The organism is Streptomyces sp. D2-8 (assembly GCF_023184515.1).
In the GTDB taxonomy this organism is placed as follows: Bacteria; Actinomycetota; Actinomycetes; order Streptomycetales; family Streptomycetaceae; genus Streptomyces.
The window spans coordinates 1-55,965 of record NZ_JAAHBP010000010.1 but is presented as its reverse complement, the minus strand read 5'-3'; the positions used below and the strand labels follow the sequence as shown (position 1 = coordinate 55,965).

The following is a 55,965-nucleotide window of genomic DNA, read 5'->3' as shown; positions in this document are numbered from 1 at the left end:
CAGCACCCAGAGGCCGATGCGCGCCGCCTCGCGCGGCTCGACGCGCCCCTCCTCCTTGACCGCGTCGGCCAGGGAGCGGCCCTCGACCAGCTCCATCACGATCCACGGGCGGCCGTCGTGCTCCAGTACGTCGTGCACGGTGACGACGGCGGAGTGGTTGATCCGCGCGGCTGCCCTGGCCTCCGCGCGGGTGCGCGCCAGCAGGATCGCCTGCTCGCTCTCGGAGACGTAGAGGGCGGCCGTCAACTCCTTGATGGCGACCGACCGGTGCAGCACCTCGTCATGCGCATGCCAGACTCGGCCCATGCCGCCACTGCCGATGGATTCGGCCAGCCGGTAGCGGCCCGCGACGAGCAGGCCCTGCATCTGATTCACGTTGCCCCGCAATGGTCTTGACAGGGTCAGCGTAAGGACCCGCCCTCACCCAGGGAACAAGCGGGGTACCACGGTGACCGCACTGTGACGGTTGTCGCCTGCCGGGACGGCAGGCAACCAGAGTGTGAACTGCGGCGTACAGGCGGCGCGCCGGTCGCTCACCCCGTCGCCTTGTACGTCGCGGCCGCCTGCTCGTACAGCCGCGTCACCTCGTCCCGGTCGGACTCCGGACCGCGCACCTGGACCACGTGGTAGCGCCCGTCGACCAGCATCGCGAGGTTGCGGACGTACAGCTCGCCCCCGTCGGCGCCGGTCCAGGTGAACTGCCCCTCGGCCATGGTCCGTCCGCCCACCTCGATCGTCTTCAGCCCGGTGGAGGTGGCCCAGCTGGAGTCACGGTACGGCTGCAACTCGCGCTCCCTCTCCCGCTGGTAGGCCATCGGGTCACTGCCGTACTCCGACGCGCTGTCCCGGCCCGCCACGACGATGAGCTCGAAGTCGCCCTTGGAGTAGACGACCTGGCCGCTGCCGTTCCGCGCGGCGCGGTCCCAGCCCTTGGCCACGGCGACCTGGAAGCCCGCCGAGTCCTTGCGCAGGGTGAAGCCGTCGGCGACATCGGGGCCGGTGGTCTGGGTCTCGGTGGTCCCGGCCGACGACGACGGGCTCTTGTCCGGCTCGGGCGAGGTCTGGTCGGGCCGGGGCTCGCTGCTGGCGTCCGGCTCGGGCGCCTGGCTGACCTCACCGGCGGCACCGGTCCGGTCCGACCCGTCCGCGCCCTCGGTCCCCGACTTGGGCATGAAGAGCATGGCGTAGGCGATCGCCGCGGCCATCGCGAGCAGGACCAGCAGGAGCAGGGTGCGGCCGAGGCGGCGCGGCGAACCGGACTCCTTCTTGGCCCGCTTGTGCCGCCCGTGGTGCGCGGGCAGCCCGGCCTTCCGCCTGCGCACGAGCTCGCCCCGGCGCCGTACGACGGGCAGCCGGCCGGCGTCCACGGGCGGCGCCGGGACGACGTGCACCCCGGCCTCCGGCTCGGGTGCCGAGCGCACCAGCGAACGCAGCCAGCCGCGCACTTCCTCGAAGTCGAGGCGCTCGGTGGGGTCCTGACGCAGCAGCGACTCCACGACCGGCCGCAGCGGCCCGCACTCCTCGGCATAGGCGGGCGGCTCCGCGCACACCATCTGCACCAGCTCGGCCGTCGACTCCTCCGGGTAGGGCGCATGCCCCTGCACGGCCCTGAAGAGCAGCGCGCCGAGCGCCCACAGGTCGGTCGCGGGCCCGATCGGCGCGGCCAACTGCCAGTTCTCGTGCACGGGTCCGGCCTGCTCGGGCGCCCAGCGCTCGGTCACGGGCCCCACCACGGCCATCCGCGCCTGCCGCGCCCGCTCGGCGGCCAGCGCCGTGGCCGGACCGCGCCGGGGTGCGGGGGTGTCGGCGACCAGGTCGTCCCACCGGGCGGGCTCGCCGTGGGCCGCGGTGTCCGAGGCCGGAGGGAGAGCCGCCTGCTCCCGGCCCTGCGGCGCCGGCGCCCCGCCGGTCGTGCCGCGGGGCGCCGCACCATGCCAGGCGGTCGACCGTGGACTGCCGCCCACACCGTAGGGGTCGGCGATCCGCCCGGGCGGTACGGCCCCGGGGGCGGTGCCCTGCCCGGGGATGTACGGCGACGGCGCCGACCCGTTGCCGTAGGGCGCGGTCCCGCCGTCCGGGGCGGAGCGGGCTCCGGGCAGTGCCGCCCGCCCGCCCTGCTGCGCCTCCTGCACCCGCGCGGCAGCCCGGGCACCGGCCCGGTAGGCCGCGATCGCCCCGGCACGCGCCGCCCGCGGGTCCCCGCTCTCCTCCACCGGCCCGCGCGCCGGCACGATCGGACCGCCGCCGGCCGTCTCGCCCCCCGCCGAGGGCAGTCCCCTGGCCTCCCGGGCCTCTATGGCAGCGCGCCGGGCGGCCTCGGGATCACCCGCGCCGCCGATGCCACCGGCCGGCCCGGAACCCCCCGGACGACCGGCGCCATGGACCGGCCCGGCACCTCCGCCCTCCTGCCCCGGCCGCTGCCCGGACTCCTCGAACGCCGTTTCCGGAACCGGGTCGTACCCGCACAGCGCCTCTTCCGCCGCGCCGACCGCCAGCCCGGTCAGCATCACCCGGCCGTCGTCGCAGACCAGCACCGTCCGCGCGGTGATGTTCCGGTGCACCCAGCCGTGCGCATGCAGCACCCGGAGGGCCATCAGCACGTCGGAGGCCACCTCGGCCGCCCGGTACGGCGTCAGCGGCTTCTCGGCGAGCAGCGCCGCCAGCGGGCGCGCGGCCACCAGCTCACTGACGATCCACAGCGAACCGCCTTCGGCGAACACGTCGAAGACCTGGTCGAGTCGGGGGTGGTCGGGAATGGCCGCGGTGGCCTGCGCCGCCTCCACCGCGCGCCGCACCACCGGATCCGTGGGCCGCCGGGTGCCCGCACGGACGCCGGACCGCCGCGCCCCGCCGTCACGTGCCGTGAAACCGTCGGGCAGCCCCTCCGCGTCGAGGACCTCGGCCTCGACCACCTCGGGCAACGGCACCTGGCGGACCAGGACTTCCTGTCCGCTGTAGGTGTCGAAGGCCCGGGTCTCGGTGAGTTCGTACTCGTCGGACGGCGGCAGCGGCAGGCGGTAGCGGTCGGCCAGTACCCGGCCCGCGTAGTCGTCCACGTTGCCTCCCCCGGCAGCCCGGTCGGTCACATCCGCTCGCCCCACGGTCCGTTTCGGCTGCGCACGGTCCGCAAACATTTACGATACGTGCCGCAGGCAACCCGCAATGCGGGGATGCCAGATCTCACTCCCCAAACCCGGGGCGCCCCATGCTCAGGACTTGGGTTCGAAGGTCTTGGTCAGCGTCCGCCACGTCTCCTTGCGCGACTCGCCGCCCCAGTCGGCCGCCTTCGCGGTGTACATCAGCGCGTATCCCTGCTGGTCGTCGACCACGAAACCCCGGTCGATGGTCCGGTACTTGGTGCCACCGTCCGTGTAGGTGAACTCCCAGTCGGCCGTGTTCCAGCCGCGGTAGTCCACCTTCTCTATACGGATCTTCTTGTACTGGGCGCGCTGCATGTAGCGCTCCTGGCTCTTCCAGTCCGCCACCGGGTCGCCCTTGGGCGTGGACGTCCAGGCGATGAGCAGCTTCTGCCCGTCGGGCCCGGTGAAGCGGTCGCCCGCCGCACCCGTGGACTGGTACTTCCAGCCCTTCGGCAGACCGATCGAGTACCCCTGGTTCCCCTGGTGAGTCGACTCCGCCGCGGTGCCCTTCCCGCCGGAGCCGCCCTCGTTCGACGAACCGCTCGACTGCCCGTCCGGCGTGCTGTTCGAGGCGGAACCGGACGACCCGGGCTGCTTCTCCGCGCCGTCCGTGCGCGTGCCGTCGCTCTTGTCGCCCTTGGTGTCGGGGCTGCTCGGCGCGGTGGCGACGGCCTTCCCGCCGCCCTCGCCGGAGGCCCCCTCCGAGCCCTTGTCGTCACCGCTGAGCGCGATGGCGAGCACGGTGCCGATCACGGCGAGCGCCACGACCACCGCGATGATCATCAGGGTCCGCCGCGGCACCACGTCGGTGAGCGGCGCCCGGGGCACGGGCCTCGGCGGCAGGTCCGGCGGCGGCATGACGGGCCACCCCGAACTCCGCCCCCCGGACGCCGTCTTCGCCTCCGATCCACTCCGCTCACCGGCGCCGACGACAGCCTCCGAGCCCGACTTCGCCCCGGACGCACCCGCGGCCCCGCTCCGGCCCGCACCGCTGTCCGACGCCGAAGAAGCCGTGCCCGCCGTGCCGGAAGAAGCCTTTCCGGAATCGGACTTGGCGGAAGCGGCGGCCCCTCCCGCAGCAGCCCCTCCGGCAGCAGCCGCTCCCGCAGCACCCGATCCCGCAGCGGCCTTGCGCACGGAACGCAGCGCCCCGCGCAACCGCTCCCCGGCCTCCTCGCCCCGCTTGCCCCCGGCCCCCTGCGAACTCCCCTTGCGCGAGGACCTGTCCGGCTGTGCCGGCAGCGGCACGACCTTCGTCGCGTCCATCGGCTCCGGCTCGGCCGTCTCGGGCGCGTGCAGCACCGAGTTCAGCATCGCCCGGGCACCCGCGACGTCGAGCCGCTGCGCGGGGTCCTTGGTGAGCAGCCCGTGGATGACGTCCTTCAGCGGACCCGCGTTCTTCGGCTCCTCCAGCGGCTCGGTCATCACGGCCGTGAGGGTCGCTATGGCCGACCCCTTGTCGTACGGCGGCGCGCCCTCCACCGACGCGTACAGCAGGCCGCCGAGCGACCACAGGTCGGCGGCCGGGCCCGGCTTGTGCCCGCGCGCCCGCTCCGGGGAGATGTAGGAGGGCGCGCCGACGAGCATGCCGGTCGAGGTGATGGACGGGTCGCCCTCGACCTGGGCGATACCGAAGTCGGTGAGCACGACCCGGCCGTCCTCGGCGATCAGCACGTTCGACGGCTTCACGTCGCGGTGCAGGATGCCCTCGCGGTGGGCGGAGCGCAGCACGTCGAGAACGGCGAGCCCCACCTCGGCGGCACGCTTCGGCTCGAGGAGGCCGTCCTCCCGGATGACCTCGGCGAGCGACTTGCCCTCAACGAGCTCCATCACGATCCAGGGCCGGTCGTCCTCCTGGACGACGTCGAAGACCGTCACGGCGCTGTTGTTGCGGATCCGCGCGATCGCCTTGGCCTCGCGCAGCGTCCGCGTGATCAGCCGCCGCTTCTCCTCCTCGTCGATGTTGGACGGGAACCGCAGCTCCTTGACGGCGACCGTCCGCCCGAGGGTTTCGTCCTGGGCCCGCCACACGGTGCCCATGCCTCCGCGGCCGAGCACTTTGCCCAGCCGGTAACGCCCCGCGAGGAGACGCTCCCTGTTGTCCTGACGAGTGTCCTGACGAGATGTGCCCGCCCGCTCCGCCTCCGACATGCGTCCCCTCATACAACCCGCCCTGACAGAGCCTCCATTGTCTCTCACCCGACAAGTGCCCGGCGCCCAGGGGCCCCCTGGCGGGCGCCCGCGGGCCCGCCTCCCGGGAACCCGGGTGCGGCACACCGCACCCGGCCTTGCATGATGGGCCCTGACCTGGGAGGAGCCCGCATGCCGCCGTTTCGGACATTGCTGGCGCTACCGCTGGCCGCCGCCCTGTTCGGTCTGCCCCCGGCCGACTCGTCGGCTCTCTCGATGCCGCCCACCGACGCCGTGCTGCCGCTGCTGGTGATGCAGGGCCGAGCCCCGGCCGCGGCCCTGCTGGCCCGGGAGGGCACCACCACCCGCTATGCCGGAGCCGGGCCGGGAATCGCCCGGTCGGACCATTTCCGCGCCGGCAGCATCACGAAGTCGTTCATCTCGACGGTCGTGCTGCAACTGGCCGCCGAGCACCGGCTGTCGCTGTCCGACTCGGTGGAGCAGCACCTGCCGGGCCTGGTGCGCGGAGCCGGCAACGACGGCCGCGCGCTGACCCTGCGCTCCCTGCTCACCCACACCAGCGGCCTGCGCGACTTCGCCGCGGACACCGACGGAGCCGCACCCGTCACACCCCGTCAGGCCCTGAACCTCGCTCTCACCCACCCTCCGGCCGAACGCGGCCGCTTCTCCTACTCGAACACCAACTACGTCCTGCTCGGCCTGGTCATCCAGCAGGTCACCGGCCGCTCGTACGCAACCGAGGCCGAGCGCCGCATCATCACTCCCCTGCGTCTGACGGGCACCTCCTTCCCCGGATCCCGCTCCTCGCTGCCCTCTCCCCACGGCCGCGCCTACGCCGCCGACGGAACCGACGTCACCGAACTCGACCCGCGGGTGGCCGGAGCCGCGGGCGAGCTGGTGACCACACTCGCCGATCTGGACCGCTTCTACGCGGCCCTGCTCGGCGGCCGGCTGCTGCCCCCGCGCCGGCTGCGCGAGATGCTCGACACCCGTGCCGCACACGGCGCGTACGGCATGGGGCTGTTTCCCGAGAAACTTCCGTGCGGCACGACGGTGTGGGGGCACAACGGGCACATATCCGGCAGCTACGTGCGCACCGCAGCCACCGTCGGCGGCCGGCGTGTCCTCACCTTCCGCGTGAACACGGACGCGATCGCAGACCCCGGTCTCGAACCCGCGTTGCTCGCCGCCGAGTTCTGCCCCCGCACCTCCTAGAACGACCCGGCTCCGAACGAAGATCCCGCTTGCCGACACTCGTTCGGGTGATGTCCGGCACGCTTGGAGGAACCCCGAACGGACCGCCCCTGCCCTTCCGGCCCGAGCACGCCGGGCAGCACGTCCACGACGGCATCACCACGGCCGTCACCGCGGCCCCTCCACCCGGCGGGTCACCGCGGCCCGGCCACAGCGGCACAGTCACAGCGGCACGATGTCCGGCGCCCCCAGCCGCGCCGCGTCCGCCGTCAGGTCGTCCGGCTGCCGCTGCGACTCCCGCTCGGCCTCCACCCGCTTCTGGTAGTGCTCGACCTCGCGCTCGATCTGGTCCTTGTCCCAGCCGAGCACCGACGCCATCAGCTGCGCGGCGTCGCGTGCGCTGCGGGCGCCCCGGTCGAAGGTCTCGATCGAGATGCGCGTCCGCCGGGTCAGCACGTCGTCCAGGTGCCGCGCCCCCTCGTGGGAGGCCGCGTAGACGATCTCGGCGCGCAGATAGTCGTCGGCCGCGGCCAGGGGCTCGCCCAGCGACGGGTCCTCGGCGATGAGCTCGAGAAGCTCCTCGGTCATGGCCCCGTAGCGGTTCAGCAGGTGCTCGACCCGCACCACATGGAGTCCGGTCCGGGCGGCGATCCGCGCCCGCGCGTTCCACAGCGCCCGGTAGCCCTCGGCGCCCAGCAGCGGCACGTCCTCGGTGACGCACTCGGCGACGCGCATGTCGAGCCCGTGCACCGCCGCGTCCACCGCGTCCTTGGCCATGACCCGGTACGTCGTGTACTTGCCGCCCGCCACGACGACCAGCCCGGGCACCGGATGCGCCACGGTGTGCTCGCGCGACAGCTTGCTGGTCGCGTCGGACTCACCCGCGAGCAGCGGCCGCAGGCCCGCGTACACGCCCTGGACGTCGTCCCTGGTGAGGGGCACCGCGAGCACCGAGTTCACATGGTCCAGCAGGTAGTCGATGTCCGCGCTGGACGCGGCGGGGTGGGCCTTGTCGAGGTCCCAGTCGGTGTCCGTGGTGCCGACGATCCAGTGCCGGCCCCAGGGGATGACGAACAGCACGGACTTCTCCGTGCGCAGGATCAGCCCGGTCGTGGAGTGGATCCGGTCGCGCGGCACGACCAGGTGGATGCCCTTGGACGCCCGGACGTGGAACTGGCCGCGCTCCCCGACCATCGCCTGGGTGTCGTCCGTCCACACGCCGGTCGCGTTGACCACCTGCTTGGCGCGGATCTCGTACTCGCCGCCCGCCTCGACGTCCTGCACCCGCGCGCCGACGACCCGCTCGCCCTCGCGCAGGAAGCCCGTCACCCGCGCGCGGTTGGCCGCCTTCGCGCCGTACGCCACCGCCGTACGCACCAGGTTCGCCACGTACCGCGCGTCGTCCATCTGCGCGTCGTAGTACTGCAACGCCCCGACCAGGGCGTCCTTCTTCAAGCAAGGGGCCACGCGCAGGGCGTGAGAACGCGTCAGGTGGCGGTGCATCGGCAGGCCCCGGCCGTGACTGCGGGCCATGGACATGGCGTCGTACATGGCGACGCCCGAGCCCGCGTACAGCCGCTCCCAGCCCTTGTGCTGCAAGGGGTACAGGAACGGCACGGGCTTCACCAGATGCGGGGCGAGCCGCTCCAGCAGCAGGCCGCGCTCCTTCAGGGCCTCGCGCACGAGTGCGAAGTCGAGCATCTCCAGATAGCGCAGGCCACCGTGGATGAGCTTGCTGGACCGGCTGGAGGTGCCGGACGCCCAGTCACGCGCCTCGACCAGGCCTGTGGACAGGCCCCGAGTCACGGCGTCGAGCGCGGTGCCCGCACCGACCACGCCCGCACCCACGACCAGCACGTCCAGCTCGCGCTCGGCCATGGATGCAAGTGACTCGGCGCGCTGCGCCGGTCCGAGTGTCGCTGTCCTCACCGCTGCCTCCCGCTCATCGGTCGCGCCGGCCGCACCCGTCGGATGAGGCCCCGTCCGTATCCCCCTGCCCAGATTCTGACCGGGTTGCCCGACTTCAGCCACCACGGGCCCGCAGCCTGTGGACAACGCTCACGGAACACTCACCGAAACTCGGCCAGGCAATCCCGCATATCGGTCATATTTACTCCTAGTCTGACATTGCGCTCGCCCGTCCTGTCCACAGGGCTTGCGTACCTGTCCCACTTCGGCTATCGGGAAGGACGGCCACGCCATGCCCGCAGATCTCGCCGTCATCGGACTCGGCCCGTACGGCCTGCCCCTGGCCCAGGCCGCCGTCGCCGCCGGCGTCCCCACCATCGGCTACCGGACCGGACCCGAGGCGGGCTCGCTCAGCCCCGCCGAACTGCGCCGGATGCTCTCGGGGGGCTTCCGGCCGACCACCGACCCGGCCGAACTCGGCCGAGTGCGCACCGCGGTCATCTGCGCGCCGACCCCGCGGGGAGCGGACGGCGGGCTCGACCTGAGCCAGCTGGAGGCAGCCGCCCGCACCCTGGCCGCCCACCTGCGCCCGCACACCACAGTGATCCTGGAGTCACCTGTGTACCCGGGGACGACAGAGGAATTCCTGCGTCCGCTCCTCGAAGAGGGCTCCGGTCTGCGCGCGGGCCGCGACTTCCACCTCGCGTACTCCCCCAGCCGCGTCGACCCGGGCAACCGCGACGTCACGCCCGCCACCACCCCCAAGGTCATCGGCGGCCTCACCCCGGCCTGCACCGAGTCGGCCGCCGCGTTCTACGCACGGCTGACCGACAAGGTGGTACGCGCGCGTGGCCCCCGCGAAGCGGAGACCGTGCAGTTGCTGGAGACCAACTACCGGCATGTGAACATCGCCCTCGTCAACGAGATGGCCGTCCTCTGCAACGACCTGGGCGTCGACCTCTGGGACGTCATCCGCTGCGCGGAGACCAAGCCGTTCGGCTTCCAGGCCTTCCGTCCGGGCCCCGGCGTCGGCGGCCACTCCGTCCCCCAGGACATGACCGCCGGCGGCGGCCGCGGCCTGCGCATGGTGGAACTGGCCCAGGAGGTCAACAGCCGCATGCCGGGCTACGTCGTCCAGCGCGCCGCCACGCTCCTCAACGAACACGGCAAGTCCGCCCGGGGCGCCCGCGTGCTCCTCCTCGGCGTCACCTACAAGCCCGACCTCGCAGACCTCCAGGCCACCCCCGCCCAGGAGATCGCCCTGCGCCTGATGGAACTGGGCGCCTCGGTCAGCTACCACGACCCGCACGTCCCCGCCTGGAGCGTCCTCGACCGGCCCATCCCCCGCGCCGACTCCCTCTACGAGGCGGCATCCGACGCGGACCTGACCATCCTGCTCCAGCAGCACCGCACGTATGACCTCCAGGGCCTGTCGGTGAAGGCCCAGCTGCTGCTCGACACGCGGGGCGCGGCGCCCACGGGAGCGGCGCACCGGTTGTGAGGGACCAGGCGCCTCCCGGCATGCGGAAGGGCCGGTCACCCCGGGTGGGGTGACCGGCCCTTCCCAGGCCTGCCGGCTACCGACGGTGCTGCGAGTCCGCCACCGTCACCTCGACGCGCTGGAACTCCTTGAGCTCGCTGTAGCCGGTCGTGGACATGGCGCGGCGCAGGGCACCGAAGAGGTTCATCGAGCCGTCCGGCGTGTGGGACGGGCCCGTGAGGATCTCCTCGAGGGTGCCGACCGTGCCGAGGGCGACCTTCTTGCCGCGCGGCAGTTCCTCGTTCACGGCCTCCATGCCCCAGTGGTGGCCCTGGCCCGGGCCGTCCGTGGCACGGGCCAGCGGGGAACCCATCATGACCGCGTCCGCGCCGCAGGCGATCGCCTTGGGCAGGTCGCCGGACCAGCCGACACCGCCGTCCGCGATCACGTGCACGTACCGGCCGCCCGACTCGTCCATGTAGTCACGGCGCGCGGCGGCCACGTCGGCGACCGCCGTCGCCATGGGGACCTGGATGCCGAGCACGTTGCGCGTGGTGTGGGCCGCGCCGCCGCCGAAGCCGACCAGCACACCGGCCGCGCCGGTGCGCATCAGGTGCAGGGCCGCCGTGTACGTGGCGCAGCCGCCGACGATCACCGGGACGTCCAGCTCGTAGATGAACTGCTTCAGGTTCAGCGGCTCGTGCGCACCGGAGACGTGCTCCGCCGAGACCGTCGTACCGCGGATGACGAAGATGTCCACGCCCGCGTCCACGACGGCCTTGGAGAACTGGGCGGTGCGCTGCGGGGAGAGCGCGGCGGCGGTGACGACGCCGGAGTCGCGCACCTCCTTGATGCGCTGCCCGATCAGCTCCTCCTTGATGGGAGCCGCGTAGATCTCCTGCAGACGGCGGGTCGCGGTCTCCGAGTCCAGCCCGGCGATCTCGTCGAGCAGCGGCTGCGGGTCCTCGTAGCGCGTCCACAGGCCCTCGAGGTTCAGCACGCCGAGGCCGCCGAGCTCGCCGATGCGGATCGCGGTGGCCGGGGAGACGACCGAGTCCATGGGGGCGGCCAGGAAGGGCAGCTCGAAGCGGTAGGCGTCGATCTGCCAGGCGATCGAGACCTCCTTCGGGTCCCGCGTACGGCGGCTGGGGACGACGGCGATGTCGTCGAAGGCGTACGCCCGGCGGCCGCGCTTGCCGCGCCCGATCTCGATCTCAGTCACGTCTGTGGCCTTTCCCTGATGCGGTGCAGCGTCTTCCAGTATCGCCGACGGGCACGACGAGGGCGGCCCCGGATGCTCCGGAGCCGCCCTCGGAAGGCCTGGCCGCTACTTGTTGCGGCTGTAGTTCGGCGCTTCGACCGTCATCTGGATGTCGTGCGGGTGGCTCTCCTTGAGTCCCGCTGAGGTGATCCGGACGAAGCGGCCCTTGGTCTCCATCTCGTCGATGGAGGCGGCGCCCACGTAGCCCATCGTCTGGCGCAGACCGCCGACGAGCTGGTGCAGGACGTTGGCCAGCGGGCCGCGGTAGGGCACCTGGCCCTCGATGCCCTCGGGCACGAGCTTGTCGTCGGAGCCGACCTCGCCCTGGAAGTAGCGGTCCTTGGAGTACGACTTGGCCTGGCCGCGGGACTGCATCGCACCGAGCGAGCCCATGCCGCGGTACGACTTGAACTGCTTGCCGTTGATGAACTGAAGCTCGCCCGGGGACTCCTCACAGCCCGCGAGGAGGCTGCCCAGCATCACCGTGTCGGCGCCGGCGGCCAGGGCCTTGCCGATGTCGCCGGAGTACTGCAAGCCGCCGTCGCCGATCAGCGGGATGCCCGCCGGACGGGCCGCGAGGGACGCCTCGTAGATGGCCGTGACCTGCGGGACACCGATACCGGCGACGACGCGGGTGGTGCAGATCGAGCCGGGGCCCACGCCCACCTTGATGCCGTCGACACCGGCGTCGATCAGCGCCTGAGCGCCGTCACGGGTGGCGACGTTGCCGCCGATCACGTCGACGCCCACGCTCGACTTGATCTTCGCCATCCAGCTGAGCGCGTTGCTGTTGTGGCCGTGCGAGGTGTCGACGACCAGGAAGTCCACACCGGCACCGGCGAGCGCCTGGGCGCGCTCCAGGGCCTCCGGGCTGGCGCCCACGGCCGCACCGACGAGCAGCCGGCCCTCGGCGTCCTTCGCCGCGTTGGGGTACTGCTCGGCCTTGACGAAGTCCTTGACCGTGATGAGGCCCTTGAGGACACCCGCGTCGTCGACCAGCGGAAGCTTCTCGATCTTGTGGCGGCGCAGCAGCTCCATGGCGTCGGTGCCGGAGATGCCGACCTTGCCGGTGACCAGCGGCATCGGGGTCATGACCTCGCGCACCTGACGCGTGCGGTCGGTCTCGAAGGCCATGTCGCGGTTGGTGACGATGCCGAGCAGCTTCTTGTTGCCGTCGGTGACGGGGACGCCGCTGATGCGGAACTTGGCGCACAGGGCGTCGGCCTCGCCCAGCGTCGCGTCGGGGTGCACCGTGATCGGGTCGGTGACCATGCCGGACTCGGAGCGCTTCACCAGGTCGACCTGGTTGACCTGGTCCTCGACGGAGAGGTTGCGGTGCAGCACGCCGACGCCGCCCTGGCGGGCCATCGCGATCGCCATGCGGGACTCGGTCACCTTGTCCATCGCCGCGGACAGCAGCGGGATGTTGACCCGGACGTTGCGGGAGATGCGGGACGAGGTGTCGACCGCGTTGGGGAGCACCTCGGATGCACCCGGCAGCAGCAGCACGTCGTCGTAGGTCAGCCCGAGTGTCGCGAATTTCCCGGGCACTCCGTCGACGTTGGCAGTCATGACACCTTCCCCAAATGGCCTTGATCGGTGCGGATGTCCATGCTAACGGCCAGCGCGGCTGTCTCATTCCACGGTTCCGCCCGACTCCGGGCTTCGTATGTTCGTACGGAAGCGGCGCACCGCCTGTTCAACAGGGGGGTCTGTTCCAGCAGGGCTACTGCTCGGCCAGCGCTCGCAGCCGGCTCAGTGCCCTGTGCTGAGCCACCCGGACCGCACCGGGTGACATTCCCAACATCTGGCCGGTCTCCTCGGCCGTGAGCCCCACCGCGATGCGCAGCAGCAGCAGCTCCCGCTGGTTCTCGGGAAGGTTGGCCAGGAGTTTCTTGGCCCATTCCGCGTCGCTGCTGAGCAGGGCGCGCTCCTCGGGACCCAGCGAGTCGTCCGGGCGCTCGGGCATCTCGTCGGAGGGGATGGCCGTCGAGCCGGGGTGACGCATCGCCGCGCGCTGCAGGTCGGCGACCTTGTGGGCGGCGATGGCGAAGACGAACGCCTCGAAGGGGCGCCCGGTGTCCCGGTAGCGGGGCAGCGCGAGGAGTACCGCCACGCAGACCTCCTGGGCGAGGTCCTCCACGAAGTGCCGGGCGTCGCCCGGGAGACGGGACAGCCGGGTGCGGCAGTAGCGCAGGGCCAGGGGGTGGACATGGGCGAGCAGGTCGTGCGTCGCCTGCTCGTCCCCGTCGACGGCGCGGTGGACGAGCGCACCGATCGCGCCCTGGGCATGGGCCGCCTCGTCGTCGCGCATCGGTCCATGGTGCCTTGCGGCCGCCGGCTCCGCGGCACCGCGCCCGTTGTTGTGCACCGAAGCGTTATGAGCAGGTGCGCCGGCACTCATCCCCTGCGCCCTCCCCTTCCGCTCGACCGACTCGTTCCCGAGGAACTCCACACCCTCAAGGATGCGGCATCCCCGGCGAAACGAGCAGCAGGCCTCCGGCGGACCCTGGGTCCACCCGCGCCCACCTGGCTTTCCGTGCCTTCAGCACGACCGCTGGGACCTGCCGTTCGGATCATCCCGGGGACGAGGGTCCTCGCCCGCGCCCTCCCGAGCTCTCGACCTCGCCCGGGCAGATCCCTGCCGGCGTGGCCGTCGGCCGCCGGCTTCGGTCCCCGCGGGTGCGGCTCGCGCGGGGGCATCCGCGTGCCCCCGCTCACCGGCACCGACAAGCTGCCGTCGGTGCCCTGCGGCCTGATCCGAACGCCAGGCCCTAGCGCACCAGACCCCATCGGAATCCGAGCGCCACGGCGTGGGCACGGTCCGAGGCGCCGAGCTTCTTGAACAGGCGCCGGGCGTGCGTTTTGACGGTGTCCTCGGAGAGGAACAGCTCACGGCCGATCTCCGCGTTCGAGCGGCCGTGGCTCATGCCTTCGAGGACCTGGATCTCACGCGCTGTGAGCGTGGGCGCCGCCCCCATCTCGGCCGAGCGCAGCCGGCGCGGGGCGAGCCGCCAGGTCGGGTCGGCCAGGGCCTGGGTCACCGTCGCGCGCAGTTCCGCGCGGGAGGCGTCCTTGTGCAGATAGCCGCGGGCACCGGCGGCGACCGCGAGGGCCACGCCGTCCAGGTCCTCGGCGACGGTGAGCATGATGATGCGCGCACCGGGGTCGGCGGAGAGCAGCCGCCGGACCGTCTCGACGCCGCCCAGTCCGGGCATGCGTACGTCCATCAGAATCAGGTCCGAGCGGTCGGCCCCCCAGCGGCGGAGGACTTCCTCGCCGTTGGCCGCCGTCGTCACGCGCTCTACGCCGGGCACGGTCGCGACCGCACGACGGAGCGCCTCTCGGGCAAGCGGGGAGTCGTCGCAGACGAGGACGGATGTCATGACCGCCCTCCGCAGCTGATGCACGTCACCTTGAGCCTCCAGGCTGGTACGAAATCGTCACCTGTGCGGTCGACCGCCTCGGACACCCGTCCGAGCGCTTGTTCCTTCAACCGCCTCGCCCTCTCAACGACGGTCACTCGAAAGAGTTACGGGGTCGGCTGTCGTCTTCGGCACTCTACGTGAGGGGGCGGACACGGTGCAGACATGCGCCCTGGACCCTCGAACTTTCATCACAACCCATGCCCCATTCAGACCCATTTCTTCCGCTTTGCCAGTGTCTGGAGCTAGATTCGCAATGAGTCATATTTTCATCTCCTTAGATCGTAGTTGTACGGTCGTAGGCACCGGATCCGCCCAGAACGGCTACAAGGGGTCACGTAATGGCAGATTTCTCCCGCCTTCCCGGACCGAACGCGGACCTGTGGGACTGGCAGCTGCTGGCCGCCTGTCGAGGGGTGGACAGCTCGCTCTTCTTCCATCCGGAAGGTGAGCGCGGTGCGGCGAGGAGCGCTCGTGAGAACTCGGCCAAAGAGGTCTGCATGAGGTGCCCGGTACGTGCCGAGTGCGCCGCCCACGCCTTGGCGGTGCGTGAGCCGTACGGCGTGTGGGGCGGGCTGACCGAGGACGAGCGCGAAGAACTGATGGGGCGGGCGCGCAACCGGCTGGTGTCGGCGTCGGCATCGGGCGGGCACGCCGCCTCGAACAATTGAAGGAACGTTTCTGCGAAACGGGCACGCGTACGCGTGCCGTTGGTTTTTGGCCGCGGGCGTACCGGTACTAGCGGCGGGCGGCCCGGGCCAGCTGATCGAGCGTCGCCGCCACGGCCGGGACCTGTGCGAGGTCGGGCAGGGTGAGCGCGACGATCTCCCGCCGCACCGCCGGTTCGAGCCGCACGGTGCGCACCCCCCGGGGCCGCACCGACTCGACGGCCAGCTGGGGCAGCACGGCCACGCCCAGACCGGCGCCGACCAGGCCCACGACGGCCGGGTAGTCGTCGGTGGCGAAGTCGATGCGCGGGGTGAAGCCGGCCGCCGCGCACACCTCGACCAGCTGTCCGCGGCAGCGCGGGCAGCCCGCGATCCACGGCTCCTCGGTGAGTTCGCCGATAGCGACGGACTCCGCGCCCGCGAGCCGGTGCCGCTCCGGCACGAGTGCGACGAGCCGGTCCGACAGCAGCGGCCGCACGACGAGGTCGTCCCACTCCTGCGCGCCCGCCGCCCCCTCGTAGCGGAAGGCGAGCGCCACGTCGCAGTCGCCCTCGCGCAGCAGCCCGACGGACGCGGGCGGCTCGGCCTCCTCCAGGGAGACGCGGGTGCCGGGGTGCGCCTGGCGCAGTGCGGCGAGGGCCGTGGGGACAAGGGTGGAGCTGCCGCTCGGGAAGGAGACGAGCCGGACCCGGCCCGCGCGCAGCCCGGCGATGGCGGCGACCTCCTCCTCGGCGGCCGTCAGCCCGGCGAGGATCCCGGCGGCGTGCCGCACCAGGGCCTCGCCGGCCTGGGTCAGGCGCATCTCCCGTCCGGTGCGGATCAGCAGCGGCGTGCCGACGGAGGTTTCCAGGGCCTTCATCTGCTGGCTGACGGCGGGCTGGGTGCAGCCCAGCTCGCGGCCCGCGGCGGAGAAGGAGCCGGTGGTCGCGACGGCGCGCAGGACACGGAGATGACGAGCTTCGATCACCCTTCGAGGATAAGCGACCCTTTGATGCTGCTTCCGATAATGCGTCGACGCTTTGGGGGACGGTCGCCTACCGTGCGGGCAGGAAGCTTCTGTCAGTGAATCTGGGCCGGGCCGAGGCGGTGCCGTACACGGACAACCCGGAGGGCGTGACCGGGATCGACAAGCGGCCGGTGGACGGGCCGGTGCGGGTGTCCGCGCCCGGCGGGCGTCGGCGGGAGCGGGCTGGCCGGTGACGCGGTGTGCAAGCTGGAGCACCACGGCGGCAACGACCAGGCGGTGTACGCCATGGCCCGCGAGGACCTGGACGAGTGGGAGCGCGAGCTGGGCCGGACGCTGGCCGACGGCGCGTTCGGCGAGAACCTCACCACCCGGGGGCTGGACGTGTCCGGTGCCCTGATCGGCGAGCGCTGGCGCATCGGGCCCGAGGTGGTGCTGGAGATCACCTCCGGGCGGATTCCCTGCCGTACGTTCCAGGGCCACATGGGACGAGAAGGGCTGGGTGAAGCGGTTCACGCAGCGGGGTGCGCCGGGGGCGTATCTGCGGGTGATCGTGCCCGGGGAGATCCGCGCGGGCGATGCCGTCGAGATCGTGCACCGGCCCGGCCACGACGTGACCGTGGCCCTGCAGTTCCGGGCGGTGACGACCGAGCGGACGCTGCTGCCGCGGCTGCTGGCGGCGGGCGAGGCGCTGCACCCGGAGCTGCTGAGGACGGCACGGGAGTACCAGGAGAAGTACGGGGCCTGACGGCCGCTCACCACGCCCGTCTCCACGGACCCTTCACCACGGACGGCCCCACGGGGAAGCGGACGCATGCGGTCCGGGTCACTAACCTTCTGCCATGACAACGGCTCTGATTACGGGATCGACGGCAGGCATCGGGGCCGCGTTCGCGCGGCGACTGGCGGCGGACGGGCACAACCTGGTGCTGGTGGCCCGCGACACCAAGCGGCTTCGGGAACAGGCGACCGAGCTGCACGACCGGCACGGCATCGAGGCGGAGGTGCTGACGGCGGACCTGGCCGAGGACAAGGGCATCGAGGCGGTGGCCGGGCGCCTCGGCGACCGCAAGAACCCCGTCGACCTGCTGATCAACAACGCCGGGTTCGGCAACAAGGGCCGCTATCTCGACGTCTCCATGGCCGACGAGCTGCGGATGCTGAAGGTGCACTGCGAAGCGGTGCTGCGGCTGACGTCGGCGGCGGCCGAGGCGATGCGCGAGCGCGGCCGCGGCGGCGTCGTCAACGTCGCGTCGGTGGCCGCCTTCGTGCCCCGGGGCACCTACGGCGCCTCCAAGGCCTGGGTCGTGCAGTTCACGCAGGGAGCGGCGCGCGACCTGGCGGGCAGCGGCGTACGGCTGATGGCGCTCTGCCCGGGGTTCGTGCGCACCGAGTTCCACGACCGGGCCGGAATGGGCACCGACAACATCCCGGGCTGGATGTGGCTCGACGCGGACAAGCTGGTGGCGGCCGCGCTGCACGATCTGGCGCGCGGCAAGACGCTGTCCATTCCGGACCCGCGCTACAAGGCGCTGATGGGGGCGGCGAAGCTGGTGCCGCGGGGGATGCTCGGGGCGGTGTCGTCCAGGACGGGCCGGAAGTACGGGCCGCAGTAGGCGCACGCGGTCGGCCCGGGCGGCTCCTCCCTTCCCAGCCGGGAGGCATCCGGGCCGGCCTCTTGGGACAATGAAGCTGTTCAGCCGGACCCAGGGGGGCCGGAGGCGAGGCCATGACCTTCGTACAGCTCATCGAATGCAGGACCAGCCGGCTCGACGAGATGAACCGGCTGATGGACCGGTGGGTCGAGCAGACCAAGGGGAAACGGACCGCGTCGCACAGTGTGGTGGCGAAGGACCGGGCCGACGCCTCCCACATCGTGGAGATCGTGGAGTTCCCGTCGTACGAGGAGGCGATGCGGAACTCCGGGCTGCCGGAGACCGACCGGATCTTCCAGGACATGGTGGCGCTCTGCGACGAGACGCCGACCTTCACGGACCTGGACGTGGTGCGGGACGAGCAGCTGTACGCCGCCACCGCGCGCAGGTTCTTCGAGCTCGCGCCCGGCCAGGGGCACGCGCCGCCGATGAACGACGTGTTCATCGAGGACTACCACGACCACGATCCCGCCAATGTGCAGGACCTCATCGGCCTGGACGCGGTCCGGCGCGAGGTGGAGGTGTGGCGGGGCGGGTTCGACTTCTCGTTCACGATCGATGACCAGATGGCACAGGGCGACCGGGTGTGCACCCGGTGGACCTTCCACGGGCGCCACACCGGCGACTTCCTCGGGATCCCGCCGACCGGGCAGGACGTCACCATGACCGGGACGACCGTCCACCGCTGCACGCCGGACGGGAAGATCGCCGAGGGCTGGTGGCAGTACGACCGGCTGGGGCTGATGCAGCAGCTCGGGGCGCTGGAGCCTACGGAGCTCTGACCTCGCGGCGCTTCTTCCATCCGCCGATACGGCCGGCGATGGTGCGCGCATGCCGGGGATTCGGTGTGTGGCGTTCCATCTCCAGGTCGTGGTGCACCCCTGTGCAAAGTCGGCGCCGACCGGACGACCGGCGCAGCGAGGCGTCGACGCTCAAGCGTCTGCGACGTGTCCGCGGCGCGCGGCGAGCCGGACGCCCGCGAAGTTCCTGGACGCAGGCCGCGGCCCTGTACGAGGAGCTCGGCGACGCGCTGTCCGAAGTCCCGCGGAGGCAGGCGGAGGACGTCACGGCCTCGGGGAACGGGGAGGAGCACGGCGGTGGTGGTCGAGCCCGGTGAGGTCGAGGGCGGCGGGAGGGAGCCGGCCGCCGACTGGTTCCGCCGGATCTGCGCAGTGCACGACCGCGTCTTCTCCGCCGAGCCGTTCGCCTGGGTCCCGGAGATGTCCCCCGCACACGAGGAGGAACTCCGGGGCCTGATGGCGGTCGCAGGTTTCCGGCTGGTGGTGGCCCGGCAGCGGGACCGCCTCCTCGGATACGCCTACGGTCATCCGCTCCCCGCCGACCACGGCTGGTGGGGCGACTTCACCCGGCCGCTCCCCGCCGGTCTGGTACGGGAATGGCCGGGCCGCACCTGCGCCGTCATCAGCCTGGCGGCCCTCCCCGAGCGGCGTGGCCGCAACACGGGCCGGCGCCTGTTGGAGGAGCTTCTGCGCGACCGCGCGGAGCAGCGCGCGATCCTGTCGGTGCAGCCCACCGCCCTCGCAACGCAGCGCCTCTACCGGCACAGGGGGTGGACGAACGTCGGCAGAAAGGGCCCACTGGCCGGCATCACACCGCCCTGCTGGGACATCTACGTGCGCGACCTGGGCGTTGCGCCCCAGTAGTCGGCCGCCCGTTCTCCGGTCAGTGCCCGGCATGGGCGTCCATGCCGCTCGGTCCGCCAACGGGTCGCGTTCCGGGCACCGGCCCTGGTTCCTAGTGGTTGGCCACAGAGTCCGATGGGGCGCACAGAACCCCGGCCTTCGTCGGACACGGCGGCGGCGGAGGCGGATGCGCGCGCTCGTACTCCTCGTGCCCACACGGTGAGCGTGGCAATCAGTGCGACGGTCGCGATGAGCAGTTGGAGCGTCCCTGCGAACGGGTGTGCCGAGCGCAGGAAGGCCCAGGCGATCACGAGAGTGACCATCGCCGCAGTCGTGGCGAACGGCGGTGGCGGACGCCGCTACGGGCCTGACGCTGCCGGACGTGGACCCGCACGCCGTGCGAGGTCTGAAGTTCGCGGAGGCACTGCCCGTGCGGCTTGCGGAGGCCACGCTCGCCGCGCGGCTGGGGGACGCCGACGGGGCCGCCGAGGCGCCTGCCCTCCGTCCTCCCTGCTGGCACCCGTCAACCGTCAACGCGCATGTCGCACCAGAAGGGTCTATACATGTCATAAATCGTCGAAGGGCAGGCTATGAGAAGACCCGGTGTTGTGGCCGCCTGTGTGGCAGTGGTCATGGTGGGCGGACTCGTCGTCGCCGGTTGTGCAGCCGAGGACGACAGCTCCGCTCCTGTCCCGGACAAGAGCACCCCGACCACGGAGAAGGCCGAAGGGCAGGGCGAGGAGCCGCAGGGCGGACGGTCGGAGGCCGCGGGCAGCGAACGCGACGACCTCGTCAGCTTCGAGATCGACGACCGCTCGCAGGCTGGGTTCGAGAACATCTGGGTCACCTGGACGATCCGGAACCGGAGTTCGGAGAAGTCGGACTACACCTGGGAGTGGGAAGCCGTGGCCCCGGACGGCAAACGGCTCTACAACTCCACCGAGCTCGCCACCGACGTACAGCCGGGGCAGACGGCGGCGGGTGAGTCCCCCACCACGCTCAAGACTTCGGGCGTGAAGATCAACATCACGGAGTTCGACCGCAGCAAATCTTGGTGAGCCGCAGGTGTCAGGAGACGTGAAGGGTGCCGCCGCCGGACGGCTAGTCGCCTCCGCCACCGCCCCCTCCGCCTCCTCCGTCCCCACCGCCGCCGCCGTCACTGCCACCCCCGCCCCCGTCGCCCCCGTCCCCGCCGTCGCTGCCCCAGCCGTCGCCGCCGCCGGGTTCGTTGTCGTCGCGGTCCCTGCCGAGGTTGCTGAACCAGGGGTGGTCCCAGGTGTCCTCGTCCGTGTCCCGGCGGCGCTTCACGGCGCGGAACCTGGCCAGGCCCGTCGTGTCGCCGAGGCCGAAGGACACCGCGACCGCGTGGGCCATGACGGCGTCCAGGGGGTCGGGGCTCTCGTGGTGCACGTCGGCCAGCGGCAGCAGCACCGAGCCGGGCGGGGGGCCGGGCCACCGCGAGGGGCGGGTCAGCAGCGCGACCCGCTGGTCGTCGCGCATCAGCCACGAACTCTCGGCGTCCTCGCGGCGCAGGGTCCAGAGCCGGTCCGGCAGGCGGATCTCGACCTTGCTCTTGGACTTGCGCACCTTCTTGCGCAGTTCGAGCCGGGCGGTGAGGTCGCCGACGTACATGACCAAGCCGTTGGCCCGGTCGGCGCTGTCGGGGCGGTAACCGTACGGTGCCCACAGGCGCACGGCGGGGGCGTGCGGGCCCCAGACGTCCACGCGTACCGAGCGCCGGTCCACGGCGACGGTCACCCGTCCGGCGGGGCCGGGCGCGTGGCGGCGCGCGATCCACAGCGGTACGCCCTCCGCCTGCGCCCGTGCGGCGAGGTCGGCCACGTGCTCCGGCCCGCCGCACCTGCGCACCGCCAGTTCGCCCAGCGCGCGGGCGAAGTCGGCGGCCTGACGGGCCTTCAGGGGGGTGGTGGTGCCGGTCACGCGGGTGACCGGGACGACGCCGGGGCCCTGGGGCAGCATCCCCAGGGGGCGTTCGGTGCCCCCGCCGCCGAGCCAGCAGCCCCGCAGGAACGCTTCTGCCATGGCGGCGAGGTTCAGTTCGTCCAGCGGGGTCGTCCTGCCGCCCCTGCGCAGTCCGTCCTCGGTGAGCCGCACCGTCCGCGCCAGCGGGTTGCGGGACCGTTCCCCGTAGAGCACCTGGTTCATCCCTGCCCCCTTGTGATCCGCCTGCTCTGCGGGTAGACCACCGCCGGCCCCGGCGCGGTTCCCTGACCGGCGGAGAAAGGCACACGGCGAAGGCCCGGCAACCCCGTCTCCGGGGTGCCGGGCCTTCGCTCGGGCTCGGGCGGGCTGACGTCGTCAGCCCTCAGCCGTCATGCGTCAGTGCGCGTGGCCGTGGCTGTGGCCCCCGGCGGCCGGCTCCTCCTCTTCCTTCTTCTCGACGACCAGGGTCTCGGTCGTGAGGAGGAGGGAGGCGATGGAGGCGGCGTTCTCCAGGGCGGAGCGGGTGACCTTGACCGGGTCGATGACGCCGGCCTTGACCAGGTCGCCGTACTCGCCGGTGGCGGCGTTGAAGCCCTGGCCCTTGTCGAGCTCGGCGACCTTGGAGGTGATGACGTACCCCTCCAGGCCGGCGTTCTCGGCGATCCAGCGCAGCGGCTCGACGGCGGCCTTGCGCACGACGGCGACACCGGTGGCCTCGTCGCCGGTCTTGCCGAGGTTGCCCTCGAGGACCTTCACGGCGTGGACCAGCGCGGAGCCACCACCGGAGACGATGCCCTCCTCGACCGCGGCGCGGGTCGCGGAGATGGCGTCCTCCAGACGGTGCTTGCGCTCCTTGAGCTCGACCTCGGTCGCGGCACCCACACGGATGACGCACACGCCGCCGGCCAGCTTCGCGAGGCGCTCCTGGAGCTTCTCGCGGTCCCAGTCGGAGTCGGTGGACTCGATCTCGGCCTTGATCTGGGCGACGCGGCCCTGCACGTCGTCCTTGTTGCCGGCACCGTCGACGACCGTGGTGTCGTCCTTGGTGACGGTGACGCGGCGGGCCGAGCCGAGGACGTCCAGACCGACCTGGTCGAGCTTGAGGCCGACCTCCTCGGAGACGACGGTGGCGCCGGTGAGGACCGCCAGGTCCTGCAGCATCGCCTTGCGGCGGTCGCCGAAGCCGGGGGCCTTCACCGCGACGGCGTTGAAGGTGCCGCGGATCTTGTTCACGACGAGGGTGGACAGGGCCTCGCCCTCGACGTCCTCGGCGATGATCAGCAGCGGCTTGGAGGAGTTGGACTGGATGACCTTCTCCAGCAGCGGCAGCAGGTCCGCGATGGCGGAGATCTTGCCCTGCGTGATGAGGATGTACGGGTCGTCCAGGACGGCTTCCATGCGCTCCTGGTCCGTCACGAAGTACGGCGACAGGTAGCCCTTGTCGAAGGCCATGCCCTCGGTGAAGTCCAGCTCCAGACCGAAGGTGTTGGACTCCTCGACGGTGATGACACCGTCCTTGCCGACCTTGTCCATCGCCTCGGCGATGAGCTCGCCGACCTGCGTGTCCTGGGCGGACAGCCCGGCGACGGCGGCGATGTCGGACTTCTCGTCGATCGGCCGGGCGGTCGCGAGGAGCTCCTCGGAGACCGCGGCGACGGCCGCGTCGATGCCCTTCTTCAGGGCGGCCGGGGAGGCGCCGGCGGCGACGTTCTTGAGGCCCTCGCGCACGAGCGCCTGGGCGAGCACGGTCGCGGTGGTCGTACCGTCACCCGCGATGTCGTTGGTCTTGGTCGCCACCTCCTTGACCAGCTGGGCACCGAGGTTCTCGTACGGGTCCTCGACCTCGACCTCACGGGCGATGGTCACACCGTCGTTGGTGATGGTGGGAGCGCCGAACTTCTTGTCGATGACGACGTTGCGGCCCTTGGGGCCGATCGTCACCTTGACCGTGTCGGCAAGCTTGTTGACGCCGCGCTCGAGGGCGCGACGGGCGTCCTCGTCGAACTTCAGGATCTTCGCCATGGGAGCGTGAGCCCTCTTCCGGAATCTGGGGTAACGGCAACTGCGCCCCGGGCGCCCGGCTTCTTAGCGATCGCGGGGGCCAGGGGCGCAGTTCAAAGCAATGTGCTTGGGGTGAATTACTTCTCGACGATCGCGAGCACGTCGCGGGCCGAGAGGACGAGGTACTCCTCGCCGTTGTACTTCACCTCGGTGCCGCCGTACTTGCTGTAGAGCACGACGTCGCCGACGGAGACGTCGAGCGGAAGACGGTTGCCGTCCTCGAAGCGGCCCGGGCCCACGGCCAGGACGACGCCCTCCTGGGGCTTCTCCTTGGCGGTGTCCGGGATGACCAGGCCAGAGGCGGTGGTCTGCTCGGCGTCGAGCGGCTGGACCACAATGCGGTCCTCGAGCGGCTTGATGGCAACCTTGGAGCTGGTGGTCGTCACGATCCGACCTCCCCCTTCGGAGATCACGGGGTTGACTGTCTGAGGTGGCGACCAGGTGGATCCGTCGTCGCGGGTGCCGGACCTGCCCGTCGCTGTGTTGGCACTCTCCTAGGGGGAGTGCCAGAGCCGAGACTATGACTGCGATTAGCACTCGGTCAAGCGGACTGCTAATTGCCGGCGGCGCGTCGGCCGGGTGTCTTCTCCAGGTAGTCCTCCAGCCGCCCCACCCGCAGCCCTCTCCGCTCGATCTCGCGCAGCAGCCGGACCGTCCGTTCCGTCAGGCTCGGGGACACCGTCTCGCCCGACGGCACCGAGACGATGTCGCCCGCCCGCAGGCCGGGTCCGCCCCGGGTGTACGTCAGTTCCCCGTCGGCGTTCAGGGACGCGCGCCACAGGACGACCGCGGTGATGCCGCAGTCGGCGGCGGCGCGCAGGGTCACCCGGTCGTAGGTGCCGTAGGGCGGGCGGAAGAGGCGGGGGGTGATGCCGAAGCGGGAGCGGAGTTTGTGCTGCTGGCCGCAGATCTCGGCGCGCTGGCCGGCATAGGGCAGACCGCGCAGGGCGGGGTGGTCGAGGGTGTGGTTCTGGATGGACGCGCCGACCGCGCGCAGCCGGGCGAAGTGGCCGTAGCCGGGTCCCACGACGCTGTCGGTGAGGAACATGCTGACCGGGAGCCGCCGGTCGCGCACGAGGCCGACGAAGCGGGGGTCGCGTTCGGCGCCGTCGTCGTAGGTGAGGAAGACGACCGGGTCGCGGGTGGGGACGTGGTCGACGACGGGGGGCAGGTGGCGGCTGTCGCTCACCGCGCGAGCGGGGTCCTGCGCCCGGCCGTCGGCGTGGCCCGGCCGCTCCCCCGCGGGCCCGGCGCAGCCGGCCAGCAGGGCCGCGCACAGCACGGCGGCGGCCGGCCGCCTCACAGGTAGTCCTCCAGCCGCCCCACCGCGTACCCCTCGGCCGTGGCCTTGTTCAGGAAGCGGCGGACCATGTCGGCCATCGTGCCCTTCCACTGGTCACGGCCCCGGAAGTGCGTGAGGACGATGTCCCCCGGGCGCAGCTTGCGGTCCCCTTCGCGGTACTCCCAGTGGTCGGCGAAGACCTCCTGGTTCCACAGGGGCACGTACGCGATGCCGCAGGCCTTGGCGGCGCGCAGGGTCGCCCGGTCGTAGCTGCCGAAGGGCGGGCGGAAGAGGGCGGGGCGTTTGCCGAACCGCTTCTCCATGTAGCGCTGCATGCCGCAGATCTCGCGCTTCTGCGCGCGGTACGACAGGCCGCGCAGGTTGGGGTGGTGGAGGGTGTGGTTGTTCAGGACCACGCCCCTGGACTGCATCCTGCGGAAGTAGCGGGGGTCGTCCTTGACCAGGTAGCCGCTGAGGAAGGCGGTGTACGGGACGTCCAGGTCGCTCATCATCCGCAGGAACGCCCGGTCCTTCTCGGCGCCGTCGTCGATGGTGAGGAAGACGACCTTGTCCCGGGTGGGGACCGTGGTGAAGACGGGCGGGAGGTTCAGCCGCCGGTGGCCGTCCACCTCGAAGCCCTTGCGGGTTTTGATCCTCGGCTTCCGCGCGGGCGCCGCCGGGGCGGTCAGGGGGACCTTGCGCAGGTTCCAGCGGTGCGCGGCGGCGGCCCGGGCGGCGTGCGCGGCGCGCAGCTTGGTGGCGTAGGAGTCGAGCGCGCGGGCCGGGGGCGCGTCGAGGGGCTGCTGACCGCCTGCCGGGGCGACCTGGTCACTGCCGTCGTCCTGCGCGCAGCCGGAGGCGATGGCGGCGAGGACGAGCACGGCGAGGCCGATCCGTACGCGTGCGGGCGCACGTCCCCCTGCCCGATTTTTGTCATTTTGTACGACTGCTCGCATGATGCCGGATCCTCGCAGCCCCTCCCCCCGATCCCGGCCCGACACCGCGGCCGGCGCCCCACTATCCACCGACTGGCCCACACGCCGCCCGCCCGCCGACGTGGCCGACAATGATCCGGTGAACGACCTCGCTCCCCTCCTCACCCCCGAAGGCCGCGCCCTCCTCGACGAGGTGCGGGACACCGACCCGGCGCAGGAGCTGGCCGTCGCGACCCGTTTGCGCCGCGAGCACCCCGCCGAGCTGGTGTCGGCGGCGCTCGGGCAGGCGCGGCTGCGGCAACGGGCGGTGGTGAAGTTCGGGGCCGAGGACGCGGGCCGGATGTTCTTCACGCCGAACGGGGTCGAGCAGTCGACGCGGGCGAGCGTGGCGGCCTACCGGGCCCGGCGCATGGCCGGCCTGGGCATCACCTCGGTCGCCGACCTGTGCTGCGGCATCGGCGGTGACGCGATCGCGCTGGCCCGCGCCGGGATCCGGGTGCTGGCCGTGGACCGGGACCCGCAGACGGCCGCGGCGGCGCGGGCGAACGCCGACGCGCTGGGCCTGGCCGATCTCATCGAGGTGCGCGAGGCGGACGTCACGGACGTGGACACGGCCGGTTTCGACGCCGTGTTCGTCGACCCCGCCCGGCGCGGCGGCCGCGGCCGGATCTTCGACCCCGAGGCCTACTCACCACCCCTGTCCTGGGCTGTCTCCGCCGCCCGCCGGGCCCCTCGCGCCGCCGCGCTGAAGATCGCCCCCGGCGTTCCGCACGAGGCGGTCCCCGAGGACGCCGAGGCCGAGTGGATCTCCGACGGCGGGGACGTCAAGGAGGCGGTGCTGTGGTTCGGCACCGAGCCGGGGGCGGTCCGGGCGACCCTCCTGCCGGGCCCCCGCACCCTGCTCTCCCGCGGCCTGCCCGACCCGGAGGTCCGTCCGCCCGGCCGCTACCTCTACGAGCCCGACGGCGCCGTCATCCGCGCCCACCTGGTCGCCGAGGTGGCCGACGAGGTCGGCGGCGGGCTGCTCGACGCGACCATCGCGTACGTCACGGCCGACGCCCTGCACCCGACCCCGTACGCCACGGCCTACGAGATCACCGACCATCTGCCGTTCAACCTCAAGAGGCTGAAGGCCCTGCTGCGGGAGCGGCAGGTCGGCACGCTGACCGTGAAGAAGCGGGGCTCGGCGGTCGAGCCGGAGGAGCTCCGCAGGAAGGTCAAGCCGCAGGGCCCGCACGCGGCCACGGTGTTCCTGACCCGGGTCGCGGGAGCACCGGCGATGCTCATCGGGCACCCGGTCCGGGCGTAGCCGTCAGGACTGCTCCGCCGCCCGCCTCAGCAGCAGGTCCCGCTCCCGCCCGTTCCGGGTCAGGGACGCCGCCCGTTCGAACTCCGCGCGGGCCTGAGCCGTACGGCCGAGGCGGGCGAGCAGGTCGCCGCGGACGCTGGGCAGCAGGTGGTACTCCCGCAGGGCGGGGTCGCCGGCCAGGGCGTCGACGAGGACCAGGGCGGGGCCCGGCCCTTCGGACATCGAGACGGCCACCGCGCGGTTCAGCTCCACGACCGGCGACGGGGAGCGGGCGGCGAGGAGGCCGTAGAGAGTGGCGATGCGGGACCAGTCGGTCTCCTCGTACGTGTACGCGTGCGCGTGGCAGGCGGCGATGGCCGCCTGGAGGAGGTACGGGCCCGGCGCGCCGGAGGAGGTGGCCTCGGCCCGGCCCAGCGCGGCGATGCCGCGGGAGATGAGCATGCGGTTCCAGCGGGAGCGGTTCTGGTCCTTCAGGAGGACCGGCTCGCCCGAGGGGCCGGTGCGGGCGGCCGTGCGGGAGGCCTGGAGCTCCAGGAGCGCGGTGAGGCCGTGCACCTCGGGTTCCTTCGGCATGAGGGCCGAGAGCACCCGGGCCAGGCGCAGGGCGTCCTCGCACAGGGAGGGGCGGAGCCAGTCGTCGCCGGCGGTGGCCGCGTACCCCTCGTTGAAGATCAGGTAGATGACGTCGAGGACCGAGCCGAGACGGGCCTCGCGGTCGGGGCCGTGGGGCACCTCGAAGGCGACGTTCTTCGTCGCCAGGGTGCGTTTGGCGCGGACGATGCGCTGCGCGATCGTCGGCTCCGGGACAAGGAAGGCGCGGGCGATCTCGGCCGTGGTCAGGCCGCCGAGCAGGCGCAGGGTGAGGGCGGTGCGGGCCTCGGTGGTCAGGACCGGGTGGCAGGCGGTGAAGACCAGGCGGAGCAGGTCGTCGTCGATGTCGTCGGGGTCGGCGGGCTCCTCCGGGGGAGCCGTGGCCGACAGGTCCCGGCCGATCTCCGCCAGCTTGCGGGCGTAGTTCTCGCGGCGCCGGACCAGGTCGACGGCGCGGTGGCGGGCGGTGGTCATGAGCCAGGCGCCCGGGTTGTCGGGCACCCCGTCGCGCGGCCACTGCTCCAGTGCCGCGACCAGCGCGTCCTGCGCGAGTTCCTCGGCGATGCCGACGTCCCGGACGACCCGGGTGACGCCGGCGATGATCCGGGGCGACTCCATGCGGAAGACGGTCTCGATGGTCTCTGCGGTCCGGTCGGGCCGGGGCGCCGGGGGCGGGGTGGGCTGCGAGGCCGGGGTGGGCTGCGGGGTCACAGCCCACCATCAGACACCCGTGGGGCCGCCCGGCCAAGCAGGACCGGTCAGTCCCCGGCGATCTGCCGGACCTCGGCGGTGATCGTCCAGTAGTCCTCGTGCAGGGACAGGAACCGCTTGGTCCACTCGATCGCCTCGGCCTTGTCCTTGCACTGGCTGATCGAGTAACCGCCGATGACCTCCTTGGACTCGGTGAACGGCCCGTCGGTGACGGACAGCTGCCCGCCCTCCCAGGTCACCCGGCTGCCGTCGGAGGTCGGCGTGAGCCCGGCCGTGTCGAGCATGACCCCTGCCTTGGTGATCTCCTCCAGCAACTTGCCCATCCGCTCCATGAGCTCGGGGCTCGGGCCCTCGGCGGGGGCGTTCTTCTCGTCGATGCGGATCAGGGTGAGAAAGCGCGGCATGGTGACTCCTCGGGGTCTTCGGAGCGGGGCTCTTCCCCACTCTCACCCCTGCGTCGATCGGGAGACCGCCGGATCGACACGCTCGCCGGATTTCTTCGGAGAATTTTCCGCGGGAGGCGTCTTCGCAGGTGAGACGCCCTGCCGGTACAGCAGCTCGGCCGCCGGCCCTTCTTCCTGCCCGCCGTCAGGACCCGCCGTCACCGCAGCGACTCCCACAGCTCCCCCGCCTCCGGCTCGTCCGCCACCACCCGGTTGGGATCCGACGGCGCCTGCACCACGGGCATCATCACCGTGCGCACCCCGCTCGCCGAGAGGCCCTTCAGGCTCTGTCCGAGCCGGGTCAGTTCGGCGAGGGAGTCCAGGCCGGTGTCGGTGGTGAGGCCGGCCGTGACCGTGTCCGCGACGCGGTACAGCCTGGCCGGGTCGGTGAGCAGGTCCTGGGCGGCGATCTGCTCCAGCAGGGCCTTCACCAGCTTCTGCTGGAGGCCTATGCGGCCCAGGTCGCTGCCGTCGCCTATGCCGTGCCGGGTGCGGGCGAGGGCGAGGGCCCGGGTGCCGTCCAGGTGGTGGGTGCCCGCCTTCAGCCGCAGATGACTGTCCTCGTCGGCGATGTCCTCGTCCGTGGTGACGGTGACGCCGCCGAGCGCGTCGACCAGCCGGGCGAAGCCCGAGAAGTCGATCTCGAGGTAGTGGTCCATGCGGACGTTCGTCAGCGCCTCGACCGTCTTCACCGCGCAGACCGGACCGCCGACCTCGTAGGCGCTGTTGAACATGGAGTGGTGGGCGACCGCCGTCGACCCGCCGGACGGGCGCGGGCAGGACGGGCGGGTGACCAGGGTGTCGCGCGGGATGCTCACCACCGTCGCGCTGGTCCGCCCGGCGTCGAGATGGACGACCATCGCCGTGTCGGAGCGGGCGCCGGAGCTGTCGCCGCCGCCGAGCCTGCGGTTCTCCTCGCCGCTGCGCGAGTCCGAGCCGAGGACCAGGATGTTGAGGGCCTCGCTCGGCAGGGCCGCGGGCGACGGTGTGGTCACCGGCTTCGACGGCCGGTCGTCGCCCAGCGCGTTGGCGATGTCGACGCTGGTGATGTTGTCGCTGAGATGCCAGTAGGCCCAGCCCGCCGCCCCGGCGCCCAGCACCAGCGCCCCTGCCAGGGTGAGGCCGGCGATCTTCAGCGCTCTCGACCGCCGGCCCACTTCCATGCCCTCGTCCCCGTTGCGTCCCGTCACGGGCAGGAACGTAAGTCCGAATTATTACGAGCAGGGAGTCCAGGGCGCTCTTTCTTCGGAAATTCTCAGATTTCCGGACCGGGACTCACCCCAGCGTCACCACCGGCACCGGATTGCTCTCTATTGCGGGCGCCTCCGAAAGTTTCGATGGTGCAACCGATTGACTTCGGTGCAGCATGGAGGCGTCCGCAACACCCGTCAATGCGGCTCCTGGCCTCCCGCCGGCCCCGCCGTGCTGCTGCGCACCACCAGGCTCGTCGCCAGCTCCACCCGGGTCGCCGCCGGCGTCTCCTCGTCCCGCCCGAGGTCGAGGACCAGCTTGGCCGCCGCCTCGGCCATCTCCGTCAGCGGCTGCCGTACGGTCGTCAGCGGCGGCCCGACCCACGGCGCCACCGGCAGATCGTCGAACCCGACCACGCTCAGGTCCTCGGGGATGCGCAGACCCAGCTCACGCGCGGCCTCGTACAGCCCGAGCGCCTGGAGGTCGTTCCCGGCGAAGACGGCGGTCGGCCGGTCCGGGCGGCGCAGCAGCTCCAGACCCCGCCGGTAGCCGGTCTCGTGGTGGAAGTCGCCGGTCGCGATCAGGGCGGGATCGACCGGCAGCCCGGCCGTCTCCAGTGCGGCCCGGTAGCCGTCGATCCGGGCCCGGCTGCACATCATCTGCGACGGCCCGCTGATCGCGCCGATGCGGCGGTGGCCCAGCTCGACCAGATGCCGGGTGGCGGCGAGACCGCCCTGCCAGTTGGTCGCGCCGATCGACGGCACGTCGGCGCCGGGGTCGCCGGCCGGGTCCATCACCACGAACGGGATGGAGCGGCTGGTCAGCAGCGCCCGCTGCGACTCGTCGAGCCCGGACAGGACCAGGATCACGCCGTGCGGCCGGCGCGCGGCGACCTGGTCGGCCCAGGTCCGCCCGGGGGTGAGCCGCCCCGCGCTCTCGGACAGCACGACACTGAGGCCGGCGTCCCGGGCCACGTTCTCCACGCCCCGGATGACCTCCATCGCCCAGGCGCTCTCCAGCTCGTGGAAGACCAGGTCGATCAGGGGCGAACGGGTCGCCTCGGCACGGCGGCGCCGGTAGCCGTGGGCGCGCAGCAGGTCCTCGACGCGGGACCGGGTGGCCGGGGCGACGTCGGCCCGGCCGTTGAGGACCTTCGAAACAGTCGGCGCCGACACGCCCGCCTCACGGGCGATCTCGGCGAGCGTCGCGGTCTGCGCTGTGCGCCCCTGCGTCCGGGTCTGCGTCCGGCTTTCAACGGGCTCCGGGGAAGTCATGGCGGCGATCGTAACCCTGCGGGCCCCCTTGACGAAGCCCTCGCACCGCCATAGGTTCCCGGAACATTCGAAGTTCATTACGAAACATTCGTGAAACGTTCGTGAGAGGGCCGTCCGTCCACCCGACAGGAGCTTCATGACCACCGCGCCCTGGCGTGACCCCGCGCTGCCCGCCGCCGCCCGCGTCGACGACCTGCTCTCCCGGATGACCCTGGAGGAGAAGACCGCCCAGCTGTACGGCGTGTGGGTGGGCGCCGCGACGGACGGCGACGGTGTCGCTCCGCACCAGCACGACATGACCGTCGCGTCCTCCGACGACGATTGGGAGGAGCTGATCAGCCACGGCCTGGGCCAGCTCACCCGCTCCTTCGGCACCGCCCCCGTGGACCCGGCGCTCGGCGCGCAGGCCCTGGCGCGCGCCCAGCGCCGTATCGCCGGGGCCGGCCGCTTCGGCATCCCGGCGATCGCGCACGAGGAGTGCCTGGCCGGCTTCACCGCCTGGCAGGCCACGGCCTACCCGGTCCCGCTGGCCTGGGGGGCGACCTGGGATCCGCCGCTGGTCGAGGAGATGGCCCGCCGCGTCGGCGACGACCTGCGCTCGGCCGGTGTCCACCAGGGCCTCGCGCCCGTGCTGGACGTCGTACGCGATCCGCGCTGGGGCCGGGTGGAGGAGACGATCGGCGAGGACCCGTACCTGGTCGGCACGGTCGGCACGGCCTATGTGCGGGGCCTGGAGTCGGCCGGGGTCGTCGCCACGCTCAAGCACTTCGCCGGGTACGCCTCCTCGGCCGGCGCGCGCAACCTCGCCCCGGTGCGGGCCGGCGTCCGCGAGTTCGCCGACGTCACCCTGCCGCCCTTCGAGATGGCCCTGCGCGAGGGCGGCGCCCGCTCGGTGATGGCCGCCTACACCGAGACGGACGGTGTGCCGGCCTCCGCGGACCCCGGGCTGCTGACCCGTCTCCTGCGCGAGGAGTGGGGCTTCACCGGCACGGTCGTCGCCGACTACTTCGGCATCGGCTTCCTCCAGACCCTCCACCGGGTCGCCGGCACCCCGGCCGAGGCGGCCCACGCGGCCCTCACCGCCGGGATCGACGTCGAACTGCCCACCGTCAAGTGCTACGGCCGGCCGCTGCTGGAGGCGGTCCGCTCGGGCGAGGTCCCCGAGGAGCTCGTGGACCGGGCGGCCCGCCGCGTCCTGCTCCAGAAGTGCGAACTGGGCCTGCTGGACGAGGACTGGACCCCCGAGCCCACCACCGCGATCAACCTCGATTCCACGGGCAACCGCATCCTGGCCCGCCGGCTGGCGGAGGAGTCGGTGGTCCTGCTCGACAACCCCGACGGCCTGCTCCCGCTGGCCCCCGACACCCGCATCGCGGTGGTCGGCCCCCGGGCGGCCGACGCCCTGGCCATGCTGGGCTGCTATTCCTTCCCGTCCCACGTCCTCACCCACCACCCCGAGGTGCCGGCCGGCATCGAGATCCCGACCGTCCTGGACGCCCTGCGCACCGAACTGCCCGACGCCAAGGTGACGTTCGCGCAGGGTTGCGACGTGACGGGCCCGGACACCGCGGGCTTCGAGGAGGCGATCGCCCGCACCGCCGAGGCGGACGTGTGCGTGGCGGTCCTCGGCGACCGGGCGGGCCTGTTCGGCCGCGGCACCTCCGGCGAGGGCTGCGACGCGACGGACCTCGGCCTGCCGGGCGCCCAGGGCGAGCTGCTGGACGCGCTGGTCGCCACGGGCGTTCCCGTGGTGCTGGTGCTGCTGACCGGCCGCCCCTACGCCCTGGGCCGCTGGCACGGCCGCCTCGGCGCGGTCGTCCAGGCCTTCTTCCCGGGCGAAGAGGGCGGCCCGGCGGTCGCGGGCGTCCTGTCGGGCCGCGTGAACCCCTCGGGCCGCCTGCCCGTGAGCGTCCCGCAGGTCCCCGGCGGGCAGCCCTGGACCTACCTCCAGCCGCCCCTGGGCCTCGCGGGCGAGGTCAGCAACCTCGACCCGACCCCGCTGTACGCCTTCGGCCACGGCCGCTCGTACACGGCGTTCGCCTGGGAGGACTGCTCCGCGACGGAACCGGCCGAGCTCGGCACGGACGGCTCCCACGACGTGTCGGTGACCGTCCGGAACACGGGCGACCGCGAGGGCGCGGAGGTGGTGCAGCTGTATCTGCACGACCCGGTGGCCTCGGTGACCCGCCCCGACGTCCGGCTGATCGGCTACCAGCGGGTGGAACTGGCCCCGGGCGAGGCGGCCCGGGTCACGTTCCGCTTCCACCCGGACCTCTCGGCGTTCACCGACCGCTCGGGCCGCAGGGTGGTCGAACCGGGCGCCCTGGAACTACGGCTGGCGGCGTCCAGCACGGACGTACGCCACACGGCCCGGCTCACTCTCACCGGCCCGCTCAGGGTCCTCGGCCCCGAGCGGCGGCTTCGGTGCGGGACGGACGTGTCGCGGGTGGGGTGACCCTCCGTGCCGGGAGCACGGGGGTGGGATGGACAGGTACGTCCACGCGGTAGACGCCGCGCTGGGCAGGAACGGCCGGGTGCTGTGGCGGGGGCACTTCCCGGACGAGCCCGGGCGGCTCTCGGTCAGCCGGCGTCCACCGACTCGAACCGCCACCGGTGCACCGCCCGTGTGACCAGTTCCCCGTCCGGCTCGGGCAGTTCGGGCAGTTCGGCGTCGTAGGGGGCGTCCCACCAGGTGAGGACGAGGACGCGGTCCTGGGGCGCCCTGAAGGTCTCCCGGCGCAGGGGCTCGCGGGGGAGCTCCTGGGCGCGCGCCCAGGCCAGCAACTCCTCGCCGCGGCCCTCGGACGCCCGGGCCTCCCACATCAACGCGACCGTCACGAGTAGAGGTTCTCCTTGCTGACCTCGTGCACGTGGTCGTGGTCGTACCCGGGCACGTGCGGTTCGGTCACCGGCAGGGACGAGTCCGCCGACAGGTCCCAGGCCGACGCCGCCCGGCCCCGGGCGACCATCTCGGCGCCGAGGGCGGCCACCATCGCCCCATTGTCCGTGCACAGCTTGGGCCGCGGCACGCGCAGCCGGATCCCGGCGGCCTCGCAGCGCTCCTGGGCGAGGACGCGCAGACGGGAGTTGGCGGCCACGCCGCCGCCGATCATCAGGTGGTCGACACCCTCGTCCTTGCAGGCCCGGACGGCCTTGCGGGTCAGCACGTCCACGACCGCCTCCTGGAAGGAGGCCGCCACGTCCCGCACCGGCACCTCCTCCCCCGCCGCCCGCTTGGCCTCGATCCAGCGCGCCACGGCGGTCTTCAGACCCGAGAAGGAGAAGTCGTAGACCGGGTCGCGCGGGCCGGTCAGGCCGCGCGGGAAGGTGATGGCGTTCGGGTCGCCCTCCTTCGCGTACCGGTCGATGACCGGGCCGCCCGGGAAGCCGAGGTTCAGCACGCGGGCGATCTTGTCGAAGGCCTCACCGGCCGCGTCGTCGATGGTGGCGCCCATCGGGCGGACGTCGGAGGTGATGTCCGAGGACAGCAGCAGCGAGGAGTGCCCGCCGGAGACCAGCAGGGCCATGGTCGGCTCGGGCAGCGCGCCGTGCTCCAGCTGGTCCACGCAGATGTGCGAGGCGAGGTGGTTGACGCCGTAGAGCGGCTTGCCGAGCGCGTACGCGTAGGCCTTCGCCGCGGAGACGCCGACCAGCAGGGCACCGGCGAGGCCGGGACCGGCGGTGACGGCGATGCCGTCGAGGTCGCGGGCGGTGACGCCCGCCTCCTTCAGCGCGCGGTCGATGGTGGGGACCATCGCCTCCAGGTGGGCGCGGCTCGCGACCTCCGGGACGACGCCGCCGAAGCGGGCGTGCTCGTCGACGCTGGAGGCGACGGCGTCGGCCAGCAGGGTGGTGCCCCGGACGATGCCGACGCCGGTCTCGTCGCAGGAGGTCTCGATTCCCAGTACGAGGGGTTCGTCAGCCATTGATCTCGGTTCCTTGTGCGGAGTTCTCGGGGGCGGTCAGGCGCATCACCAGGGCGTCCACGTTTCCCGGCTGGTAGTAGCCGCGCCGGAAGCCGATGGGTTCGAAGCCGAAGCGCTCGTACAGCTTCTGTGCGCGGACGTTGTCGACCCGGCACTCCAGCATCACCTCGGCGCACTCGAAGGCACCGGCCGCCCGCAGCAGTTCGGCGAGCAGTTGTCCGCCGAGGCCGGTGCCCCAACGGTCGCGGGAGACGGCGATGGTCTGGACGTCGGCCTGCTCACCGGTGGCGACCAGACCGGCGTACCCGACGATCCGGGAGCCGGCCTCGGCGACCACGTACCGCCGGTTGGCCTCGGGCCCCCGCGCATGGGCCAGCTCGGACCAGAACATGCCCCGGGACCAGGCGTCCTCGGGGAACAGGGCTCGCTCCAGCTCCAGCACGGCGTCGATGTCCCACCAGCGCATCTCACGCAGCGCACACGTCTCGGGTTCGGTCACTTGGGGGTGACCACCTTGTAGTTCTTGGGGACCTGGGCGTCGGGGCGGCGCAGGTACAGCGGCCGGGGCGCGGGGAGTTCCTCGCCGGCCGCCAGTTTCTCCGCGGCCAGCCGGGCGAGGGCGGCGGCGGACACGTGCTCCGGCTCGTGCGCCTTGGGGAAGGTGTCCGGGTACAGCAGCGCGCCCGCCCCGACCGCGGGCAGCCCCTGGACCTGCTCGGCGATGTCGGCGGGCCGGTCCACGGCCGGGTCGGTGACCCGGGTGCGGGAGTCGGCGTAGCGGGCCCAGTACACCTCCTTGCGGCGGGCGTCGGTCGCTACGACGAACGGGCCCTCCAGGTCGGCGGCGTAGGCGAGGCCGTCCAGCGTGCACACGCCGTGCACGGGGACACCGAGCGCGAGCCCGAAGGTGTCCGCGGTCATCAGGCCGACGCGCAGGCCGGTGTACGGTCCCGGACCGATCCCGGCGACGATCCCGGTGACGGCGTCGAGCCGCAGACCGGCCTCGGCGAACAGCCGGTCGATCGCCGGCAGCAGCAGTTCCCCGTGCCGCCGCGCGTCCACCTGACTCGACGAGGCGATGACATCGCGTCCGTCGTGCAGCGCGACGGTGACAGCGGGCGTGGCGGTATCCAGAGCGAGCAAGAGCACGCAAACAGCCTACGGCTCCCCGGGGCCCGGCACGGCCGCACCTGCCGGGTCGTCACCTGCTGCTACCGTCACCTACCGTCACGACAGGGATGGACGACGTGAGGTGGACGCCGGTGGCAGCCAGCAGCTCGGGAATCGTGGCCGGGCTCACCGCCGCGGCCCTCGCGACGATCGGCTACCTCGCCCAGCAGGCGGCCCAGACCGTCCCGGCCGGCCTGGGCAGAGCCACACAGGCGGGCGCACAGCCGGCGGCCGGGACGTCGAAGGCGCCCCAGGTCAAGAAGGACCCCACCGCACTGCCCGGCGGCTCCGGCAAGGGCGCGCGGGTCGTGTACTCGCTGCGTGGTGACCGGGTGTGGCTGGTCGCCGCGGACGAGGCGGTCAGCCGTACGTTCGAGGTCGACCCGAGCGCGGTGGACCCGGCCCCGGGCAGCTACTCGGTGACGTCCCGCTCGAACGCGGTCACCGGCTCCGACGGCGTCCCGGTCGAGCACGTGGTGCGCTTCGCCAGTGTGGACGGCGTGGTCATCGGCTTCAGCGCGGCCGTGGGCGGCGCGACCGCCCCGGCGCCCGACCCGAAGGTCCGCACGGGCGGCATCCGCGAGTCCCGCGCGGACGGCGACGCGATGTGGACGTTCGCGACGATCGGCCGCACGGTCGTGGTCGTCCGCTAGCCCGGACAGCCCAGAACCTGACGAAGCACTACTAGGCCGCTTCGCGGTGTCCCGGGGCTCGTTCGGAGAACTCCGGCTCGGGAGCGCGCGGCGGCGTGGAGAGCAGCGCCGCCGCCTCGCCGGCCGCCAGCAGGTCGTGCATGGACACCCCGGCGACCGCGAACCGCTGCGGCTGCCCCTTGCTCTCTGTAGCCGACATGGACGCCTCCCGAAGGGCCGGGACAAACGAAGTTAGGCACACCTAACTACGGACTGGATACCATGTGACCACGCACAAGACGCCGAACGCAACATCTTGCCGACGTCTTGTCGGAACGTCCATCACATCACCGCACACCAGGACTCAGGCGGCGAGCACGCTCAGATCCGCCGTGGCCCAGCGTTCCCCCACACCGGTGACCGTCATCTGCCGGACCTCGTCGGTCGTGTCGCCCACCGCCCGGTGGATCACGACCTGGAGCCGGTCCTCGGTCAGCTCCTCGACCTTGCCCTCGCCCCACTCCACGACGACCACGGAGTCGGGCAGCGAGACGTCGAGGTCGAGGTCCTCCATCTCGTCAAGACCGCCGGAGAGCCGGTAGGCGTCGACGTGGACCAGCGGCGGCCCGTCGCCCAGCGAGGGATGCACCCGGGCGATCACGAACGTCGGCGAGGTGACGGCCCCGCGTACGCCGAGCCCCTCGCCCAGCCCACGGGTCAGCGTCGTCTTGCCCGCGCCGAGCTCCCCGCTGAGCATCACCAGGTCACCCGCGCGCAGCAGTTTCGCGAGCCGGCGGCCCAGCTCCCGCATCTGCTCAGGGGACGTGACGACGATCTGGACGGAACCGGGCTCAGCCGGGCTGTGCGGTGCTGGTGCTTCCATAGCCCTTCACGGTAGCTCCTGCGGGCACGGCACCCGTGCGGGTGAGCAGGTCGGCGAGGCGGTCGGTGACCACTTCCGGGTGTTCCAGCATCACCAGGTGCCCCGCGTCCGGCACCAGCACCAGCTCGGCGTCCGGCAGCAGATCGGCGATGGCCTCGCTGTGCTCACTCGGCGTGACCAGGTCCTGCACCCCGGCCAGGACGAGCATCGGCAGGTCCGCGAAGTGGGCGAGCGCCTCGGTCTTGTCGTGGTCGTTGAACGCCGGGTAGTACTCGGCGACCACGTCGATCGGCGTGCTCTCGATCATCCGCTCGGCGAACCGGGCGACGGCCGGGTCGACGTCCCGGGACGCGAACGAGTACCGCTTGATGATCCCGGCGAACAGGTCCGCGGTCGCCCGGCGCCCCTTCTCCACCAGCTCGGCCCGCTGCCCCAGCGCCTTCAGCACTCCGGGCAGCACCCGCCGCACCGCGTTGACCCCGGCGACGGGCAGGCCGTAGTTGACCTCGCCGAGCCGCCCCGACGACGTCCCGACGAAGGCGACCCCGACGATCCGTTCGCGGATCAGCTCGGGGTACTGGTCGGCCAGTGCCATCACCGTCATGCCGCCCATGGAGTGCCCGACGAGCACGAGCGGCCCCTCGGGGGCTGCCGCGTCGATCACGGCCTTCAGGTCCCGGCCCAGCTGCTCGATCGTGACCGGCTCGCCGTCCCGCCCCTGGGCGACGCCCCGGCCGGACCGGCCGTGGCTGCGCTGGTCCCAGTGCACGGTCCGCACGACGCCCCGCAGGGCCGCCCGCTGGAAGTGCCAGGAGTCCTGGCTGAGGCAGTAGCCGTGGCTGAAGACGACGGTGACGGGAGCGGGTGACTTGCGGCCGAAGAGCCGGCGGCGGCGCGGGCCGAGGGCGGCCGGGGCGGCCTCCGGGTCGAGGTCGTCGATCTCGTAGTACAGCTCCGTGCCGTCGTCGGAGAACGCCTTGCCGGGCATGCCGCGCAGCGAGCCGTACGGCCCCGCCGAGTCCAGGGCGAGCCGGGCCTTCTGGCGCATGCCGCGGCCGACCGTCATCCGCTCCAGGGCGACACCGGCGGCCGCGCCCGCGGCCACCACGCCTATCGCCACGCCGGCGATACCGGTCGCCCGGCGCCAGCCTCCCGCCGCCCCCGCGGCGGAGGCCGCGACGGCCGCGGAGGCGACGTCCGCGACGACCTCCGCACTGCTCTCGCTCACGTACCGCTCCTCTTCGCCGGGGTGCCGATCGGGTGACTCACCCGGTCGGGTGAACCGGTGAGCCTGATGATGCTGCTGTTGTCAGGGTGCCTGGTGTTCCTCGCGTGACGGGTTCCCCGTGCGCGTCACCTGTCCCGTTCCTCATTCACATAGACGCGGGGAACACGGATTCCGATCCGGGTCACGATCTCGTAGGCGATGGTTCCGGCCGCCTGGGCCCAGTCCTCCGCGGTGGGCTCACCGCGGTCCCCGGGCCCGAAGAGGACCGCCTCGGCCCCCGCCGCGGGCTCGTCGCCCCCCAGATCCACCACGAACTGGTCCATGGCGACCCGCCCGGCGATCGTGCGCCACTTGCCCTGGACCAGGACCGGCCCGGCCGAGGAGGCGTGCCGCGGGATGCCGTCCGCGTAGCCCAGCGGCACCAGGCCGAGGGTGGTCTCGCCGGGGGTGACATACCGGTGGCCGTAGCTGACGCCGTGCCCGCCCGGGACGTTCTTGACCAGGGCCAGCGAGGCGGACAGGGTCATCACCGGGCGCAGCCCGAAGTCGGCCGGGGTGCCGAGCTCGGGGCTGGGCGAGACGCCGTAGGTGGCGATGCCGGTGCGGACCAGGTCGAAGTGGCTCTCGGGGAGCGTGAGCGTGGCCGGCGAGTTGGCGATGTGCCGGACCTCGGGCCGCACGCCCTGTCCCTCGGCGTACGCGACCATCTCCCGGAACACGCCGAGCTGGGCGGCGATGGAGGGGTGCCCGGGCTCGTCGGCGCAGGCGAAGTGCGACCACAGCCCCGTGACACGCAGCAGCCCCTCGGCCTCGGCCCGCAAGGCCTCACGGACCAGCGCGGCCCAGTCGTCCCCCGGCTGGCACCCGTTGCGCCCGAGCCCGGTGTCGGCCTTGAGCTGCACGCGAGCGGGCCGGTCGGCTCCCCTGGCCGCCTCGACGACCTCCCGCAGGGCCCACATCCCGCTGACGGACACGTCCAGCTCGGCCTCGACGGCCTCGTGCCACGGCCCGCCGGGCGTCCACAGCCAGCACATGATGCGGCCCGGCAGCCCGGCGGCCCGCAGGGCGAGGGCCTCCTCGGGCGTGGCCGTGCCCAGCCAGCTCGCCCCCGCGGCGACGGCCGCGCGGGCGCACGGCACAGCCCCGTGGCCGTACGCCTCGGACTTCACCACGGCCATCACGGCCGCACCCGGCGCATGGGCACGCAGGGCCCGCACATTGGCCCGCAGGGCGGCCAGGTCGATCTCGGCACGGGCCCGCAGGGGCGCGGTCCGCGGGGCTGTTCTCTCGCTCATCGCGCCCAGTGTCTCAGAGGGCTCCGGCAGCAGGTCGGCTACGTCCCGGGCCGCACCCTCACGGACACCCGGTCGCCCTTCTCGAGCACGCCCCACTGCACGTCGTACGGCAGTGCATCGGAAACCAGTACGACAGCATCCCCCACCGACCCGCCATACTCGGCCCTCAGGCCCCCCGGCCCTCCCCCTCAGCCGAGAACATTCCGCCAAGCCTCCGGAAGCGCCTCGGCCACATCATGCGCCCCCACCGGCGCCCCCTCCGCCGCCAGCCGCCCGGCCAGCCCATGCAGATACGCCCCCGCACTGCCCGCGTCCACCGCGGACAGCCCCGCCGCCAGCAACGACCCGCCGAGCCCCGACAGCACGTCCCCGCTCCCGGCCGTGGCCAGCCACCCCGTCCCGGTCGGGTTCACGCGTACCGCCCCACCCCCCGAGTCGGCCACCAGCGTCGTGGACCCCTTCAGCAGCACGGTCGCCCCGTACCGCCGTGCCAGCTCCCGCACCGCGGCCAACCGGCCCCCTTCGACCTCCCGCCGCTCCACACCCAGCAGCGCCGCCGCCTCCCCCGCATGCGGCGTCATGAGCGTCGGCGCCCGCCGCCCCCGCACGACCTCCACGTCCGCCAGCCGCAGCCCGTCCGCGTCGATCAGCACCGGCACCTCCGCCGCCAGCACCTCCGCCACCGTCGCCGCGTCGTCCCCGGCCCCCGGCCCGACGACCCACGCCTGCACCCGCCCGGCATGCTTGGGCCCCTGGTCCGACACGAGCGTCTCGGGAAACCGCGCGATGACCGCGTCCCCGGCCGGCCCGACGTACCGCACGGCCCCGGCCCCGCCCCGCAGCGCGCCCGAGACGGCGAGCACAGCGGCCCCCGGATAGCGCGCCGACCCGGCGGCGATCCCGACCACGCCCCGCCGGTACTTGTCGCTCTCCGCCCGCGGCACCGGCAGCAACCGGGCCACGTCCACGTGCTGCAAGGCCTCCAGCTCCGGCTCGACCGGCAGCTCCAGCCCGATGTCGACCAGCCGCACCGACCCCGCGTACTCCCGCGCGGGGTCGATCAGGAGCCCCGGCTTGTGGGTCCCGAACGTCACGGTCAGATCGGCCTGCACGGCAACCCCGTGCACCTCACCGGTGTCGGCGTCGACACCGCTGGGCAGATCGACGGCGACCACGACCCCGCGCGACCGCCCGGCGGCGGCGGCCAACGGCACCGCGTCCGGCCGCAGCCCGCCCTTCCCGCCGATCCCGACGATCCCGTCGACGACGAGATCCGCGCCCTCGGCAAGGGCCTCGCCCTCACCGGCCCCCGCGACCCGCCCCCCGGCCCGCCGCAACGCCGCGAGCCCCGCCGCATGCGCCCGCTCCGGCGCGAGCAGCACGGCCGTGACCCCGGCCCCCCGCCGGGCCAGCCGGGCTCCGGCGAACAGGGCGTCACCCCCGTTGTCGCCGCTGCCGACCAGCAGCACGACCCTGCTTCCGTACACCCGCCCCAGCAGGTCGGCGCAGGCCACGGCGAGCCCGGCGGCGGCGCGTTGCATCAGCGCCCCCTCCGGCAGCCGCGCCATCAGCTCCCGTTCGGCGTTCCGGACCGTCTCCACGCTGTACGCAGTACGCATGCGGTCGAGTTTCCCGCACGACCGCCGGACCACTCCCCCTCACACGCGTCTCCCGCACCTGCGATCCGTGTCGCCTCCATTGACGCTCCGCCGCCCCTTTGCCAGACTCCCGGCCGCGCAGAAAGCGCTTGCACACTCCCCACGTCCGACGAAACCGAGGCCCCCCATGGGACGCAGAGCCGCATTACTGGCCGCCGCCGGTGCCACCGCCCTCCTCACCGCCGCCGGCGCCCTGACCGCCCCCGCCACGGCCGCCCCCACGCGTGCACTGGCCTGCGGAGACGGCTCCTACCAGGCCGAGGCCGTGCAGAGCGGCGGCAACTGGACCGCCCGGCGCGGCGGCAGCACGGTCTACACCGGCACCGACATGCGCGCGGCCGTCCAGGCGGCCGTCAACAGCCTCACCTCCGGGCGCACATCGAAGGAACGGGTCGTGGTCCGCGGCTCGGGTTCGGTCCCGGCGGGCTCACGCATCTCGCTGCCGAGCTACACCGTCCTCGACGTCTGCGGCACCATCAACGTCACCGGCAGCGGCTCGGGCGACCAGGCACCGGTCTACTCACGCGGCACCCGCGACGTCGAGGTCCAGAACCTCAAGCTCACCGGCACCCCGCTGTACGGCATCTTCCTGCGCAACGTCCAGAACGTGGTGCTCGGCCAGATCGACATGCGCCTCTCCCGCGGCCTGGGCGTCCGCGTCGACAACCGCGGCGACACCAGCCAGTGGACGCGCAACGTCCGCATCGACAACGTCTACGTCTCCGGCGCGTCCAGCCACGCGGTCGAGACCTACGGCGTCGACGGCATCACCATCGGCACGGTGACGGCCCGCAACGTCGGCGAGTCCGGCCTCCTGCTCCCGGGCGTATGATCGAGCCGTATTTTGAACTCGTTCAAAAAGGGGGATCGGCGAGACATGACCAGCTCGACAGCACCCGGCGACACCGACAGCCCCGCCACCGCCCTCGGCCCCACGGCCCTGATCCTCGGCGCCTTCTCGGCGGTGGGCACCTGGGCGTTCCTGATCCCGTGGACGGTGCTGGCCGGCGCCCTCGCGGTGACGTTCGGGACGATGGGCGTCCACTACGCCCGTAAGGGGACGGGCCGACTGTGGCCGGCGGCGGCCGGGACGACCCTGGGCGCGATCGGCCTCATCGGCACGATCACGCTGATCTGGTCCCTGGCCTGACGCCTCAGCCTTCCGCGATCACCACCGCGGAGGCCACCCCCGCGTCATGGCTCAGGGACACGTGCCAGCTCCGCACGCCGAGCTCGGCGGCGCGCGCGGCCACCGTCCCGCTCACCCGCAGCCGGGGCTGCCCGCTGTCCTCGACACACACCTCGGCGTCCGTCCACAGCAGTCCGGACGGAGCGCCGAGCGCCTTGGCCAGCGCCTCCTTGGCCGCGAACCGCGCGGCGAGCGAGGCGACCCCCCGCCGCCCCCCGCTGGGCAGCAACAACTCCCGCTCCACGAACAGCCGCTCGGCCAACGCGGGCGTACGCTCCAGTGAAGCCGCGAACCGCTCGATCTCGGCAACGTCGATGCCGACCCCGATGATGCTCATGGGCAGCACCCTACGGGCCGTCCGGCGCCCGCGGGCTCGGCTCCCCGGCGACCAGGTCGGCTTCGTGAGTCGCGGTGACGGCACGGTCGAGTAAGCGGGTGAGCCTGTCCGCGTCGGAACACAGGTGGAGACCGCGGTGGAGGTGCTTCGAGAACTCGACACCGCGCGCCTCCAGGACACGCAGGACCGCTGCGGCCCAGGCCGAGTGGTATCCGGCGGTGAAACCCGCCGCCCACCGCTCGGGGTGTTCGACCTCCCCCGCCGCGCGTGCGTGCACGAGGGCCAGGTCCTCCAAGGGGACGACTCCGCTCTGTCTGAGCCCCTCCAGCCCGAACCGGAAATCCCCCGCCACCTTGTGCGGGGGAATGCCCAGCGCAAGGCACACAGCCGTGAACCTGTACAGGTCGAGCAGCTCTGAAGGCCCGTCCTGCTGACTGTCCTGCTCGTCGGCCAACGCTAGGCCTGTCCGGGTCCGGTCCCCGGGACCTCCGGGTCCTGGACGAACAGGTCCTCCGCGCGCGCGACGGTGCGGGAACGCTCCAGCCACGCATCAAGACGCCCCAGGTCCGTGCAGGTCGTGATGCGCTCGCGCACGGAGTCCGGTACGGGGATACCGCGCACGTCCAGTACGTACAGGATGCCCTTGGCCTCCCCCTCGGCCTTGCCTTCCGCCTTGCCTTCTGCTTTGCCTTCTGCCTTGCCTTCGAGGTAGGCCGTCTCACGGACCGTCCCCCGGCCGGGGAAGTAGTTGACGAACGACATGATTTCCTTCAGTTTCTTTCCGGCTGGGCTGTCGCCCAGGCTGATTTCCAGGAAGTCGTAGAAGTAGTCGGCGGTTTCAGGGTCCGTTGTGCGCGTCTCATGAAGGGCGGTTGTCAGCGCCTTCAGTATGGCGTCGGAATCCGCACTACGGGCGTGCGCCAGGGCGGAGAGTACGGCCAGCGCGAGGTTCTTCGCCGCGGTCCGGGCGTCGGTGATCACCGGCAGGTTCTCCGGCCCGACGACCAGCGGGTGGGTCCGCTGCGCCGTCCAACCCCGTGTGCCGCAGTCGAAGGGACCGGCCGCCCACTTGGCTGTGACTCTGTCCTGACAGACCACGAGAAGCAGAACGGGCAGGCCGTACTTCGCCTGGAGGAAGGCGACGTAGTACGCCCAGCTACGCTCCTTGCCCGCGACCTTGCCCGACTTCGACTCGATGGCGAGAAGGAAGTCCTCGCCATCGGACGGGCCGACGCGCAGCACTGTGTCCACGCGTCGCTCCAGCGGCCGGGCCTCCGTCACGTCGGTCGTGACCGCGTCCACGGTCGCCTTCGCGGATAACGGGACACCCAATACCCCGAACACGGGAGCCAGTATCTCGGGCCGCTCCTGGAAGATGCGGTGCATGCCCTCGTGAGCTGATGTGACCATGTGTGCAACCTAGTTGGATCAAGGGGTGATTTATCCGGGTGAAGGCAGTACGTTCACTCTTTCGAAGGGCGCTAAAACGTTCACGCCGCCGAGGTCAGCTCGCACCACACGTACTTGCCCCGGTTGCCGTCCCTCGTCAGCGGCTGCCAGCCCCACAGGTCGGAACACGCCCGGACCAGCGCGAGTCCCCGCCCCTCCTCCGAGTCGCCGGCCTGCTCGAACGACCCTGGCGGCTCGGGCGGCTCCGGGTCGGCGTCCCACGCTCCGATCCGCAGCACCCCGGCCGACCATCGCACGCGCAGGGCGGCGGGCCCCTTGGTGTGACGCACGGCGTTGGAGACCAGCTCGGCCGCCAGCAGTTCGGCCACATCGCCCAGGCGGATCAGCCCGTGCATCGTGAGGATCAGGCGGAGGGTACGACGACTGACCGTGACGGCACGCAGGTCGTTCGGGATGTACAGGGTGTACTCCCAGGGCTCGCTGGACTCGCGTTCGGGCATGCGTGAACTCCGTTCGAGAGGATGGAAGGTTGCGATGTGCGGGCGATGTCATTGCCGCGACCGTCACGGCATGACGGAGCGGTGCGCTTTCGCTACGCATTCAGAACATCACTGACGGTAGACCTCGATTTAAAGGTCTCGCAAGCTGATCGCGTAACCTGGCACCCGAACGAGTCGCGCTCACAGGCGCGTTGAACCGAGGAGCAGCACATGGCGGGGTTGAGGCGCGAACCCACAGCGCGCCAGATGCGCCTGGGCATCGAAGTGCGCCGGCTTCGCGATGCGGCCGGCTTCACGGGCCGCGAGGCAGCCGCCCTGCTCGGGGTGAGCTCCGCGCAGATCACTCAGATCGAGTCCGCCCTCACCGGCGTGAGCGAGAAGCGTCTGCGCCGTCTGGCCTCCAACTATGCCTGTGCAGAGGCTGAGTTGATCGACGCACTCGTAACGATGGCAACAGATCGCACACGCGGCTGGTGGGAGGAGTACCGCGGCCTTCTACCCTCCCCCTTCCTGGATATCGCCGAGTTGGAGCATCACGCCACCTACCGCTACGACGTGGAGTTCCTGTTCATCCCCGGCCTGCTTCAGACCGAGGACTACGCGCACGCCGCCTTCTCCTCCCGGGTCCCCGAACTCTCCCGCGAGGACCTGGAGCTACGCGTCCAACACCGGATGCAGCGCAGAACGGTCATCGAGGGCCCCTCTCCCATCCCGTACAAGGCGCTCATTCACGAGGCCGCACTGCGCATCCGGGTCGGAGACCGAGCCACCTCACGAGCCCAGCTCGGCCGGGTCCTGGAACTCTCCGAGGCGGAGCACGTCACCGTGCACGTCATCCCCTTCGACCTCGACGGCTTCGGCGGGACTTGGAGCACCATGATGCTGGCCGGTGGCACGGTCCCCAAGCTGGACACGGCCGTCCGCGACGCACCCCACGGCACGGTATTCATCGATTCCGAAGCTCAGCTCAGCGTCTTTCGAACAGTCTTCCGTAGGGTAGAGGCGGTAGCGCTCGATCCCGTGAGGTCGCGGGACTTCATCCACAACCTGGCCAAGGAAATGTGAGGCACACCGTGACCACTCCTGACACCTGGCGGAAGTCGTCCTACTCCGGCGGCGGGGACGGCAACAACTGTATGGAGATCTCCAACTCGGCCACCCACATAGCCATCCGCGACTCAAAAGCCCCGGCCAGGGCAACCGTCACCGTCCCGACCAGAGCCTTCGCCGCCTTCGTCGACGCCCTCAAGGGCGACTACTCCACCGTCACCGACTTCGCCAGGTTCCGGGGCTGATCCACCTCGTTGCCCCGGGCCGTGGCCAGCTCACAGGCGAACACCTGCAACGGCACGGTCGCCACCATCGGCTGGAGCAGCGTCGGAGTGACCGGGATCCGGACCAGATGGTCGGCGTACGGCACCACCGCCTCGTCCCCCTCCTCCGCGATCACGATCGTCCGCGCACCCCGCGCCCGGATCTCCTGGATGTTGGACACGATCTTGTCGTGCAGCACCGACCGCCCGCGCGGCGAGGGCACGACCACGACGACCGGCAGGTCCTCCTCGATCAGCGCGATCGGCCCGTGCTTCAGCTCCCCGGCCGCGAACCCCTCCGCGTGCATGTAGGCGAGTTCCTTGAGCTTCAGCGCGCCTTCGAGCGCCACCGGATACCCCACGTGCCGCCCGAGGAACAGCACCGTCTTCTTCGAGGCCAGCGAGCGTGCCAGCTCCCGTACCGGCTCCATCGTGCCCAGCACCTGCTCCACCGCACCGGCGATCGAGGACAGGTCGCGGATCACCGCCCGGATCTCGTCGCCCCACTTGGTGCCGCGCACCTGGCCCAGGTACAGGGCGACCAGGTAGCACGCCACGAGCTGCGTCAGGAACGCCTTGGTCGAGGCGACGGCCACCTCCGGCCCGGCGTGCGTGTACAGCACCGCGTCCGACTCGCGCGGAATCGTCGAACCGTTGGTGTTGCAGATCGCCAGCACCTTGGAGCCCTGCTCGCGTGCGTGCCGCAGCGCCATCAGCGTGTCCATGGTCTCGCCGGACTGGGAGATGGCGATGACGAGCGTCTGCGCGTCCAGGATCGGGTCCCGGTAGCGGAACTCGCTCGCCAGCTCCACCTCGCAGGGCAGCCGCGTCCAGTGCTCGATCGCGTACTTGGCGATCATCCCGGCGTGGAAGGCCGTACCGCACGCGACGATGACGACCTTGTCGATCTCGCGCAGCACCCCCTGAGGGATCCGCACCTCGTCGAGCCTCAGCGAACCGGAACCGTCGATCCGGCCCAGGAGCGTGTCGGCGACCGCCTTGGGCTGCTCGGCGATCTCCTTGAGCATGAAGTAGTCGTAGCCGCCCTTCTCCGCGGCCGACGCGTCCCAGTCCACGTGGTACGACCGCACGTCGGCCGGGCGGCCGTCGAAGCCCGTCACCGTCACGCCGTCCCGGCGCAGCTCCACCACCTGGTCCTGCCCGAGCTCGATCGCCGAGCGCGTGTGGGCGATGAACGCGGCGACGTCCGAGGCGAGAAAGGCCTCGCCCTCACCGACGCCCACCACCAGCGGCGAGTTCCGCCGCGCGCCCACCACCACGTCCGGCTCGTCGGCATGCACCGCGACCAGGGTGAACGCGCCCTCCAGCCGTCGGCACACCAGCCGCATCGCCTCGGCGAGATCCGCACTGGAGGAGAACTCCTCGGCGAGCAGATGCGCCACGACCTCGGTGTCCGTCTCGGAGGCCAGCTCGTGGCCGCGCTCCGCCAGCTCGGCACGCAGCAGGGCGAAGTTCTCGATGATGCCGTTGTGCACCACCGCGACCCGGCCCGCGTTGTCGATGTGCGGGTGGGCGTTGGCATCCGTCGGCCCGCCGTGCGTGGCCCACCGGGTGTGCCCGATGCCCGTCGCGCCGGTCGGCAGCGGCCTGCCGTCCAGCTCCTTCTCCAGGTTGAGCAGCTTCCCGGCCTTCTTCGCCGTCGCCAGCCCGCCGTCGGCCAGGACGGCGACGCCCGCCGAGTCGTACCCCCGGTACTCCAGCCGCTTCAGCCCGGCCATCACGACCTCGAGCGCGGACTGCGGCCCCACGTAACCCACGATTCCACACATGGGCGGCAGCTTAGGGTCGATTCCCGCGCCGAACCGGCCGCAGCGTGCCCGAAATCGGAAATTCCCACCGGGGTACGAAGCCCGGCGCCGAGGAGGTGCTCAGCCGGTTTCCTCCCGAAATGAGGCGAGTAAAGAGCCCGCGTGACGGATCCCACCCCACCATCCGTTCGTACGCCCGTAACAATGGACTGTGATCTCTCCGGTCTCCTCGATGTCCAGGAGCGCCCACCGGCCCCGCCCGGAGGCGACTCCCTACGTCGACCTCACCCGAGCCGAGTGGAGCGCGCTGCGTGACAAGACGCCGCTGCCGCTGACGGCCGAGGAGGTCGAGAAGCTGCGCGGTCTCGGTGATGTGATCGACCTCGACGAGGTGCGCGACATCTACCTGCCGCTGTCCCGCCTCCTCAATCTCTACGTCGGTGCCACCGACGGCCTCAGAGGCGCGCTGAACACGTTCCTGGGCGAACAGGGATCCCAGTCGGGCACCCCGTTCGTCATAGGCGTGGCCGGCTCGGTCGCCGTGGGCAAGTCGACGGTCGCCCGCCTCCTCCAGGCCCTGCTCTCGCGCTGGCCCGAGCACCCGCGCGTCGAGCTGGTCACCACCGACGGCTTCCTGCTCCCCACCCAGGAACTCCAGGCCCGCGGCCTGATGTCCCGCAAGGGCTTCCCGGAGTCCTACGACCGCCGCGCCCTGACCCGCTTCGTCGCCGACATCAAGGCCGGCAAGGACGAGGTCACCGCGCCCGTCTACTCCCACCTGATCTACGACATCGTCCCCGACAAGAGGCTCACGGTCCGCCGCCCCGACATCCTGATCGTCGAGGGCCTGAACGTCCTCCAGCCGGCCCTGCCCGGCAAGGACGGCCGCACCCGCGTCGGTCTCGCCGACTACTTCGACTTCAGTGTGTACGTCGACGCCCGCGTCGAGGACATCGAGACCTGGTACCTCAACCGCTTCCGCAAGCTGCGCGCGACCGCCTTCCAGAACCCGTCCTCGTACTTCCGCAAGTACACCCAGGTCTCGGAGGAGGAGGCCCTCGACTACGCCCGGACGATGTGGCGCACGATCAACCGGCCCAACCTGGTCGAGAACATCGCCCCCACCCGCGGCCGCGCCGCCCTCGTCCTGCGCAAGGGCCCGGACCACAAGGTGCAGCGGCTCAGCCTGCGCAAGCTGTGATGCCCGGGCACACGGCGGGTTGGATGAGCGCCATGCTCCAGCGCGGCGGTGGCCCTGAGCTACGGAGACACGAAACAGACGTGGGGCTCGACGGAACAGCTCCTGCTGAACCTCTTGGGCATCATCGTCGCGGGCACGGCAACCCTGCTGGTCCAGAAGTGGCTCTGGTCGAGACAACGCCAGGGGGTCGGCAAGCCTTAGGGGCGCGGGGAACTGCGCGACAGGCCACGAACGCCCCGCAGCCCGCAGTCAACCGCAGCCCCCACCCCCGACCCGGTTCACTATCCGAGCGCGGACTTCACCACGTCGGCCAACCGCCCCGCCACAGACCGAGCCTGTTCGATGTCGGCCGCCTCGACCATCACCCGGACCAGCGGCTCGGTCCCGGAGGGCCGAAGCAGCACCCGCCCGGTCGCCCCGAGCTCCCGCTCCGCATCGGCAACCGCCGCCGACAGCTCCGCGGACGTCCCCACCCGCGTCCTGTCGACATCCGGCACATTGATCAGAACCTGCGGCAGCCGCTCCATGACGGCGGCGAGTTCCCGCAGCGTACGCCCGCTCTGCGCCACCCGGGCCGCCAGCAGCAGCCCGGTCAGCGTCCCGTCCCCGGTCGTCGCGTGGTCGAGAATGATCACGTGCCCGGACTGCTCGCCGCCGAGGGCGAATCCGTGCTCCTTCATCTCCTCGAGCACGTACCGGTCACCGACGGCGGTCTGCACCAGCCGGATGCCCTCGCGCTCCATGGCGAGCTTGAAGCCGAGGTTCGACATCACCGTGGCCACGACCGTCTCGGACCGCAGCGCGGACCGCTCCCGCATCGCCAGCGCGAGCACGGCGAGGATCTGGTCCCCGTCCACCTCCGCGCCGGTGTGGTCGACGGCGAGGCACCGGTCGGCGTCACCGTCGTGCGCGATGCCGAGATCGGCCCCGTGCTCGACGACGGCGGCCTTGATCTTGTCCAGGTGCGTCGAACCGCACCCGTCGTTGATGTTGAGCCCGTCGGGCTCGGCCCCGATGGTGACGACCTCGGCACCGGCCCGCTGGAACGCCTCCGGCGAGACCAGGGCAGCGGCGCCGTGCGCCTCGTCGAGGACGACCTTCAGCCCGTCGAGCCGGTTCGGCAGGGCACCCAGCAGATGCGCGACGTACCGGTCGAAGCCCTCCTCGTACGCGCGGACGCGGCCCACTCCGGACCCGGTCGGCCGGTCCCAGGGGGCGCCGGTGCGGTGCTCCTCGTAGACGGACTCGATCCGGTCCTCCAGCTCGTCGGCGAGCTTGTGCCCACCGCGGGCGAAGAACTTGATGCCGTTGTCGGGCATGGCGTTGTGGCTGGCGGAGAGCATCACACCCAGGTCGGCGCCGAGCTCCCCGGTCAGATAGGCCACGGCGGGCGTCGGCAGCACGCCGACCCGCAGGACGTCCACACCGGCGCTGGCGAGGCCCGCGACCACGGCGGCTTCCAGGAACTCCCCGGACGCACGCGGGTCACGCCCGACCACGGCGGTCGGCCGGTGTCCCTCGAACGTGCCCGCCTCGGCCAGCACGTGCGCCGCGGCCACGGAGAGGCCCAGGGCCATCTCCGCCGTCAGATCCGCGTTGGCCACACCGCGCACGCCGTCCGTGCCGAAGAGTCGTCCCACAGTGGTGTCCTCCGAATTGCTGAAGAGAATGCGGCTCACATCCCCGAGTACACCCCCTGAGACTGTCCGGGGGCTGTAGGGGTTGTGTAAACGAACCGCCCCGGCAGCACAACCGTGCCGCCGGGGCGATCGATGCAGGAACAGCGGAAGCGATTAGCGCTTGCTGTACTGCGGGGCCTTGCGGGCCTTCTTCAGACCGGCCTTCTTGCGCTCGACCGCACGGTCGTCGCGCTTGAGGAAGCCGGCCTTCTTCAGCGGGCCGCGGTTGTTGTCGACGTCCGCCTCGTTCAGCGCACGGGCGACACCGAGACGGAGCGCACCGGCCTGGCCGGAGACGCCGCCACCGGAGATGCGGGCGACGACGTCGTAGCGGTCGTCGAGCTCGAGCACCTTGAACGGCTCGTTGACTTCCTGCTGGTGCACCTTGTTCGGGAAGTAGTCCTCGAGGGTGCGACCGTTGATCTTCCACTTGCCGGTGCCCGGGACGATCCGGACACGGGCGATGGCGTTCTTGCGACGGCCCAGGCCGGCGGCCGGCTGGGGCTCGCCGAAGCGGGACGCCATGGACTCCGAGGTGTACTCACCCTCGACGGGGACCTCGGACTCGGTGGTGTAGCTGTCGATGTCGACTTCTTCGAGCGGCTGCTCGGCAGTGGTCTCGGCCACGATTCTCCTCAGATTCTCTTCAGGCTTAGGGGGTGGCCGGACTTACTGCGCGACCTGGGTGATCTCGTACGGCTGCGGCTGCTGCGCGCCGTGCGGGTGCTGGTCACCCTTGTAGACCTTCAGCTTCGAGAGCATCTGACGGCCCAGCGTGTTCTTGGGGAGCATGCCCTTGACGGCCTTCTCGATGGCCTTCTCGGGGTTCTTGTCGAGCAGCTCGTCGTAACGGACGGAGCGCAGACCACCCGGGTAGCCGGAGTGGCGGTACGCCATCTTCTGGGTCCGCTTGTTGCCGGACAGGTGCACCTTGTCCGCGTTGATGATGATGACGAAGTCACCAGCGTCGACGTGCGGCGCGTAGATCGGCTTGTGCTTGCCCCGGAGGAGCGTCGCGGCAGTGGTGGCGAGACGGCCCAGGACAACGTCCTGAGCGTCGATGACGTGCCACTGGCGCGTCACATCGCCGGGCTTGGGGCTGTACGTACGCACGGTTCGTAGCCTTCGCTTCGAGTGAATGGTCCATAACTGGTCACCGAAACGATCACGACAGCCTGGACCGCACTGCGGCGACGCATACCGCGTACGTGGGGTCGCTGGTCATCGGCCCGGTGGACCGGTGTAAGGGCCCGTCCCGTGAGAATGAGCAAGCCAATACACAACGAACAAGCAGAATACCGGGGTACACCACAAGGGTCAAAACGCGGTATCACCGCAGCCGCTCGGTCACGGACACGTACAGGGCGGCACAGAGCGTGACGGCTCTCCGCAGCGTCCGCCGCCGCAGCGGCCGTACATACGGAAACACCGACGAGAGCGCCACGTCGACGACGACCGCGGCGCACCACCGCACCACGGATCCACCGCCGCGCGGACGACGGTACGCCCCCAGCGCCCCCACCACGACCGACGGCCACACCCCGGCCGCGAGGGCCGGCCACGACAGCAGGCACAGCAGCAGCGCCACGGCCGGCAGCAGTCGCCCCAACCACCCGGAGATGTCGCTTTTGCCCGTACGCATGGGAGGAACGCTAGGGGCTGGAGAGCCGATCCAGGCGGACCAGCACACCCCTTGTCCCGTCTAAGATGCGCCCCATGAGCTTTGGGCAGGGGGGACCTCAGTCCCAGTGGGATCCCTGGAAACCGCAGTCGCAGCAGCCCTGGAGCAGCGGGGGCGGCCAGTCGCCGGACTGGGCAGCGCTCGCTGAAGCCTCCGAGGCCCGTAACAAACGACGCCGGGTGCTGCTGATCGGCGGTGGCGCGCTGGCCACGGTCGCGATCGGCACCGCCGTCGCGGTGGCCGTCGTCTCGGCGGGCGGCGACAACCGGGGGAACCCGGCCTCCCTCCCGTCGGCCGACATCCCGAGCCAGACCGCCACGGCCCCGTCGTTCGCCCCGACCAGCGCCCCTCCCCCACTGGACCCCAAGGACTTCATCGCCAGCGCGAAGAAGGACAAGGCCCCGCTCAGCCCGGCCACCCTCTTCCCGGGCACCCAACTCACCATGGGCGAGACGGTCTACAAGAAGGGCCCGACGGCGGACACGAGGAACTGCGCCTCGGCGGCCGGCGGCACCCTGCCCAAGATCCTCACCGGCAACGACTGCACCCGCCTGATACGCGTGACCTACGTCAAGGACGGCATCGCGGTGACGGTCGGCGTGGCCGTCTTCGACACCGAGGCACAGGCCGCCAAGGCCAAGGGCCAGACCACCAAGAAGAGCTTCGTCAAGTCGCTCTCCGGCGGCGGTGTGAAGCCCTTCTGCGAAGCCGGCGTCTGCCGCACGACGAGCAACTCCTACGGCCGCTACGCCTACTTCACCAACGCCGGCTTCACCAACGGCAAGGACGTGACGCCCAAGGACGCCCCGGTCTTCAAGACCGGTGACGACCTGGCCCAGTTCACGTTCAACCAGATCCGCCGCCGCGGCGAAGCCCAGGCCTCGGCCGCGGCCGACGAGTGACCGGACGTCAGCAGCAGCCGGCCGACGGCAACGACCGCTTGTTCCGCGCCTCCTTGCTGCGCGCGGCGAGCAGTTCGTCGGCCGGGTAGCCGACCTCCTCCAGCGTCAGCCCGTGCGGCCGTACGACGTGCACGGCCGAGTCCCGTACCCCGGCCGCCAGCACCTTCCCCGGCCAGTCGGCGGGCCGGTGCCCGTCCCCGACGAACAGCAGCGCCCCGATGAGCGAACGCACCATGTTGTGGCAGAAGGCGTCCGCCCGCACGGTCGCGGTGATGATCCCGTCGTCACCCCGCACCAGGCTGAGCTCCTGGAGCGTGCGGATGGTGGTCGCCCCCTCCCGCTTCTTGCAGTAGGCGGCGAAGTCGTGCTCGCCCAGCAGCCCCCGGGCAGCCTCGTTCATGGCCGCCACATCGAGGGGCCAGTCGTGCCACAGCACATGGCTGCGCAGCAGCGGGTCGACGCCCCCGGGGTTGTCGGTGACCCGGTACGCGTAGCGCCTCCAGACGGCCGAGAAACGGGCGTTGAAGCCACTGGGCGCCTCCCTGAGGGCCCAGACCCGTACGTCCCGGGGCAGCCGGCCGGCGAGCCGCTTCAGCAGCTTCTGGTGGTGCTCGGCCCACACCTCGCGCGGCAGATCGACATGAGCGACCTGCCCCCGCGCATGCACCCCGGCATCGGTACGCCCCGCTACGGTCAGCTCGTACGTCTCCCGCGAACGCGTCACGGTCCGCAGAGCGTCCTCGATCTCGCCCTGCACGGTCCGCCGCCCACCGGCCTGCTTGGCCCACCCGGAGAACTCGCTCCCGTCGTACGACAGATCGAGCCGGACACGAACGCGGCCGGGTGCCACATCTTCACTCACGTACAGATCCTCTCAGAACACAAAAGCGGGCCCGCTCCCGAAAAGGAACGGACCCGCCAACGCCCTGAAGGGGCGCGGGGACGCTTACGCGTCCTTGGACTCCTCGGCGTCCTCGGCCTTGGTCGTGTCGACCTGAGCCTCGGCAGCCTCGTTGTCCTTGGCGGCGCGCTTGGTCGCGGCCTCGGCCTCGCCCGTCGCCTCCTGCGCCACCGTCAGCGCCTCGACCAGCTCGATGACAGCCATGGGCGCGTTGTCGCCACGGCGGTTACCGATCTTGGTGATACGGGTGTAGCCACCCGGACGGTTCTCGTAGCGCGGGCCGATCTCGGTGAAGAGCGTGTGCACGATGCTCTTGTCCGTGATGACCTGGAGCACCTGACGGCGGTTGTGAAGGTCGCCCTTCTTCGCCTTGGTGACCAGACGCTCGGCGTACGGACGCAGCTTGCGCGCCTTCGCCTCGGTGGTGGTGATGCGACCGTGCTCGAAAAGCGACTTCGCGAGGTTCGCGAGGAGGAGCTTCTCGTGCGCGGCGCTGCCGCCCATACGGGCACCCTTGGTGGGCTTCGGCATGGTGTTTCTCCTAGGTGTCTGCCTCGGCCGTATCAGGTACCGGGGTCAGTATCCGAGCAGGCGGGTTTGCCTGTCGGAGATCCGGGGTCCGCTGACGCGAACCCCGGAAGCAGAGACTCAGTACTGCTCGGTCTCCACGAAGCCCGCGTCCGCGTCGTCGTCCGCGCCGAAGGCGTCGGCCGCGGCGGTCGGGTCGAATCCGGGCGGGCTGTCCTTGAGCGCGAGGCCCATGCCGGCCAGCTTCGCCTTGACCTCGTCGATCGACTTCGCACCGAAGTTGCGAATGTCGAGCAGGTCCGCCTCGGAACGGGCCACGAGCTCACCCACGGAGTGGATGCCCTCGCGCTTGAGGCAGTTGTACGACCGAACGGTGAGCTCGAGCTCCTCGATCGGCAGGGCCAGATCGGCGGCCAGGGCGGCGTCCGTGGGGGACGGGCCCATGTCGATGCCCTCGGCGTCGATGTTGAGCTCGCGGGCCAGACCGAACAGCTCGACCAGGGTCTTGCCGGCCGACGCCATGGCGTCACGCG

General features: G+C 71.7%; 55 protein-coding genes and 1 pseudogene (1 of these 56 only partly in view). 17 read left to right on the top strand and 39 right to left on the bottom strand.

Annotated features, from left to right (window positions below):
• The 3 genes from G3I77_RS20175 to G3I77_RS20165 all read right to left on the bottom strand — a co-directional run.
• A protein-coding gene (locus tag G3I77_RS20175) for a serine/threonine-protein kinase (RefSeq protein ID WP_248505786.1) crosses the window boundary here: on the bottom strand, positions 1–366 show its start. It extends 1,365 nt beyond the left edge of the window; the window shows 366 of its 1,731 coding nt (coding positions 1–366); its start codon is at positions 364–366; the stop codon falls past the left edge of the window.
• 167 nt (positions 367–533) lie between these two features.
• Positions 534–3,056, bottom strand: a complete 2,523-nt coding sequence (locus G3I77_RS20170; protein ID WP_248505700.1) for a protein kinase — start codon at positions 3,054–3,056, stop codon at positions 534–536.
• A gap of 153 nt (positions 3,057–3,209) precedes the next feature.
• Positions 3,210–5,291, bottom strand: a complete 2,082-nt coding sequence (locus tag G3I77_RS20165) for a serine/threonine-protein kinase (protein WP_248505698.1) — start codon at positions 5,289–5,291, stop codon at positions 3,210–3,212.
• A gap of 171 nt (positions 5,292–5,462) precedes the next feature.
• Here G3I77_RS20165 and G3I77_RS20160 point away from each other — a divergent pair, with 171 nt between their 5' ends.
• Positions 5,463–6,506: a serine hydrolase gene (locus G3I77_RS20160; RefSeq protein ID WP_248505696.1), complete on the top strand. Its 1,044-nt coding sequence runs from the start codon at positions 5,463–5,465 to the stop codon at positions 6,504–6,506.
• 201 nt (positions 6,507–6,707) lie between these two features.
• On the opposite strand, the gene G3I77_RS20155 is transcribed toward G3I77_RS20160, so the two are convergent.
• Positions 6,708–8,414: a glycerol-3-phosphate dehydrogenase/oxidase gene (locus tag G3I77_RS20155; RefSeq protein ID WP_248505693.1), complete on the bottom strand. Its 1,707-nt coding sequence runs from the start codon at positions 8,412–8,414 to the stop codon at positions 6,708–6,710.
• Between the two features lie 271 nt (positions 8,415–8,685).
• On the opposite strand from G3I77_RS20155, the gene G3I77_RS20150 reads away from it, so the two are divergent.
• Positions 8,686–9,894 (top strand): nucleotide sugar dehydrogenase, encoded by a 1,209-nt coding sequence (locus G3I77_RS20150; protein ID WP_248505690.1) that lies wholly within the window; start codon positions 8,686–8,688, stop codon positions 9,892–9,894.
• A gap of 76 nt (positions 9,895–9,970) precedes the next feature.
• Here G3I77_RS20150 and G3I77_RS20145 read toward each other — a convergent pair whose 3' ends face one another.
• The 4 genes from G3I77_RS20145 to G3I77_RS20130 all read right to left on the bottom strand — a co-directional run bounded on the left by G3I77_RS20145 (position 9,971) and on the right by G3I77_RS20130 (position 14,520).
• Positions 9,971–11,095 (bottom strand): GuaB3 family IMP dehydrogenase-related protein, encoded by a 1,125-nt coding sequence (locus G3I77_RS20145; protein ID WP_248505688.1) that lies wholly within the window; start codon positions 11,093–11,095, stop codon positions 9,971–9,973.
• A gap of 105 nt (positions 11,096–11,200) precedes the next feature.
• On the bottom strand, positions 11,201–12,706 hold the full coding sequence (guaB, locus tag G3I77_RS20140; protein ID WP_248505685.1) for an IMP dehydrogenase: 1,506 nt from the start codon (positions 12,704–12,706) through the stop codon (positions 11,201–11,203).
• A gap of 154 nt (positions 12,707–12,860) precedes the next feature.
• Positions 12,861–13,448, bottom strand: coding sequence for a sigma-70 family RNA polymerase sigma factor (locus tag G3I77_RS20135; protein ID WP_248505684.1), 588 nt, complete (start codon positions 13,446–13,448; stop codon positions 12,861–12,863).
• A gap of 460 nt (positions 13,449–13,908) precedes the next feature.
• A complete protein-coding gene (locus tag G3I77_RS20130) occupies positions 13,909–14,520 on the bottom strand; it encodes a response regulator transcription factor (protein WP_003948568.1) in 612 nt (203 codons plus the stop codon).
• 380 nt (positions 14,521–14,900) lie between these two features.
• On the opposite strand from G3I77_RS20130, the gene G3I77_RS20125 reads away from it, so the two are divergent.
• Complete coding sequence (locus tag G3I77_RS20125; protein WP_107455880.1) at positions 14,901–15,230, top strand: WhiB family transcriptional regulator; 330 nt, start codon at positions 14,901–14,903, stop codon at positions 15,228–15,230.
• Positions 15,231–15,297: 67 nt separating this feature from the next.
• On the opposite strand, the gene G3I77_RS20120 is transcribed toward G3I77_RS20125, so the two are convergent.
• Positions 15,298–16,194 carry a LysR family transcriptional regulator gene (locus tag G3I77_RS20120; RefSeq protein ID WP_248505683.1) on the bottom strand — a complete coding sequence of 299 codons (897 nt, stop codon included), beginning with the start codon at positions 16,192–16,194 and terminating at the stop codon, positions 15,298–15,300.
• Between the two features lie 95 nt (positions 16,195–16,289).
• Between G3I77_RS20120 and G3I77_RS20115 the strand changes: the two are divergent.
• The 5 genes and pseudogenes from G3I77_RS20115 (at position 16,290) to G3I77_RS20095 (ending at position 20,547) form a co-directional block, all read left to right on the top strand.
• Positions 16,290–16,939, top strand: a pseudogene (locus tag G3I77_RS20115) (MOSC domain-containing protein).
• A 94-nt stretch (positions 16,940–17,033) separates the two neighbouring features.
• Positions 17,034–17,807, top strand: a complete 774-nt coding sequence (locus tag G3I77_RS20110) for an SDR family oxidoreductase (protein ID WP_248505682.1) — start codon at positions 17,034–17,036, stop codon at positions 17,805–17,807.
• Positions 17,808–17,920: 113 nt separating this feature from the next.
• On the top strand, positions 17,921–18,628 hold the full coding sequence (locus G3I77_RS20105; protein ID WP_248505681.1) for an ester cyclase: 708 nt from the start codon (positions 17,921–17,923) through the stop codon (positions 18,626–18,628).
• A gap of 315 nt (positions 18,629–18,943) precedes the next feature.
• Positions 18,944–19,510: a GNAT family N-acetyltransferase gene (locus tag G3I77_RS20100; protein ID WP_248505680.1), complete on the top strand. Its 567-nt coding sequence runs from the start codon at positions 18,944–18,946 to the stop codon at positions 19,508–19,510.
• A 587-nt stretch (positions 19,511–20,097) separates the two neighbouring features.
• Entirely contained in the window at positions 20,098–20,547 is a 450-nt protein-coding gene (locus G3I77_RS20095) for a hypothetical protein (RefSeq protein ID WP_248505679.1), read from the top strand.
• A 43-nt stretch (positions 20,548–20,590) separates the two neighbouring features.
• Here the strand turns inward: G3I77_RS20095 and G3I77_RS20090 are convergent, their stop codons facing one another.
• The 5 genes from G3I77_RS20090 to G3I77_RS20070 form a co-directional block, all read right to left on the bottom strand.
• Positions 20,591–21,655 carry a hypothetical protein gene (locus G3I77_RS20090; protein WP_248505678.1) on the bottom strand — a complete coding sequence of 355 codons (1,065 nt, stop codon included), beginning with the start codon at positions 21,653–21,655 and terminating at the stop codon, positions 20,591–20,593.
• Positions 21,656–21,829: 174 nt separating this feature from the next.
• Positions 21,830–23,455 carry a chaperonin GroEL gene (groL, locus tag G3I77_RS20085; protein WP_248505677.1) on the bottom strand — a complete coding sequence of 542 codons (1,626 nt, stop codon included), beginning with the start codon at positions 23,453–23,455 and terminating at the stop codon, positions 21,830–21,832.
• Between the two features lie 116 nt (positions 23,456–23,571).
• Entirely contained in the window at positions 23,572–23,880 is a 309-nt protein-coding gene (groES, locus tag G3I77_RS20080) for a co-chaperone GroES (protein ID WP_003974211.1), read from the bottom strand.
• A 167-nt stretch (positions 23,881–24,047) separates the two neighbouring features.
• The gene (locus G3I77_RS20075) at positions 24,048–24,797 is read right to left on the bottom strand and encodes a polysaccharide deacetylase family protein (RefSeq protein WP_248505675.1); all 750 of its coding nucleotides are present in this window, start codon (positions 24,795–24,797) and stop codon (positions 24,048–24,050) included.
• Positions 24,794–25,732, bottom strand: coding sequence for a polysaccharide deacetylase family protein (locus G3I77_RS20070; protein ID WP_248505673.1), 939 nt, complete (start codon positions 25,730–25,732; stop codon positions 24,794–24,796). Before G3I77_RS20070 ends, G3I77_RS20075 begins: the two co-directional genes overlap by 4 nt.
• 118 nt (positions 25,733–25,850) lie before the next feature.
• Between G3I77_RS20070 and G3I77_RS20065 the strand changes: the two genes are divergently transcribed.
• Positions 25,851–27,020 (top strand): methyltransferase domain-containing protein, encoded by a 1,170-nt coding sequence (locus G3I77_RS20065; protein ID WP_248505671.1) that lies wholly within the window; start codon positions 25,851–25,853, stop codon positions 27,018–27,020.
• Positions 27,021–27,023: 3 nt separating this feature from the next.
• On the opposite strand, the gene G3I77_RS20060 is transcribed toward G3I77_RS20065, so the two are convergent.
• From G3I77_RS20060 to G3I77_RS20045, 4 genes are all read right to left on the bottom strand, one after another.
• Positions 27,024–28,247, bottom strand: a complete 1,224-nt coding sequence (locus G3I77_RS20060) for an RNA polymerase sigma factor (RefSeq protein WP_308311403.1) — start codon at positions 28,245–28,247, stop codon at positions 27,024–27,026.
• A gap of 122 nt (positions 28,248–28,369) precedes the next feature.
• Positions 28,370–28,726: a YciI family protein gene (locus tag G3I77_RS20055; protein WP_248505669.1), complete on the bottom strand. Its 357-nt coding sequence runs from the start codon at positions 28,724–28,726 to the stop codon at positions 28,370–28,372.
• Between the two features lie 197 nt (positions 28,727–28,923).
• Positions 28,924–29,928, bottom strand: coding sequence for an LCP family protein (locus tag G3I77_RS20050; RefSeq protein ID WP_248505782.1), 1,005 nt, complete (start codon positions 29,926–29,928; stop codon positions 28,924–28,926).
• Between the two features lie 225 nt (positions 29,929–30,153).
• Positions 30,154–31,230, bottom strand: coding sequence for a LacI family DNA-binding transcriptional regulator (locus G3I77_RS20045; protein WP_248505666.1), 1,077 nt, complete (start codon positions 31,228–31,230; stop codon positions 30,154–30,156).
• Positions 31,231–31,366: 136 nt separating this feature from the next.
• Between G3I77_RS20045 and G3I77_RS20040 the strand changes: the two genes are divergently transcribed.
• A complete protein-coding gene (locus G3I77_RS20040; RefSeq protein WP_248505664.1) occupies positions 31,367–33,685 on the top strand; it encodes a glycoside hydrolase family 3 N-terminal domain-containing protein in 2,319 nt (772 codons plus the stop codon).
• 125 nt (positions 33,686–33,810) lie between these two features.
• Here G3I77_RS20040 and G3I77_RS20035 read toward each other — a convergent pair whose 3' ends face one another.
• The 4 genes from G3I77_RS20035 to tsaB are packed head-to-tail and all read right to left on the bottom strand — an operon-like array spanning position 33,811 to position 36,305.
• Positions 33,811–34,068 carry a hypothetical protein gene (locus tag G3I77_RS20035; RefSeq protein ID WP_248505662.1) on the bottom strand — a complete coding sequence of 86 codons (258 nt, stop codon included), beginning with the start codon at positions 34,066–34,068 and terminating at the stop codon, positions 33,811–33,813.
• A complete protein-coding gene (tsaD, locus tag G3I77_RS20030; RefSeq protein WP_248505660.1) occupies positions 34,065–35,156 on the bottom strand; it encodes a tRNA (adenosine(37)-N6)-threonylcarbamoyltransferase complex transferase subunit TsaD in 1,092 nt (363 codons plus the stop codon). Before tsaD ends, G3I77_RS20035 begins: the two co-directional genes overlap by 4 nt.
• Complete coding sequence (gene rimI / locus G3I77_RS20025; RefSeq protein WP_248505780.1) at positions 35,149–35,622, bottom strand: ribosomal protein S18-alanine N-acetyltransferase; 474 nt, start codon at positions 35,620–35,622, stop codon at positions 35,149–35,151. The genes tsaD and rimI overlap by 8 nt, the downstream gene beginning before the upstream one ends.
• 29 nt (positions 35,623–35,651) lie before the next feature.
• A complete protein-coding gene (tsaB, locus tag G3I77_RS20020) occupies positions 35,652–36,305 on the bottom strand; it encodes a tRNA (adenosine(37)-N6)-threonylcarbamoyltransferase complex dimerization subunit type 1 TsaB (protein ID WP_248505658.1) in 654 nt (217 codons plus the stop codon).
• Between the two features lie 113 nt (positions 36,306–36,418).
• Between tsaB and G3I77_RS20015 the strand changes: the two genes are divergently transcribed.
• Positions 36,419–36,979, top strand: coding sequence for a hypothetical protein (locus tag G3I77_RS20015; protein WP_248505656.1), 561 nt, complete (start codon positions 36,419–36,421; stop codon positions 36,977–36,979).
• 31 nt (positions 36,980–37,010) lie between these two features.
• Here the strand turns inward: G3I77_RS20015 and G3I77_RS20010 are convergent, their stop codons facing one another.
• The 5 genes from G3I77_RS20010 to G3I77_RS19990 all read right to left on the bottom strand — a co-directional run bounded on the left by G3I77_RS20010 (position 37,011) and on the right by G3I77_RS19990 (position 41,983).
• Positions 37,011–37,178 (bottom strand): hypothetical protein, encoded by a 168-nt coding sequence (locus G3I77_RS20010; RefSeq protein ID WP_248505653.1) that lies wholly within the window; start codon positions 37,176–37,178, stop codon positions 37,011–37,013.
• Between the two features lie 144 nt (positions 37,179–37,322).
• Complete coding sequence (gene tsaE / locus G3I77_RS20005; RefSeq protein WP_161369453.1) at positions 37,323–37,841, bottom strand: tRNA (adenosine(37)-N6)-threonylcarbamoyltransferase complex ATPase subunit type 1 TsaE; 519 nt, start codon at positions 37,839–37,841, stop codon at positions 37,323–37,325.
• Positions 37,810–39,069: an alpha/beta fold hydrolase gene (locus G3I77_RS20000; protein WP_248505651.1), complete on the bottom strand. Its 1,260-nt coding sequence runs from the start codon at positions 39,067–39,069 to the stop codon at positions 37,810–37,812. Before G3I77_RS20000 ends, tsaE begins: the two co-directional genes overlap by 32 nt.
• A 125-nt stretch (positions 39,070–39,194) precedes the next feature.
• Positions 39,195–40,364 (bottom strand): alanine racemase, encoded by a 1,170-nt coding sequence (alr, locus tag G3I77_RS19995; RefSeq protein ID WP_248505649.1) that lies wholly within the window; start codon positions 40,362–40,364, stop codon positions 39,195–39,197.
• Between the two features lie 188 nt (positions 40,365–40,552).
• Positions 40,553–41,983 (bottom strand): NAD(P)H-hydrate dehydratase, encoded by a 1,431-nt coding sequence (locus G3I77_RS19990; protein WP_248505647.1) that lies wholly within the window; start codon positions 41,981–41,983, stop codon positions 40,553–40,555.
• Between the two features lie 166 nt (positions 41,984–42,149).
• On the opposite strand from G3I77_RS19990, the gene G3I77_RS19985 reads away from it, so the two are divergent.
• Together G3I77_RS19985 and G3I77_RS19980 are read left to right on the top strand one after the other, a co-directional pair.
• On the top strand, positions 42,150–42,854 hold the full coding sequence (locus tag G3I77_RS19985; RefSeq protein WP_248505644.1) for a hypothetical protein: 705 nt from the start codon (positions 42,150–42,152) through the stop codon (positions 42,852–42,854).
• A 45-nt stretch (positions 42,855–42,899) separates the two neighbouring features.
• Entirely contained in the window at positions 42,900–43,172 is a 273-nt protein-coding gene (locus tag G3I77_RS19980; RefSeq protein WP_248505643.1) for a hypothetical protein, read from the top strand.
• A gap of 4 nt (positions 43,173–43,176) precedes the next feature.
• Here the strand turns inward: G3I77_RS19980 and G3I77_RS19975 are convergent, their stop codons facing one another.
• From G3I77_RS19975 to G3I77_RS19960, 4 genes are all read right to left on the bottom strand, one after another.
• Positions 43,177–43,548, bottom strand: coding sequence for a holo-ACP synthase (locus G3I77_RS19975; protein ID WP_248505641.1), 372 nt, complete (start codon positions 43,546–43,548; stop codon positions 43,177–43,179).
• A 10-nt stretch (positions 43,549–43,558) separates the two neighbouring features.
• Positions 43,559–44,002: a hypothetical protein gene (locus G3I77_RS19970; RefSeq protein WP_248505639.1), complete on the bottom strand. Its 444-nt coding sequence runs from the start codon at positions 44,000–44,002 to the stop codon at positions 43,559–43,561.
• Positions 44,003–44,004: 2 nt separating this feature from the next.
• The gene (locus tag G3I77_RS19965; RefSeq protein ID WP_248505638.1) at positions 44,005–44,958 is read right to left on the bottom strand and encodes a hypothetical protein; all 954 of its coding nucleotides are present in this window, start codon (positions 44,956–44,958) and stop codon (positions 44,005–44,007) included.
• 80 nt (positions 44,959–45,038) lie between these two features.
• Positions 45,039–45,458: an ATP-binding protein gene (locus G3I77_RS19960; RefSeq protein ID WP_248505636.1), complete on the bottom strand. Its 420-nt coding sequence runs from the start codon at positions 45,456–45,458 to the stop codon at positions 45,039–45,041.
• A 210-nt stretch (positions 45,459–45,668) separates the two neighbouring features.
• On the opposite strand from G3I77_RS19960, the gene G3I77_RS19955 reads away from it, so the two are divergent.
• Both G3I77_RS19955 and G3I77_RS19950 read left to right on the top strand, forming a co-directional pair.
• Positions 45,669–46,523, top strand: coding sequence for a helix-turn-helix transcriptional regulator (locus G3I77_RS19955; RefSeq protein ID WP_248505634.1), 855 nt, complete (start codon positions 45,669–45,671; stop codon positions 46,521–46,523).
• A gap of 8 nt (positions 46,524–46,531) precedes the next feature.
• Positions 46,532–46,753 carry a DUF397 domain-containing protein gene (locus G3I77_RS19950; protein ID WP_248505632.1) on the top strand — a complete coding sequence of 74 codons (222 nt, stop codon included), beginning with the start codon at positions 46,532–46,534 and terminating at the stop codon, positions 46,751–46,753.
• Here G3I77_RS19950 and glmS read toward each other — a convergent pair.
• The gene (gene glmS / locus G3I77_RS19945) at positions 46,714–48,561 is read right to left on the bottom strand and encodes a glutamine--fructose-6-phosphate transaminase (isomerizing) (protein ID WP_248505630.1); all 1,848 of its coding nucleotides are present in this window, start codon (positions 48,559–48,561) and stop codon (positions 46,714–46,716) included. The genes G3I77_RS19950 and glmS overlap by 40 nt on opposite strands.
• Positions 48,562–48,772: 211 nt before the next feature.
• Here glmS and coaA point away from each other — a divergent pair, with 211 nt between their 5' ends.
• Positions 48,773–49,741: a type I pantothenate kinase gene (gene coaA, locus G3I77_RS19940; RefSeq protein ID WP_248505627.1), complete on the top strand. Its 969-nt coding sequence runs from the start codon at positions 48,773–48,775 to the stop codon at positions 49,739–49,741.
• Positions 49,742–50,022: 281 nt separating this feature from the next.
• On the opposite strand, the gene glmM is transcribed toward coaA, so the two are convergent.
• The 4 genes from glmM to G3I77_RS19920 form a co-directional block, all read right to left on the bottom strand.
• A complete protein-coding gene (glmM, locus tag G3I77_RS19935; RefSeq protein ID WP_248505778.1) occupies positions 50,023–51,381 on the bottom strand; it encodes a phosphoglucosamine mutase in 1,359 nt (452 codons plus the stop codon).
• A 153-nt stretch (positions 51,382–51,534) separates the two neighbouring features.
• Positions 51,535–52,047, bottom strand: a complete 513-nt coding sequence (gene rpsI / locus G3I77_RS19930) for a 30S ribosomal protein S9 (protein WP_184849023.1) — start codon at positions 52,045–52,047, stop codon at positions 51,535–51,537.
• A gap of 42 nt (positions 52,048–52,089) precedes the next feature.
• Entirely contained in the window at positions 52,090–52,533 is a 444-nt protein-coding gene (rplM, locus tag G3I77_RS19925; protein ID WP_010036634.1) for a 50S ribosomal protein L13, read from the bottom strand.
• Positions 52,534–52,750: 217 nt separating this feature from the next.
• Positions 52,751–53,062, bottom strand: coding sequence for a hypothetical protein (locus G3I77_RS19920; RefSeq protein ID WP_248505625.1), 312 nt, complete (start codon positions 53,060–53,062; stop codon positions 52,751–52,753).
• A gap of 74 nt (positions 53,063–53,136) precedes the next feature.
• Here G3I77_RS19920 and G3I77_RS19915 point away from each other — a divergent pair, with 74 nt between their 5' ends.
• Positions 53,137–54,003, top strand: a complete 867-nt coding sequence (locus tag G3I77_RS19915; protein ID WP_248505623.1) for a hypothetical protein — start codon at positions 53,137–53,139, stop codon at positions 54,001–54,003.
• Positions 54,004–54,010: 7 nt separating this feature from the next.
• Here the strand turns inward: G3I77_RS19915 and truA are convergent, their stop codons facing one another.
• The 3 genes from truA to G3I77_RS19900 all read right to left on the bottom strand — a co-directional run.
• A complete protein-coding gene (truA, locus tag G3I77_RS19910; protein ID WP_248505621.1) occupies positions 54,011–54,865 on the bottom strand; it encodes a tRNA pseudouridine(38-40) synthase TruA in 855 nt (284 codons plus the stop codon).
• An 84-nt stretch (positions 54,866–54,949) separates the two neighbouring features.
• Entirely contained in the window at positions 54,950–55,435 is a 486-nt protein-coding gene (gene rplQ / locus G3I77_RS19905; protein WP_248505618.1) for a 50S ribosomal protein L17, read from the bottom strand.
• A gap of 117 nt (positions 55,436–55,552) precedes the next feature.
• Positions 55,553–55,965, bottom strand: a 413-nt coding sequence (locus G3I77_RS19900; protein ID WP_282573325.1) for a DNA-directed RNA polymerase subunit alpha C-terminal domain-containing protein, incomplete at its 5' end; no start/stop codon positions are given.

Excerpts from the sequence above, each read along its gene's own strand:
- G3I77_RS20165 (WP_248505698.1), bottom strand. The coding sequence starts at position 5,291 with ATGTCGGAGGCGGAGCGGGCGGGCACATCTCGTCAGGACACTCGTCAG.
- G3I77_RS20160 (WP_248505696.1), top strand. The coding sequence starts at position 5,463 with ATGCCGCCGTTTCGGACATTGCTGGCGCTACCGCTGGCCGCCGCCCTG.
- G3I77_RS20150 (WP_248505690.1), top strand. The coding sequence starts at position 8,686 with ATGCCCGCAGATCTCGCCGTCATCGGACTCGGCCCGTACGGCCTGCCC.
- guaB (WP_248505685.1), bottom strand. The coding sequence starts at position 12,706 with ATGACTGCCAACGTCGACGGAGTGCCCGGGAAATTCGCGACACTCGGG.
- G3I77_RS20135 (WP_248505684.1), bottom strand. The coding sequence starts at position 13,448 with ATGCGCGACGACGAGGCGGCCCATGCCCAGGGCGCGATCGGTGCGCTC.
- G3I77_RS20130 (WP_003948568.1), bottom strand. The coding sequence starts at position 14,520 with ATGACATCCGTCCTCGTCTGCGACGACTCCCCGCTTGCCCGAGAGGCG.
- G3I77_RS20125 (WP_107455880.1), top strand. The coding sequence starts at position 14,901 with ATGGCAGATTTCTCCCGCCTTCCCGGACCGAACGCGGACCTGTGGGAC.
- G3I77_RS20110 (WP_248505682.1), top strand. The coding sequence starts at position 17,034 with ATGACAACGGCTCTGATTACGGGATCGACGGCAGGCATCGGGGCCGCG.
- G3I77_RS20105 (WP_248505681.1), top strand. The coding sequence starts at position 17,921 with ATGACCTTCGTACAGCTCATCGAATGCAGGACCAGCCGGCTCGACGAG.
- G3I77_RS20090 (WP_248505678.1), bottom strand. The coding sequence starts at position 21,655 with ATGAACCAGGTGCTCTACGGGGAACGGTCCCGCAACCCGCTGGCGCGG.
- groL (WP_248505677.1), bottom strand. The coding sequence starts at position 23,455 with ATGGCGAAGATCCTGAAGTTCGACGAGGACGCCCGTCGCGCCCTCGAG.
- G3I77_RS20070 (WP_248505673.1), bottom strand. The coding sequence starts at position 25,732 with ATGCGAGCAGTCGTACAAAATGACAAAAATCGGGCAGGGGGACGTGCG.
- G3I77_RS20055 (WP_248505669.1), bottom strand. The coding sequence starts at position 28,726 with ATGCCGCGCTTTCTCACCCTGATCCGCATCGACGAGAAGAACGCCCCC.
- G3I77_RS20050 (WP_248505782.1), bottom strand. The coding sequence starts at position 29,928 with ATGGAAGTGGGCCGGCGGTCGAGAGCGCTGAAGATCGCCGGCCTCACC.
- G3I77_RS20045 (WP_248505666.1), bottom strand. The coding sequence starts at position 31,230 with ATGACTTCCCCGGAGCCCGTTGAAAGCCGGACGCAGACCCGGACGCAG.
- G3I77_RS20040 (WP_248505664.1), top strand. The coding sequence starts at position 31,367 with ATGACCACCGCGCCCTGGCGTGACCCCGCGCTGCCCGCCGCCGCCCGC.
- tsaD (WP_248505660.1), bottom strand. The coding sequence starts at position 35,156 with ATGGCTGACGAACCCCTCGTACTGGGAATCGAGACCTCCTGCGACGAG.
- rimI (WP_248505780.1), bottom strand. The coding sequence starts at position 35,622 with ATGCGCTGGTGGGACATCGACGCCGTGCTGGAGCTGGAGCGAGCCCTG.
- G3I77_RS20010 (WP_248505653.1), bottom strand. The coding sequence starts at position 37,178 with ATGTCGGCTACAGAGAGCAAGGGGCAGCCGCAGCGGTTCGCGGTCGCC.
- tsaE (WP_161369453.1), bottom strand. The coding sequence starts at position 37,841 with ATGGAAGCACCAGCACCGCACAGCCCGGCTGAGCCCGGTTCCGTCCAG.
- alr (WP_248505649.1), bottom strand. The coding sequence starts at position 40,364 with ATGAGCGAGAGAACAGCCCCGCGGACCGCGCCCCTGCGGGCCCGTGCC.
- G3I77_RS19990 (WP_248505647.1), bottom strand. The coding sequence starts at position 41,983 with ATGCGTACTGCGTACAGCGTGGAGACGGTCCGGAACGCCGAACGGGAG.
- G3I77_RS19985 (WP_248505644.1), top strand. The coding sequence starts at position 42,150 with ATGGGACGCAGAGCCGCATTACTGGCCGCCGCCGGTGCCACCGCCCTC.
- G3I77_RS19980 (WP_248505643.1), top strand. The coding sequence starts at position 42,900 with ATGACCAGCTCGACAGCACCCGGCGACACCGACAGCCCCGCCACCGCC.
- G3I77_RS19975 (WP_248505641.1), bottom strand. The coding sequence starts at position 43,548 with ATGAGCATCATCGGGGTCGGCATCGACGTTGCCGAGATCGAGCGGTTC.
- G3I77_RS19965 (WP_248505638.1), bottom strand. The coding sequence starts at position 44,958 with ATGGTCACATCAGCTCACGAGGGCATGCACCGCATCTTCCAGGAGCGG.
- G3I77_RS19960 (WP_248505636.1), bottom strand. The coding sequence starts at position 45,458 with ATGCCCGAACGCGAGTCCAGCGAGCCCTGGGAGTACACCCTGTACATC.
- G3I77_RS19955 (WP_248505634.1), top strand. The coding sequence starts at position 45,669 with ATGGCGGGGTTGAGGCGCGAACCCACAGCGCGCCAGATGCGCCTGGGC.
- glmS (WP_248505630.1), bottom strand. The coding sequence starts at position 48,561 with ATGTGTGGAATCGTGGGTTACGTGGGGCCGCAGTCCGCGCTCGAGGTC.
- coaA (WP_248505627.1), top strand. The coding sequence starts at position 48,773 with ATGTCCAGGAGCGCCCACCGGCCCCGCCCGGAGGCGACTCCCTACGTC.
- G3I77_RS19920 (WP_248505625.1), bottom strand. The coding sequence starts at position 53,062 with ATGCGTACGGGCAAAAGCGACATCTCCGGGTGGTTGGGGCGACTGCTG.
- G3I77_RS19915 (WP_248505623.1), top strand. The coding sequence starts at position 53,137 with ATGAGCTTTGGGCAGGGGGGACCTCAGTCCCAGTGGGATCCCTGGAAA.
- rplQ (WP_248505618.1), bottom strand. The coding sequence starts at position 55,435 with ATGCCGAAGCCCACCAAGGGTGCCCGTATGGGCGGCAGCGCCGCGCAC.